Genomic DNA, 53,420 nt, shown 5'->3' with positions numbered 1-53,420 from the left:
TTAATGATATTGGCGAATTCTGGTTAAAAATGACCTGACGCAATATTTGATCCTGATCGGTTCCGCATAATGAAACGCGATATTCTGAGGGGCCGCTACCATGGACAAATTACTTGACCGCTTTTTCAACTACGTCTCTTTCGACACCCAGTCCAAAGCGAACGTAAAGCATGTGCCGAGCACCGACGGGCAGTTGAAGCTGGCGCGCGCGTTGCAGCAGGAAATGATCGCGCTCGGCTTCGAGCGGGTGTCGCTCAGCGAACACGGCTGCGTGATGGGCACCTGGCCGGGCAACGTCGCCTGGCCGGTGCCGGCGGTCGGTTTTATCGCCCATTTGGATACCTCGCCGGATTTCAGCGGCAAACACGTCAATCCGCAGATCGTCGAGAACTATCGCGGCGGCGACATCGCGCTCGGCATCGGCGATGAAGTGCTGTCGCCGGTGATGTTCCCGATCCTGCACCAGATGCTGGGGCAGACCCTGATCACCACCGACGGCAAAACGCTGCTGGGCGCCGACGACAAGGCCGGCATCGCCGAGATCCTCACCGCCATGGTGCGCCTGCGCGCGCGCAAAATCCCGCATGGCGACATCCGCGTAGCCTTCACCCCGGACGAGGAGGTAGGCAAGGGGGCGCAGCTGTTCGACGTGGCGGCCTTCAATGCCGAATGGGCTTATACCGTGGACGGCGGCGGCGTCGGCGAGCTGGAGTGCGAGAACTTCAACGCCGCCTCGGTGACGATCAAAATCCTCGGCAACAGCGTGCACCCCGGCAGCGCCAAGGGCGTGATGGTCAACGCGCTGTCGCTGGCCACCCGCATTCATCAGGCGCTGCCGGCGGACGAAGCGCCGGAGACCACCGAAGGCTACCAGGGCTTTTATCACCTCAGCAGCATCAAGGGCAGCGTAGAGCGCGCCGAAATGCACTATATCCTGCGCGACTTCGAGCGCGAAGGGTTCGAGGCGCGCAAGCGCAAGATGGTGGACATCGCCCGCGAGGTCGGCAAAGGCCTGCCGCGCGATTGCTATATCGAAGTGAGCATCGAAGACAGCTATTACAACATGCGCGAACAGGTGGCGGAGCACCCGCACGTGATTGCGCTGGCGCAGCAGGCGATGCGCGACTGCGACATCGAACCGGTGATGAAGCCGATCCGCGGCGGCACCGACGGCGCGCAGCTGTCGTTCCGCGGCCTGCCGTGCCCGAACCTGTTCACCGGCGGCTACAACTACCACGGCAAGCACGAGTTCGTGACGCTGGAAGGCATGGAGCAAGCGGTGGCGGTGATCATGCGCATCGCGGCGCTAGCCGCCGAGCGGGCGCGGTAAACGCCTTCGTTCCCCGGCCGGCTTGCGCCGGCCCGCATTCCCTTTTCTGATACGCCCGGCGTGCTCAGCGCGCCCGCCGTTCTCTTATCGTTCCCTGCCTCATTGTTGTCCCCTTCACCATACAACCCGTGGTGAGGGAATCCCGTTATCCTCAGAGATAGAGTGCTGGTTATGCATACAGGTTTGCTGTGTGCTTAACCGGTTTTACAGCTTCGGTGCGGTGAGCCCAGTGGCCAGGGAATGCTGGGGGAATGAGCGCTGTTAACCGCCATCAAACAGGACGTAAGAGGGTAATAATCATGGCAGAAGAAAAGAAAAATGCTCAGGTGATTAACGGCGTTAACGGCGATATTGCCGAACTGAAATCGCTGTCTACGCTGCGCCAGCGTGTGGTCAGCGACGGTGAAATCGTCTCCAAATCGGCCAACGGTTTTCGGCTGGCGAATGGCAATACCGGCGTGATGCTGCGCAACGATGGACGCGATTTTTATGCGCTGACGACGCCGGTAGGGCAGGCGCTTAACGGGCAGTGGAATACCTTACGCCCGTTCTCATTCAATTTGGCTTCTGGCCGGGTTGCGATGCAAAACGGCGTGGACATTTCTGGTGGGGCGGTGGTGTCACACAACGCAGGTATCTCCACCTCGACCACCGGCCCGACCCCGCTTATCAATGGACAAATCTATAACTCCGCACCTTTAAAAAGTGATTTCACTAGCGGCAATGTCACCACAACCACCATGTTGGGATCCCGCGTCATTCCGGGGAAGGATAACTTCGGGTTAATTTCTTACCGCGACTGGCAGGGGAATTGGAACGAACTTCAGGTCAGAACTAACGCGGAACTTTCCGTCGGGCAATTGACCAAACGCAATTCTGACGGCTGGTTTTTTGCCAGCCCTCCTCAGAATGCAGATAGCAATAAAGAATCCCTTACCAAGGGATTGTACTTGCAAGCTCCGAATAACAAGCATGCCAATATTTATCACCATGACCATGTGAAATACAACGAACTCGTTATCAACGTGGGCAATGGCGGTCGGAATAGTTGGTTCGTTTTCAAAGAAGATGGCTATGCCGTTACCGGAGGTGGTTGGAACAGCAGCTCCGACGCCCGCATGAAAACGGACATCACCCAAATCGAAGGCGCATTGGACAAACTAGCCCGCATCGGCGGCTACACCTACCTCAAACAGGGCGTGCCTGAAGCCGGGGTGATCGCTCAGGAAGTGGAGAGCGTATTGCCGCAGGCGGTCACCCAAACCGAATTGAAGCTCAACGACGGCAGCGTGCTGAAGGATGCGCGGGGCATCAATATCAACGGCGTGGTGGCGTTGCTGGTTGAGGCGCTTAAGGAGGAGCGCTCACTTCGAGATGCCGAGCGCGAAGCATTTGAAGCTCGATTGGTTGCTTTGGAAAAAGCGATTGCGATCGCCTGATGAATAAACTTTTTTGTAGGTTGCGCAGAGTATTAATCGATGGTGTTGCAGGTAATAAGCACTTAAGAATTTACTCTGCTGCCGAATAACGAAATAAAAGGACTGACACATGAGTGGCGGAGATGGAAAAGACAGCCGTGGCCCAACTGGCGGTATTAAAGGTGGGGCTTCAGACCAGGGGCCCAATGTAGGACACGGTGGATCTATGGATACAAATATTCCTGGCATGGGGGATGTGCATATCGATGGAGTACACGGTTTAAATCCCGGTCAAGATAACAGTACCAACTGGGAGGGGGGGAACGGTAAGGGTGGCAGGGACAGTAGCAGCAGTAGAGACTCCCAAGGAGCGGCAATACGGCGACAGGTGAACGCAATCAAAAATGACCCTAAAGTTAGTAATATCCTGAAGGAGTTACAAAAAAAAGTACGTGCGGTTACAGCTTATGCAAAGGTAGCTTTGAAAAGTGTGGAGGCTGACGGAAAAATACAGGTGCAGGTTGGTGAAATTCGTACAAGCGATGAAGCCGCCGTTAGCAGGGCTATTACCTCTGTCTCACAAGTTAAAAATGTACTTGGCGTGGGGTTGCCTGCTCAAGGCGGGATCGTGTTCGCTGGCAATATCGATACCAATCATAGAATCGGTAATTATCAGAACGTACCCAACGGGAACAATAACGGCAACAATTCTGCCGCAGAGGATAAGGCGTCATTAGCCACCTATTCCGAGGTGCTTAATGGGAAAATTCCACCGGGTTTCTGGCTTGATAATAATAGGGTAATGACCGAAATTACTGAGCAGTATGAGATCAACGGCGGCGGCAAAGGGAGCGATCGCACAGGGTATCGGCAACGTAATGTCGAAGTGCCTTCTTTAACCTCGGCCTACCAGCAATTTAAACAGGTAGAACGAGAAGTGGCCGAAGAGGCCCGTAAGGCTGAAGAAGCTCGGAAAGCAGAAGAAGCCCGCAAGGCCGAGGCAGCCCGTAAGGCTGAAGAGGTTCGGAAAGCAGAAGAGGCCCGCAAGGCCGAAGAAGCTCGTAAGGCTGAAGAGGCTCGAAAAGCAGAAGAAACCCGCAAGGCCGAGGCAGCCCGTAAGGCTGAAGAGGCTCGAAAAATAGAAGAAGCCCGCAAGGCGGAAGCAGCAAGAAAAGCGTTGTTCGCCAAAGCAGGAGTTTTGGACTCTCCGGCCTACACCCCGGAAAAGCTTAAGGCAGCGAACGCTGCGCTGACAGCTGCAGGCGCCGTGGTGCTCAACCGTGCGCCCGCGATGCTGCAGACGTCGATAGTCGGGCAAGGTGTGATGACGACCACGAGCGAACTGGCTGGCTGGGCAGCCAGTGCGTCGTGGCGGGCGGCCTACGAAGTTGGCAGTATACGCGCCGGCACCGTAGTCGCCGCCGGATCGGTGCTGGGGGCTTTTGCCCTCGGCTTCTACCCGACGGAGGTCGGTGCAGGGAGCGATCGGGTGCCAGGGCGTGATGTCAATCTGTTTGCCCTCCAGGCGAGCCTGGCGGCGGCGGGCAGGGCGACCATCCAGCCCGGCATGACCTCGGTCGATTTGCCGGTGCGCGGATTTATCACCACTGACGAGGATGGGAGACAGAGCGTCAACTTCGTCAGAACGGGCGTCGGCGGCGTATCGCCGAGCGTGCCGGTATTCAGACCTGTTCGCGATGAGCTGACGGGGCTGGACAAAATCACGCTGCCCGCAATGGCGGGGGTGCCGGCGAGGACGATACTGATTAACCCGGTGCCGACCGGGCCGGCAGCGCCGGCGCATACCGGTAACGGCTCACCGGGGCCCAAATCGCCAGTGCATACCGGCACCGGCATCAGGCAGGCGGACAGCATCGTGGTCACCACCTTCCCGGCGGATGTGGTGCAGGATCTGCAAGACTTTATCCTGTGGCAGCCGGATGCGAGGGAGATTGGTGTAGAGGCCATCTATGTGATGGTGAGCAAGCCCTATGGTGAAACCAACGCCAGGGGCAAATACAGCGGTCGTGAATACAACACCAATAAAGCTGGAGGCCCAATCCAGAATCTGGATTGGAAAGGGGCCAGCATCGACCGTGCCGGCGTGGATAAGGTGAAGTTGCATACTGGGCGTTTTACAGAGTCGGACGCTAACAAAGTGATGATCGGCCGCCTGGAAAAGATCTTGAAGGGAGAACTGCCCCCCACCGATACTGACAGGCGATTTTATACACATGAGATCAGGGAATTGGAGCGTTATCGCAATTTGGGTATTAGAGATGGCTCTGTGCCAGATAATCAAGGGGAAGTGTGGAATAATACGCATACTGCGACGTTGGAAGATTATCAATTAGGCAACAGCGAGGCTTTGCTCTATACGCAGGAGGCTTTAGACGCTGCTGAACAACAAGAGTTGAGGATGCTAAAATGATTGATTTAGAACGCTTGGCAAAAGAAGAAAAAATTTCTGACGTCATTGCCTTTTTGGTGAGAAATGAGGATGGGTTTGGTTATCCCCAAATGGATCGATTCTTTAGTCGCCATAATTTCGCAGTAATTGGGAATGGTGAATTCAGGCGGGTGTTCGAACAGTTACGTCAGAATGGTGTTATTGAATGGGGCGACAAAATGCTTGTTAAAAAAGGCCCCAACTGGAAAGAGCCGAAATTCGTAACCGAGAAAAAATACGGTATCGAATAGCCGTGGTTATGGTCTGATTCGTACATTTTTAACCCCCAGCAAACGAAATTTTGTTGGGGGTTTCCTTTTTTGGAAGGTGGGGGGGTACCATAACGCGAGCCTTGTGCCGGGTGGCTAAAGTAGCTGTCCTCGCTCTTTTTGTCGCCTGGGCTAACGTGCGGATACTGTAGTTAAAACGGGACGCTTGCGATTATCATAATCGCTTGCCGCAACAAGGCGTTGCTCATAGTGTGGAAGCACATTCCCCACGCATAAGGACCGCATGATGAGCACCGAATACCGTATCGCCAGCCCGCATTTGGCGCAGTTCGTTCAGGCGATTTGGCGCCAGGCCGGCAGTACGGCGCGCGAAGCCGAGCTGGTGGCCGATCATCTGGTGCAGGCCAATCTGGCCGGGCACGACTCGCACGGCGTCGGCATGATCCCCAGCTACATGGCGTCGTTGGCGCAGGGGCAATTGCAGCTCAATCAGCACGCCGAAGTGGTGCGCGACGCCGGCGCGGTGCTGACGCTCGACGGTGCGCGCGGTTTCGGTCAGGTGGTGGCCAGCGAAGCAATGGCGCTGGGCATCGAACGCGCCGCCAAGCTGGGGCTGGCGGCGGTGGCGCTGCACAACGCACACCATATCGGCCGCATCGGCCATTGGGCGGAGCAGTGTGCCCGCGCCGGTTTCATCTCGATTCACTTCGTCAACGTGGTGGGCGATCCGATGGTGGCACCGTTCGGCGGCAGCGATCGCCGCTTCGGCACTAACCCGTTCTGCGCCATTTTCCCGCGGCCGGGCCGCACGCCGCTACTGTTGGATTTTGCCACCAGCGGTATCGCCTTCGGCAAAACCCGGGTGGCCTATAACAAAGGGCTGTCGGTGGCGCCGGGCTATCTGATCGACGAACGCGGGCAGCCGACTACCGAACCGAAGGTGATGCACGAAGCGCCGTTCGGTTCGCTGCTGCCGTTCGGCTTGCACAAAGGCTACGCGCTGGCGGCGATGTGCGAAATCCTCGGCGGCGCGCTCTCCGGCGGCCGCACCACCCACGACGCTACGCTGAAAGCCGACAGCGACGCCATCTTCAACTGCATGACTACCCTGATCCTCGATCCTCTGGCCTTTGACGCGCCGCAAATGCAGGCCGAGGCCGAAGCGTTTATCGGCTGGGTGAAGGCTTCGCCGCCGAGCGGCGAACAGCCGATCGCCGTCCCGGGAGAGTGGGAAGAGGCCAACCGCGCGGCGCGGCTGGAGCAGGGCATACCGATAGACGCCAATACCTGGCGGCAGATTTGCGCGGCGGCGGAACAGGCGGGCATGACGGCGGGGGAACTGGCGGATTACCGCGCGCAGGCGCGCCAGGGATAAAAAAAAAGCCACCCGGCAGGGTGGCTTGTTCGCGTGACGGCAATCAGTCGTTAAAGTACCAATAGCCGCTGTTGACCAGTGCGGTCAGCAGCGCCAGGAACGACGGGTCGTCCACCGCGTCGCCGAGCAGGGCGGCGTCGACGCTGAAGTGCTGGCAAAGGGCGTCTGCGGCCTGCAACTGGTCGGTGTCGATCAGCTCGCCGTTGACGAAGCAGCGATCGCCGACGCGCAGCACGCGCAACCCGCCCAGGCGCTGCAGCGCTTCACCCTGCTGCAGCAGCTCGTAGATTTCCCCGGCCTGATACGGCGGCTCCGGCGGCGCCAGATCCAGCTCGTGGCGCGACTGGGAGATGAACTCGCCGAACCAGTGCTGGAAGTGTTCCGGCTGTTGCACCAGATCCAGCATCATCTGCCGTAAGGCGTCCACTTCCTGCGGCAGGATCTCCGCCGGGTGTTCGCGCAGTTTAACGTCCGGATCGCCGTAGCGTTTGCTGCCCAGCTCGCGCGCCAGCACGTAGTCGGCGAAGCCGCTCACCAGCTCGCGGCCGTTCGGCGCGCGGAAGCCCACCGAATAGTTGAGCGCGTTTTCCAGCGCGTAGCCTTCATGCGGGAAGCCCGGCGGAATGTAGAGAATGTCGCCCGGCTCCATCTCTTCGTCGATGATGGCGTCGAACGGCTCCACCTGCAGCAGATCCGGGTGCGGGCAGTGCTGCTTCAGCGGCGTTTTTTCCCCGACGCGCCAGCGGCGGCGGCCGGTGCCCTGAATGATGAACACGTCGTACTGATCGAGATGCGGGCCGACGCCGCCGCCCGGTACCGAGAAGGAGATCATCAGGTCATCCATCCGCCAGTCCGGCAGCTGGCGGAACGGGCGCATCAGCGCCGCGGAAGGCTCATGCCAGTGGTCCACCGCCTGCGCCAGCAGCGACCAGTTGTTTTCGCTCAGGTGATCGAAGCTCTCGAAGGGGCCGTGCGCGACCTGCCAACGGCCGTCCTGGTGGCTGACCAGGCGGCTGTCCACTTCGTTTTCCATCGCCAGCCCGGCCAGCTCATCCGGGGAGATCGGATCGATAAAGTTTTTGAAGCCGCGCTTCAGAATCACCGGACGCTTTTGCCAATAACGTTGCAAAAAATCGTTCCAGTCCAGGTCTAATTGATAATCCATGTTCTATTCCAGGAGAGAGGAGTGAGCCTGTGTGCGATTATAACGGAAGTTTGGCCCCGTGGATCGGGGCCGCAGCGGCATAATTTACTCGTTGTGGTGGGTGTCGTGCTGGCGGGCGAAGGTGACCTGCATGCGCGCGCCGCCGAGCGGGCTGTCGCTGATGACGATTTCGCCGTCGTACTGCTCGATGATCTCCGCCGCCACCGACAAACCCAGGCCCTGGCCGGGGCGCAGGGTATCCACCCGCTGGCCGCGCTGGAAGATCAGCTGGCGCTTGCTTTCCGGGATCCCCGGGCCGTCGTCGTCGATAACGATGGTGAGGTTTTTCTCGGAGTGCAGCGAGGTGATCTCCACGAACTCCAGGCAGTATTTGCAGGCGTTTTCCAACACGTTGCCCATCACTTCCATAAAGTCGTTTTTCTCGCCCATAAAGGTCACTTCCGGCGAGATGTCCAGCGTGATCACCACCCCTTTGCGCTGATAAACCTTATTTAGCGCCACCACCAGGCTGTCGAGCAGCGCCGGCACCGAATGGATCTCGCGCGTCAACACCGTCTGGCCGGAGTTGATGCTGGCTCGGTGCAGGTAGTAACCGATTTGCTGCGAGATGCGTCCGATCTGATCCAGCATGATCGGCTCGGCTTCTTCGATGGTGGTCTGCTTGCCGCTGCGCAGCGAGCGCAGGGTGCTTTGCAGCACCGCCAGCGGCGTTTTCAGGCTGTGGGTCAGATCCGACAGGGTAGTGCGGTACTTGGTGTAGCGCTGGCGTTCGTTGCGCACCAGAATGTTCAGATTGCGCACCAGCCCGCGCAGCTCGCTGGGCGGGTTCTCATCCAGCTGATCGCGCTCGCCGTTCTCCAGCTCGCCCACCTGATTGACCAGCGCCTTGATCGGCCGCAGGCTCCAGTAGGCCGCCAGCCACAGCAGCGGCACCACCAGCAGCAGGTTGGCCAACAGCACGTAGCTGAACCACTCCCACACCACGTCAGATCGCTGCAGCTCCTGCGGAATGCTGTCGACCACCACGATGGTCAGCGCCGGCAGGCGAGGCGTGGCGGCATAGGTATTGACCGCCACCGAGTGGGTCAGCGCGTTCTGATCGGTATCGTCGTAATTCTTCAGCTGATCCTGCGCTTTGGGGTTGTCCCCCAGCACTTCGCTACTGACGCGGGTGTCGGTGTCGATTTCGTAAAAGCCGGACTCCTCCAGCCATTCCTTGTTGATCAGCTTCTCCAGCTCCGGCACCTTGCGCTGGCTCCACAGCAGGTTGCCTTTATCGTCGTAGATAAATACCAGCGTCGGGAAGTTGAGATCGATATCGGGGGGAATGGCGATGGTGAGCTTGTTGTCTTTCCACTGCGCCAGGCTGAAGAACAGGTTGCTCTCGCCGCGCAGCAGGCGGAAGGCGGTTTTGTCGAAGCTGACGATATAGCCGACGACCGCCACCAAACCGTAAGAGAGCGACAGCGCCAGGATCACCCCGGCGGTCGCCATCAGGAAGCGGGCACGCAGCGAAAACGGTTTTTTATTCTTGTTGAACATTATGTTCACTTCGCGTCAAAACGATAGCCCTGGCCACGTACCGTGGTGATCACTTCATGCGGGTATTCCGCCTGCACTTTTTTACGCAAGCGGCCCATCAGCACGTCGATGGTGTGGCTTTCGCGCAGCTCGGCGTCCGGGTAGAGCTGCAGCATCAACGAATCCTTGCTCACCACCTTGCCGGCGTTGCGGATCAGGGTTTCGATGATGGTGTATTCAAAGGCGGTCAGCTTGATTTGCCGATCGTTGACGCTCAGTTCGCGGCGCGACAGATCGATCTGGAACGGCGGCAGCACGATCACCTGCGAAGCCAGGCCGCTGTTGCGGCGCATCAGCGCCTGCATGCGGGCGATCACTTCTTCCAGGTGGAACGGCTTGGTGACATAGTCGTCGGCGCCGGCTTCCAGCACCGCCACTTTGTCCTGCCAGCTTTCGCGGGCGGTCAGCACCAGGATCGGCAGCTTGGCCTGGTGCGCGCGCCAGCGGCGGATCAGGCTCAGACCGTCTTCACCCGGCAGGCCGAGATCGACGATGGCGATATCCGGCGCGTGCTCCTGCAGGAAGTAATCGGCTTCCTTGGCGTCTTCGGCCGCGTCGACCTGATGGCCCATCTCGCGCATCTGAACGGAAAGGTGGTGGCGCAGCAGACCATTATCTTCAACAACCAGTACTCGCATGGCGAACTCCTGTGACTATGCGGGTGAACGTCCTGTCACCCACGCGATAAAAAGGGAACACGCTCTGCGGCGTGTCAGGGGATAACGCGGCCACCTGAACCATGTTGACAAAAAGTGCTGAGGCTATGGTAGGTATAACCCGCCCGGCTCGCAAGAGAGCCGAAGCAATGTATTAAAATAAGCGTTATCAATTTGTTCGCCGACATTATCGACAAGTTCTGATAAACGTCGGATAAACAGCGGCGGGGCGACGTTAAACGCAACTTAAACGCGCCGGGCATTGCCCGCGGAAAGAACGTGTGAGCCGGGGCGCTTGATAAGCTTTAAAGGTACTAATAAGGTATTATTGAGGCATCGACACATTTTCTCAGGAGCGACGGATGAAGCAGTTAACCCAGGCGGAACGCATAGCGGGCGCACTTTACGGACAGATGCTGGGCGACGCGCTCGGCATGCCTTCCGAGCTGTGGCCGCGCGAGCGGGTTAAGCGCCACTTCGGCTGGATAGACGGCTTTCTCGACGGGCCGGCGGAGAACACCGCCGCCTGTTATTTCAAGGCCGGGCAATATACCGACGATACCGCGATGGCATTGGCGTTGGCCGATGCGCTGGTGGAGGCGCAAGGCGAGGTGGTGCCGGAGCTGATCGCCCGCAACGTGATCCGCTGGGTGGACGGTTTTGACGCTTTCAACAAGAACATTCTCGGCCCCAGTTCCAAACTGGCGCTGAGCGAGCAAAAAGCGGGCACGCCGATCGCCGAGTTGGAAAACAACGGCATCACCAACGGTGCGGCGATGCGCATTTCGCCTTTGGGCTGCGTGCTGCCTTCCGCGCCGCTGGAGGATTTCTGCCGGCAGGTGTGGCTGGCCTGCAGCCCGACGCACAAATCCGACATCGCCGTCGCCGGTGCGGTGGCGATCGCCTGGGCCGTGGCGCGGGCGGTGGAAGGGACTGACTGGGCCTCCATTCGCCTGGCGTTGCCGGGGGTGGCGGAGTATGCACAACGCCGGCAGGAGACGACGTTCAGCCCTTCGCTGGCGGCGCGCATCGAACTGGCGTTTCAGGTGGTGGATGAAGCCACCGGCACCGAGCAGGCCTCCGAGCGGGTATATCAGCTGATCGGGGCCGGGGTGAGCACCATCGAGTCGGTGCCCGCAGCGCTGGCGATGGTGCAGCTGGCGCAAACCGACCCTACCCGGTGCGCCGTGCTGTGCGCCAACCTGGGCGGCGATACCGACACCATCGGCGCGATGGCCACCGCGGTTTGCGGCGCGCTGCACGGCGCCGAGGCGATTGAGCCGGGGCTGCTGGCGGAGTTAAAACGGGTGAATCCGCTGGATATCGGGGCTTACGTTCAGGCGTTCGCGCGTTTTCGCCGCCGCCGGCAGGGCGAGGCGTAAGCCGCCGCGTGACGCAACGGGTCAGCTTTCGCTGGTAAATTCGTACATGTCGCTGCGGCAGAAGCTTTCACTGTATTCGATCGGCTTTTTTTGGTGGTCGAACAGCGTCTGGCGCACGATCAGCAGCGGCATCGGCTCCGAGAGCCGCAGCGCCTGACGGATATCGTCGTCGGCCATCGCGGCGCTGACCTGGCTGCGCAGCGATCCCATCTCCACCTTATTGCGCCGGAAGTAGTCGTACAGCGAGATGCCGATCTCGTCGACGTTGGCAATTGCCGTCACCACTACGTAGGACACCGCCACCGACATTGGCCGCCGATCGATCAGGTGAATGCGTTTGAGCTGGTAGATCGGCGTTCCGGCCGCCAGCTGGAGCTTTTCAGCCAGCTCAGCGCCGGCGGGTATCCGTTCGCGGCTGATCCACTGCGTATCCGGCCGGCGCCCCTGCTGTATCACCTCGCGCGAGAATCCTTTGACGTCCGCCAATGAATAGAACAGCTTCGGCTCGGGCCGCTGCGATTGGATAAAGGTGCCGTAGCCGCGCGAACGGCCGATGATGCCGTCCTGCTCGAGGCAGGCCAGCGCCTTGCGCACCGTGATGCGCGAGATGCCGAGCCGTTCGGTGAACAGGCGCTCGCTGGGCAAAAAATCCCCCGCATTCAGCAACCCCTGCTCGATGGCCTGGCGCACCGAGGCGTTGAAACGCAAATACAGCGGCATCGCGCCCGCGCTGGCCAGATCCTGCTGCAGTTTGTCCAGCAGACGCTGGTTGGTCTCCTTGCTCATAGCCGACGGAAGTCCTGTAGCCGCAATGCGATGGCTTATTTAAGGGGATTTCGCCGGGCAGCGCAACTGCCGCCGCCGTCGGGGTGAAATGAGGTAGAGTAGTGCGTCGGCCCCCTGAGCCAGGAGAAACAAATACCCCATGAGCGATACCCCACGACACGCGGACGACGCGGCGATCCTGGTCGCCTTCGCGCAGCAGCGGCGGCAAGGCCTGACCCGGCGTTCGGCGCTGCATCAGGCCCTGCTACAACTAATCGCCGCCGGAGAACTGCCCTGGCGGACGCAGCTGCCGCCGAGCCGTGCGTTGGCGGCCCGGCTGACGGTGGCGCGCGACACGGTGGAACAGACCTACGCGCGGCTGGAAGCGGAGGGGTTCATCAGCCGAACGGTGGGGCGCGGCAGCTTTGTGCGTTATCGCTGCGACACGCTGCTCGGCCGTGAACTGCTGGCGACGGCGGCAGGGCAAGAGGCGCGGCTGGCGGAGCGCGAGCTGAGCGATCGCGGCCGGGCGCTGCTGGCGGTCAGCCATACGCCGCACACCAGCCGCCAGGCTTCGCTGACGCCTTCGCTGGCGGACCTGCGGGCGTTTCCCATCGAGCAATGGCTGCAGCAGGAAAAGCAGGCGCTACGGCGGCACGGCGAGCGGCTGTTGGGGTATGCCGATCCGCAAGGGTTGCCGGAGCTGCGCGCGGAGATCGCGCGCTATCTGCAGCGGGAGCGGGGCGTGAAGGCGACGGCGGAACAGGTGATCGTGGTGACCAGCTCTCAGCAGGCGTTGGCGCTGTGTACCCAGGTGCTGTTCGATCCCGGCGATGCGGTGTTCGTCGAAGAGCCGGGTTACCAGGGGGCGAAAAAGCTGGTGCAGTCGGCGGGGCTGCAGGCGCGGCCGATCGGTATCGACGAGCAGGGGCTGGACGTCGGGCAGTTGATGCAGGCCTCGGGCGGCGGACGGGGCGTTTACATCACGCCGTCCCATCACTACCCGCTGGGGTATTCGCTGAGCCTCGAGCGGCGGCTGGCGCTGCTGCAGTGGGCGCAGCGGCAGCGGGCCTGGATCATCGAAGACGACTACGACGCCGAGTTCAACTATGACCGGCAAACCAAGGCGGCATTGCAGGGGCTGGACAGCGGCGGGCGCACGCTGTACATCGGCACCTTCAGCAAGACGCTGTTTCCGGGGCTGCGCATCGGTTTCATGATTGCGCCGCCGCAGCTGGTGCGGCCATTGGTCGCCGCCAGGCAGTTTCAGGACGGCTACACGTCGGCGCTGGCGCAGATGACGCTGTTCCACTTCCTGCACGAGGGCGGCTACGCCGAGCATCTGCGCAATATGCGCACGTTGTACAAGGCGCGGTTGAACGTGCTGTACGACGCGGTGCATCGTCACCTGGCGGCCTGGACGCGCCCGGCGTTGCCGCAGGGCGGGCTGCAGTTGGTGTGCCCGTTGGCGGATGCGGCGATGGAACGGCGGCTGGTGGCGGCGGCCGCCGAACGGGGGATTCGGCTGTACGGCCTGGCGGACTTCTACACCGGCACGCCGCAGCGCGGGGCGCTGGTGCTCGGCTTCTCGGCCTATACGCCGGATGAGATCGTGCGCTTTATCGCGACGCTGGCGCAGGTGTTCAACGCGCTGCCGGTGGCAAGCGACGGCTAAAATTGGTCTGCTCTGCGTTTCGTATTGGTCCGTATTGCGCCGTCGCCGCGCGGTGTATTCTGCCGCTATCCGGTTATTTCCCTAATGGAAATAACATCTTACTCCGTGAGGCGCTATGAACCCATACAACCCTGAAGTGACTATCCGCAGAATCAATGGCGACGACAAAGCGCAATGGCTGGCGCTGTGGCAGGGCTATCTCGATTTTTACCGCGCCGACGTGGCGCCGCAGGTGACCGATCGCACCTTCGAACGCCTGGGGCAGGATGAACAGGTGTACGGGCTGGTGGCGCAGGATGCCGACGGCCAACTGCTGGGGCTGATGAACCTGGTGTTCCATCCGTCCACCTGGAGCGCGGTCGGCTATTGTTATATCGAGGATCTCTATGTGTCGCCGCAGGCGCGCGGCCACAAGGTGTCGGAAAAGCTGTTCGAACAGGCGTATCGCTTGGCAGAGACGCGCGGCAGCGATCGGGTCTACTGGATGACCCAGGAGTACAACGCGCCGGCGCGCTCGCTGTACGACAAAATCGGCAGAAGAAGCTCGTTTATCGTTTATACCCGTTAATCGCAGGAGGGCGTTTATGGCAATGAATCGTTATGGTCAGCCGATCGGGGAACCGATGCCGGATTGGCAGCCGGCTCGCCGCCCCGGCGGCGCGACGCTCGGCGGGCGTTTCTGTTCGCTGGCGCCGCTCGAGCCGCAGCGGGATTACGCCGCGCTGTTCGAGGCGTTTCAGCTGGCGCCGGACGGCCGCGACTGGACCTATCTGTCTATCGAACGGCCCGATACGCCGGCGGCGATGTTGCAGCATCTGGAGACGCTGCAGGCCAACCCGGCGCTGGTTAATCTGACGGTGTTCGACGCCGCCAGCGATGCGCCGGTGGGCACGGTGGCGCTGATGCGCATCGACGAAGCCAACGGGGTGCTGGAGATCGGCCACGTCAGCTGGTCGCCGTTGATGAAACAGCGCTCCAGCGCCACCGAAGCCATCGCGCTGCTGCTGCGCTATGCCTTCGACACGCTGGGCTACCGCCGCTGCGAGTGGAAGTGCGACAGTCATAACGCGCCGTCCCGCCAGGCCGCGCTGCGCTTTGGCTTTCGCTACGAGGGCAACTTCCGCTTCGCGGTGATCGTCAAGGGGCGCAGCCGGGATACCGACTGGTTCGCCATCACCGCCGACCGCTGGCCGACGGTGCGGCAGGCGCTGGCGCGCTGGCTGAGTGCGGACAACTTCGATGCGCAGGGGCGGCAGATAGCCCGGCTGCAGGTGCTGCGCGGCGAATAGCAAAGAAAAAGGCGGCCCGCAGGCCGCCTTGTCGTTGTCAGGCTAAAGCGCTTATTTCAGCTCGTCGACCATGGTGGTGGCGCGGCCGATGTAGTTGGCCGGGGTCATCGCCTTCAGACGGGTTTTCTCTTCTTCCGGCAGCGCCAGGCCATCGATGAACGCCTGCATGCCGGCGGCATCCACGCGCTTGCCGCGGGTCAGCTCTTTCAGCTTCTCGTAAGGTTTCTCGATGCCGTAGCGGCGCATCACGGTCTGGATCGGCTCGGCCAGCACTTCCCAGTTGTGATCCAGTTCGTCCAGCAGGTGCGCCTGGTTCACTTCCAGCTTGCTGATGCCTTTCAGGGTGGCCTGATAGGCGATCAGCGCGTAGCCCAGGCCTACGCCCAGATTACGCAGCACGGTGGAGTCGGTCAGGTCGCGCTGCCAGCGGGACACCGGCAGCTTGCCCGCCAGGTGGCCCAGCACGGCGTTGGCCAGGCCCAGATTGCCTTCGGAGTTTTCGAAGTCGATCGGGTTGACCTTGTGCGGCATGGTGGAAGAACCGATTTCGCCGGCGATGGTCTTCTGCTTGAAGTGGTTCAGGGCGATGTAGCCCCAGATGTCGCGGTCGAAGTCGATCAGAATGGTGTTGAAACGCGCTACGCAGTCGAACAGCTCGGCGATGTAGTCATGCGGCTCGATCTGGGTGGTGTACGGGTTCCAGGTGATGCCGAGCGAGGTCACGAACGCTTCGCTGAACTGATGCCAGTCCACTTCCGGGTAAGCGACGATGTGGGCGTTGTAGTTGCCGACCGCGCCGTTGATTTTACCCATGATCTCCACGCGCTCCAGCTGGCGGTACTGGCGCTCCATGCGGTAAGCCACGTTGGCGAACTCTTTGCCGACGGTCGACGGGGTCGCCGGCTGGCCGTGGGTGCGCGACAGCAGCGGAATATCGCGGTATTCCAGCGCCAGCCCTTTCAGCGCGTCGATGATCTTGCGCCAGTAAGGCAGCACCACGTCCTGACGCGCGCTTTGCAGCATCAGCGCGTGCGACAGGTTGTTGATGTCTTCGGAGGTGCAGGCGAAGTGGATGAACTCGGACACCGCGTGCAGCGCAGGCACCGCCGCCACTTTTTCCTTCAGGAAATACTCGACCGCTTTCACGTCGTGGTTGGTGGTGCGCTCGATGGTTTTGATGCGCTGAGCGTCTTCTTCATTGAATTCCGCGACGATTTTGTCGAGGAAAGCGTTTGCGTCGGCGTCAAAAGCGGGAACTTCCTTGATTTCTGCGCAGGCCGCCAGTTTTTGCAGCCAACGTACTTCAACCTGTACGCGGAATTTCAGCAGACCGTATTCGCTGAAAATGGGGCGCAGTGCGCTGACTTTATCACCGTAGCGTCCATCAACGGGGGAAACGGCGGTCAGTGAGGATAATTCCATCGGTAGCAACTCCTGGGATCGATTAACAATGAGCAACGATATTTTGCGCCTGCTTGAACAGACGATTACGGGAAAACATTAACTGCAGGCGGCTGCCGCCGACCTGTTGCCACAGCACGGCGGCGCGAATGCCGGCCAGCAGCGTGGCGCGAACCTTGGCCTGCACCTGCGGGTTCTGCAAGATAGCCGGCGAGCCGGTCACCTGGATGCGCGGCCCGAGCGGGCTGACCACGTCGACGTAAATGCCGGCCAGCGCGCTGATGATGGTGTCCGACTCAAGATCGAAGTGCGCCAGCTGGCGTTCGAGCTGGCTGAGGCGTTCACCGAGCGTGTTCATCGCCTGTTTGTTGGCGTTGAGTTTGCGCTCCAGCACCATCAGGCTGATGGTGTAGCGGGTCAGTTCCGCGCCCGGCCCTTTGTTGTTGGCGTTAAGCACGCCCATCAGGGTTTCGAGGCCGACCATCAAATTGCGTTCTTCACCGCCGAACACCGCCAGCGTGGAGGGCGGGTCCATCTGCAGCAGGCTTTTCAGCGAGGTCTGAAAGGCTTCGCGGTTGCATTGCCCTTCATGGGCCAACTGCTGAACCAAACGCGCCGACTGGCTGATACCCGCCATGGCCAGCGTGATGTCATAATAATTCTTCGCCACGATTACTCCTGTAAACGCTGTGAACGGTACATGGCTTACTGCATAAGGTTGTGTGTATCGCAAGGGTAACGGCGGCGGCCGCGAACGGTAACGAACGGGCGTGGCTGTAACAACGATGACAACGAATGCCGCGGATCATGCCACAAAATCGAGGCTAAACCCAGCGTCTAATACGCCCGAGACGAGGCGGAGGCGCCGTACGGCGCAGAACTGCGCAGACAGGCGGCGAAAATCGCCGGCGCGGCGGCGCGAACTTATTGTTGCGGCGGCAAATAAAGTGCGGCGGCTGCATCTATACTGCCAACGTGAGCCCTCAAATAAAGACCTTCATATGCACGTAAAAAACAAGCAGCCGCTGCCGGCGGTAACGCTGGCGGCCATCGGCGTGGTGTACGGCGATATCGGCACCAGCCCGCTGTATACCCTGCGCGAATGCCTGACGGCGGAGGAGGGCATCACCATGACGCCGGCCTCAATCTACGGCTTTTTGTCGCTGATTTTCTGGCTGCTGACGCTGGTGGTGTCCATTAAATACATTTGTTTCGTGATGCGCGCCGACAACGACGGCGAGGGCGGGATCCTGACGCTGATGTCGCTGGCGATCCGCAGGCTGGATGCGCGCTGGGTGCCGGCGGCGGTGCTGATCGGGCTGGTGGGCGGCAGCTTCTTTTACGGCGACGGGGTGATCACCCCGGCCATTTCGGTGCTTTCGGCCATCGAGGGGCTGCAGATTATCGCCCCCGAACTGGACAGCTTTATCGTGCCGCTGTCGCTGCTGGTGCTGACCGCGTTGTTCGCGATACAAAAGCGCGGCACCGGCAGCGTCGGCAAACTGTTCGCCCCGGCGATGGTTATCTGGTTCCTGACGCTCGCGCTGCTGGGCATCGGCGGCATTCTGCAGCACCCTGGCGTGCTGCGGGCGCTGAACCCTTACTGGGCGGTGAATTTCTTCCTCGAATACAAGACGGTGTCGTTCTTTGCGCTGGGCATGGTGGTGCTGTCGGTCACCGGCGCCGAAGCGCTGTACGCCGATATGGGCCACTTCGGTAAAAAGCCGATCCGCCTGGCGTGGTTTACGCTGGTGGCGCCGGCGCTGGTGCTGAACTACTTCGGCCAGGGGGCGCTGCTGCTGACCAATCCGGCGGCGATCAACAACCCGTTCTTCCTGCTGGCGCCGACCTGGGCGCTGATCCCGCTGCTGGTGATCGCCACGCTGGCGACGGTGATCGCCTCGCAGGCGGTAATTTCCGGCGTATTCTCGCTGACGCGGCAGGCGGTGCGGCTGGGCTACCTGCCGCCGATGCGCATCATCTATACCTCCGATCAGGAGTCCGGGCAGATCTACATTCCGGTGGTGAACTGGCTGCTGTTCGCAGCGGTGCTGATCGTGATTATCAGTTTCAAACACTCCAGCAACCTGGCCTCGGCTTACGGCATCGTGGTGACCGGCACCATGCTGCTGTCGTCGATTTTGCTGAGCATCGTGGCGGTGAAAAACTGGGGCTGGCCGCGCGCGCTGGGCGGGCTGATGCTGGTTGTCATGCTGTGCATCGACGTACCGCTGTTCGGCGCCAACCTGATCAAGCTGGCGACCGGCGGCTGGTTGCCGGTGGTGCTGGGGCTGATGATTCTGCTGATCATGCTGACCTGGAAGACCGAGCGTTCGCGTCTGATCCGCCGGCTGCGCGACAACCAGGAGGGGCTGAGCGCGCTGATCGAGTCGCTGGAGGAGGCGCCGCCGAAGCGTGTGCCGGGCACCGCGGTGTTTATGGAGCGCACGCCGCACGCGGTGCCGCTGGTGCTGTTGCATAACCTGAAGCACAACAAGGTGCTGCATGAGCGCGTGGTGCTGCTGACCATCGTCACCACCGACATGCCGTACGTGCATAACGTGCAGCGGGTGACGATCGAACAGCTGTCGGCGAGTTTCTGGCGGGTGGTGGCGAGCTACGGCTGGCGCGAGACGCCCAACGTCACGGACATCCTTTACCGCTGTGGGCTGGAGGGGATGAGCTTCACCATGAACGAGACCTCGTTCTTTATGTCGCGCGATACGCTGGTGCTGGGCAAGCGGCCCTGGTATTTGCGCGTGCGCGGCAAGGTGTTCCAGCTGTTGCAGCGCAATGCGCTGCGCGCGCCGGATCTGTTCGAAATCCCGCCGAATCGGGTGATCGAACTGGGGGCGCAGGTGGAGTTTTGATTAAAAAAAACGCTGCGATAAATGCAGCGTTTTTCTTGGACGGCAGGCGAATTACGCCAGGCGCTGTTCGATGATGCCGCCGCCGAGGCAGATTTCGCCCTGGTAGAACACCGCCGACTGGCCGGGGGTGACGGCGGAGACCGGCTCGTCGAAACGCACTTCGATGCGTTCGCTGTCGAGCGGGGTCACGGTGCAAGGGATATCCTGCTGGCGATAGCGGGTCTTCACCGTGCAGCGGAACGGGCCGCTCAGCGGCAGGCGATCCACCCAGTGCAGCTGCTGCGCGATAAGGCCGGTAGACATCAGGCGCGGGTGATCGTGCCCCTGGGCGACCACCAGCACGTTGTTGGCCACGTCTTTATCCACCACGTACCACGGATCTTCGCTGCTGTCTTTCAGGCCGCCGATGCCCAGCCCTTTGCGCTGGCCCAGGGTGTGATACATCAGGCCCTGGTGTTCGCCGACGGTCTGGCCGTCAACGCTGACGATCGGGCCCGGCTGCGCCGGCAGGTAACGGCCGAGGAAGTCGCGGAACTTGCGCTCGCCGATAAAGCAGATGCCGGTAGAATCTTTCTTCTTGGCGGTGACCAGCTCCAGCTGCTCGGCGATGCGGCGCACCTCCGGCTTCTCCAGCTCGCCGACCGGGAACAGGCTTTGCGCCACCTGCTCGTGGCTCAGGGTGTAGAGGAAGTAGCTCTGATCTTTGTTGCCGTCGACGCCGCGCAGCAGGCGGCTCTTGCCGTCCACGTCCTGGCGGCGCACGTAGTGGCCGGTGGCGATAAAATCGGCCCCCAGATCTTCGGCGGCGAACTCCAGGAAGGCTTTGAATTTGATCTCTTTATTGCACAGGATGTCCGGGTTCGGCGTGCGGCCGGCCTTGTACTCTTCCAGGAACAGCTCAAACACGTTGTCCCAGTATTCCGCCGCAAAGTTCACCGTGTGCAGTTCGATGCCCAGCTTGTCGCAGACCGCTTGCGCGTCGGCCAGATCGGTCGCGGCGGAGCAGTACTCTTCGTCGTCGTCTTCTTCCCAGTTCTTCATGAACAGCCCAGCGACCTGATAGCCCTGTTGCTGTAACAGATAGGCGGTAACGGAAGAGTCGACGCCGCCGGACATACCGACGATTACTTTTTTCTGGCTGTTGTCTGACATGGGGATCTCACGAACTTGAACACGAACCGTGCTGATAAAAACAAGCGCAGGATTTTACCACGTTGGCCGCGCCGGCGCACTGTTCATCTTGTGCTGCCCCGCGCCCTTAAAACGGCCAGGCGAAGCTGCCGACCAGCGACAGCGGGTAGCGCTCCGGCTGCTGGTAGCTGCGAATGCTCTCCGCCACCAGCGCGGAACGCAGGTTGGGCGCCTGCAGAATCTCGTCGGCGCTCAGCCACAGGCAGCGATCGATATCGCTGTCGTGCGGCTCGGTCGGCAGCGGCTGTTCCAGCTCGATAACGAAGCAAAAACGCAGGAACGGCGTGCGATCCGGCGCGATCCACTGGTGCAGGCGCAGGAACGCCTGCGGCGCGGCGCGGATGCCGGTCTCTTCCCACAGTTCGCGCTCGGCGGCCTGCACCAGCGTCTCGTCGGCCTCCAGGTGGCCGGCCGGCTGGTTCCAAAGCGCTTTGCCGTTGATGGTCTCTTCGACCACTAAAAATTTGCCGGCGGCGTGCACCACGCAGGCCACGGTGACGTGCGGTTTGAACATGCGCTCTCCTTACAGCGGTTTGTCGATGCGGCGGTAGATATCGTCCAGCTCGGCGATGCGGGTGCGATAGCTTTTGAGCAGGCAGGCGGTGTCGCCGCCGCACCGCTGGCGTTTTGCCAGCCAGTCCTGCTGGCTGTCCTGCATCGCGCCGCGCGCGCCCATGGCGAACAGGCCGCGCAGGAATTGATATTTTGTGGCCATTTGCACGTCCAGATCGTTCAGCGTGCGGTCGGCGCAGATGGCGCGTTCATCGCTGCCTGCCGCCTTGGCGCAGTCGAAGCTGGCGGCCTGGGCGGCGAGCGGGGCCGCCAGTGCGGTGAACAGCAGCGCTGTCAGTGTGTTCCTCATGGCGCCTCCATCAGTTATCGGTCTACAGGGAATCGATGCTTTTCCATTCACCAGGTTGCAGTGAACCCAGCGAAAGATTACCCATACTGTAGCGAATCAGGCGCAGGGTAGGGAACCCGATATGCGCCGTCATGCGACGCACCTGGCGGTTTCGCCCTTCATACAGGGTGATTTTCAGCCAGCAAGTGGGGATGGATTTACGTTCGCGGATCGGCGGGTTGCGTGGCCACAGCCACTGCGGCTCGGCCACCAACTCCACCCCGGCGGGCAGCGTGGGGCCGTCTTTCAGCGTGACGCCGCTGCGCAGCGGCGCCAGATCGCTCTCCTGCGGCGCGCCCTCGACCTGCACATAATAGATTTTGCCGGTGCGTTTGCCCGGCTGGGTGAGCTGCGCCTGCAGCTGGCCGTCGTTGGTCAGCACCAGCAGCCCTTCGCTGTCGCGATCCAGGCGCCCGGCGGCGTAAACGTCGGGGAAGGGGATGTACTCTTTCAGCGTGGCGCGGCCGGCTTCGTCGGTGAACTGCGGCAGCACGTCGAAGGGCTTGTTGAATAACACAATTCGGCGCGGCCCCTTCGGCGCGGCGGGTTTGGCGGCATTCGGCTTGCTGAATCGTTTAACTTTGTGATTTCTAACAGAGAATTTTTTCATAACGGTTGAGATTACGGATGATAAGCGCATTATAACCGAATCCGTTTCGGATTGGCGCGGACCGAATATTCAAGTAGTATCTACACGCATCTTACAAAGCATTAACAAAATTGCGCTTGAAGGAGAGGTTGATGGAAAGCAAAGTAGTTGTTCCGGCAGAAGGTAAAAAAATCACGGTTGACGCCCAGGGTAAACTGGTTGTTCCTCATAACCCGATCATCCCGTTCATCGAAGGCGACGGCATCGGCGTTGACGTGACTCCTGCCATGATCCACGTGGTTGATGCGGCCGTTAAAAAGGCTTACCACGGCGAACGTAAAATCTCCTGGATGGAAATCTACACCGGCGAAAAATCTACCCACGTTTACGGTAAAGACGTGTGGCTGCCGGACGAAACTCTGGACCTGATCCGCGACTACCGCGTCGCCATCAAAGGCCCCCTGACCACCCCGGTCGGCGGCGGCATCCGTTCTCTGAACGTGGCCCTGCGCCAGCAGCTGGACCTGTACGTGTGCCTGCGCCCGGTGCGTTACTACCAGGGCACCCCAAGCCCGGTGAAACAGCCTGAGCTGACCGACATGGTGATCTTCCGTGAAAACGCCGAAGACATCTACGCCGGCATCGAGTGGAAAGCCGGCTCCGCCGAAGCGGACAAAGTGATCAAATTCCTGCGCGACGAAATGGGCGTGAAGAAAATCCGCTTCCCGGAGCAGTGCGGTATCGGCGTGAAGCCATGCTCCGAAGAAGGGACCAAGCGTCTGGTGCGTGCGGCGATCGAATACGCCATCACCAACGACCGTGACTCTGTGACCCTGGTTCACAAAGGCAACATCATGAAGTTCACCGAAGGTGCCTTCAAGGATTGGGGCTATGAGCTGGCGCGCGAAGAGTTCGGCGGCGAGCTGATCGACGGCGGCCCATGGCTGAAGATCAAGAACCCGAACACCGGCAAAGAGATCGTGGTTAAAGACGTGATCGCCGACGCCTTCCTGCAGCAGATCCTGCTGCGCCCGGCGGAATACGACGTGATCGCCTGTATGAACCTGAACGGCGACTACATCTCCGACGCCCTGGCTGCCCAGGTCGGCGGCATCGGCATCGCACCGGGCGCCAACATCGGCTCCGACTGCGCGCTGTTCGAAGCGACTCACGGCACCGCGCCGAAGTACGCCGGCCAGGACAAAGTGAACCCAGGCTCCATCATCCTGTCCGCAGAGATGATGCTGCGTCACATGGGCTGGTTCGAAGCGGCTGACCTGATTGTTAAAGGCATGGAAGGCGCCATCGCCGCCAAGACCGTGACCTATGACTTCGAACGCCTGATGGAAGGTGCTAAACTGCTGAAATGCTCAGAGTTTGGCGACGCTATCGTAGAGCACATGTAAGTGTGTTTGGCGTTTGAATGAGAGCGGGAGCCTTAGGGCTCCCGTTTTTTTATTGTTCAAATGGGCATGGGATATCAAGGATTGGCCGATTCACGCACCACCAGCACCGGGCAATTGGCGTGGCGCACGACGGCGGTGGCATTGGAGCCGAGGAGGTAAGTGATCGCAGAAGGGCGGTTGGAACCCATCACAATAATTTCCGCATTAAGCGCATCAGCGAGTTCCAGGATCTGATCTTTAGGATCGCCGACGGCCACGTGCGTGGTCACTCTATCTTCAGGCACGCTGAATTCTTTGGCCGCTTTCGCCAACCCTTCGGTCGCTACCGCAATGATTTCGTCTTTGGTTTCTATCGCCGCGGTGGCGGCAAAGCCGAAAGCGGCGTAGGTGGCGCGTGACGGGATCACCGCCAGGAAATGGACGTGGGAGTCTTCGAGCTTGGCGAGCGCGTTGACATGTGGGATGACCTGCTGCGTTAATTCCGGCTCGGTAATATCGACTGGAACCAAGATAGTTTTATACATACTCCCTCCTTATCGTTATCAAATAACTCCACTTCTTGGATTATAGCTGTTCGACGCAGGGAAAGGAGAGATCCGTATGGCAAACCCGGGAACGTTGGCGCTGAAATGTCAGGTGTTCGACGTTATCGTTAAATGCAGGCAAGTACGCCGGGTTTTAGAGTAGAAAGGGAGCCATTGGCTCCCTTGGTGTTAGCTGGCTGAGATTATCGGAACCTTAATGAGGGATCTCTGAAACCTCTTTGACTTCCGTCTTGTTGATTTGCTGTTTAACGCCATTGGCGTCGGTATAACCGAGCAACCCGGCAGAAGTTTCTTTCGGCTTGCCGTCACTGATGAGCGTTCGACCGTCGTGGGTATGGATGGCGTAGCTGGTGCGTGTGCAGCCTGACAGTGCGGCGATGGCAACCAGGGCGATCGCGGGAAGAACAAGCGTTTTTTTCATTTGAAGCTCCTTTTAGTTATCCAACTCACTCATGTTTGCAATCTGGTCTCGATTGATCTGTTCCGTTTTGCCTGTTTCAGCGTTTCGATAGGAGACTAACCCGGTATCTGTATCGACCTGAGGTTTGCCGTCGGTGACAATGGTCTTGCCATCCGTTGTTTTGATCGCCTGATTGGAAGCGCAGCCCGCAATGAACATCACCGTAGTTGCAGCAAGAAGCGCGGCAAAGAGTCGTTTGCTTTTCATACCTACCATCCTGGTTACTTAAACGAATTTAATATCAGGAAAATAAGTATAGGCAGATTTTCCAGATTGCCAGGGTTGAAAGTGCTTATGGTGGGATAAAAAAGTAAGAATAACTTAATTTATTGATGGGGTGATTACCCATTCGGGAGATGTCGACAGGTCAGGGGGCTCAGGCGTGCGGCCCGGTGAGGGGGTTAGGGTTTCATATCATCATCTACTCACGATTTTCCGCGCGCCAGTGCGTGATGTCATTGGTGGTTTGGCGTTAATTCTGTATAAGTATTCACCGGGGATCTTTTCGAATACAACGTTGATTCGGCTGATAATCATCCATAAGGACAGGGATATGAAAATAACGCATTCAGGCTATAAAAACGGCGCCGCCACCTTATTGGCGGCGATGCTCGCACTGGCATTAACGGGGTGTGCCAAGAGCACTGTCCCCAGCCAAAACGATCCGGCGAATAAAGAGGCCGATGACCTTTTTGCCAACCTTGGTGACCCAAAGACGCCTGTGCCGGGAAAAGAGAAAGAACAGTATTTTGCCCAGTTGCTGGCCGTGATTCAAAGCCATTTGAAAGATGCAGAAGCCTACTCAGGCAGAAGTTGTACATTGCGCATCAAGCTGGCGCCGGATGGTCTGCTGATCAGCGTTCGGGCTGAACAAGGGGAGCCGCAACTTTGCCAGGCCGCGATAAAGGCAATCGTCAATGCGCGTTTGCCTAAGCCGCCAACGGCCGCGGTTTACGAAGCGGTCAACAACGGCACGTTGGAGTTTCGGCCGATATGAAAGTAAAGGGCGGCAACTGCGATGCCAGATAATTAGACCAAAAGTCGCAGGCCGTACTTTCATGCGGCCTGTGAGTATTGGGTTGTGCAATATTTCGTATAGCGTTTCCTAATGTTGAATCCAGTCTTCACGGCATATGTTGCCAAGACTTACCGATACATCATTGCGCTCACGCGCTCGCTTCGATCTTTAAAACCGTTGCTGCGCATCGTGACCACGTAATAGCGGTAGTGATGCTTCTGCGCGTACTCGCGCACCAGCTCTTCGGCAAACAGGCCGCTGAAGGTGACGGTGGTGACGAAGGTCAGCCCTTTCACTTCGTAGGTGCTGATCTCTTGCGGAGTGCCGATATACGGCGGCGGGAACACGGTTTTGTGGAACTGGCAGCCCGCCAGCAGCAGGGTAAACAGCAGGGCGGCGGAGATTTGCGGTATTTTCATCGGGAAATGTTTTCCTTCCTTGGCGTGTTTTTAGTAACTCTATAATAGGATTACAAAATCTGGCGGGGATGTAAAAATTATCCCGCTTCGGTTGCCGTTTCGTTGAAGCGGCACCGCCGTCATCCATACGAATGAGGGGTTAAATATGCTTGTGCGCCTTGCTGCTGAAACCGATGTCGCAGCCCTGATCGCCCTGGACAGCGTTGCTCAGAATGCGCCGCAGCGCGCGGCGCAAATCCGCGCCTGGTGCGCGCAGGGCATCTGTTTTCTTGCCGAGGAACAGGGCATGGTGATGGGCTATGGGGTGCTGCACTATCACTTCTTCGGCTGCGGCTTTATCGAGATGTTGATGGTCGGCGAGCGCTATCGCCGCCGGGGCGTCGGGCAGGCGCTGATTGCGGTGTTGAAGTCCCATTGCCGTCACCCGAAGCTGTTCACCTCCACCAATCGCTCCAACCTGCCGATGCAGCGGCTGCTGCTGAACGCCGGGTTTGTCGCCAGCGGCCAGATTGACAATCTCGATGACGGCGATCCGGAGCAGGTCTTTTTTATCCCGGCGCGCTGATACAGAACCACTGACAAAAAAGGGGCCCATTGGGCCCCTGCGTGATTCGCTGCGGGAGGTTTACTCCACCGCGTCGGGATGATTTTTGCCTTCCTCGATAAACGCTTCGTCGATCTCTTCGATGTTCTCCTCGCTGTCGCGGCCGGACAGAATGTTCCAGCAGGCGATGAACAGCGCGGCGATCAAGGGGCCGATGACGAAGCCGTTGATGCCGTAGATCTCCATGCCGCCCAGGGTGGAGATCAGGATCAGGTAGTCCGGCATTTTGGTGTCTTTGCCCACCAGCAGCGGGCGCAGAATGTTGTCCACCAGGCCGATCACCACCACGAAGAACACTACCAGGAAAATGGCTTTCCATAGCATGCCGGTAGCGAAGAAGTAGATCACCGCCGGCACCCAGATGATAGCGGAGCCTACGGCCGGGATAATCGACAGGAACGCCATCAGCGCGCCCCACAGCAGGCTGCCGTCGATGCCGGTAAAGTAAAACGCCAGCCCGCCGAGCGCGCCTTGCACCACGGCGACCACCACCGTGCCCTTGACGGTGGCGCGGGAGACGGCGGCGAACTTCACGAACAGGTGGTGTTTTACGTGCTGGGAGAGCGGCAGCGCTTCGAGCGCCAGGTTCACCAGATAGGGGCCGTCTTTCAGCAGGAAGAACAGCAGGTAGAGCATCACGCCGAAGCCGACGACGAAGTTGAAGGTGCCCTTGCCGATCAGGAAGACGCTGCCCGCCAGATATTGCCCGCCCTTGAGCGCCACCTCGGAAAGTTGCTTTTGTATCTCGGCGGCGCTGTTGAGGTTATGTTCCGCCAGGAAGCGCTGCGCCCAACCGGGCAGGTGGCGCATAAAGTCCGCCAGCATGGTCGGCAACTGGCTGTTGTTGGTCTGCAGCTTGGTGTAGATCACGTTGAATTCCATCGCCAGCGACGAGGCGATGATCGCCAACGGCGTGAACACGATCAGGCAGATCAGCGCCACCGTCAGCAGCGACACCACGCCGTTGCGTTCGCCGACGTACTGCTTCAGTTTCTTTTTTACCGGATGGAAAATCACCGCCAGAATGACCGCCCACAGCACCGAGGAGTAGTAAGGCCCCAGCACGTCGAGAAAGGCGGCGGTAACGATGAACAGGATCAGAATAAAGAATCCCTTGGAAATGCCTTTAGACATCATAGTCGTCCCTCAAAAGATGAATTTTCAGCATAGATGAACTGAATGAAAACAACACTATCATCACCTTTACTTAACCGGTAGGGGATTTTTAGTGGCGTATTCCATAGGGTTATTAAGGGCAAGGCGGGCGCCGCAGGGTGAACAGACGGCGGCGTGAGAAAAGAAAGAGGGCTAAATAATTAACAAAATTTATCGATTGTGTTTCATTTTGTGAGCCGCGCTTGCCGCCTGCGCCAGGCTTTCCTAGTGTTGATGAGGGCGGCCGTTCGCCCGATACCACGAAGGAGTATGCAAATGACTGAACACAAACGACTCGGCGTCATCGAGAAGACGCTACTGATCGCCTTTGCCGGCCTGCTGGTGTATTTCGCGGCCACCGGCGCCTTGTCATTGTCGGGTCTCGATCATCATTGGCCTTATCCTTCGCGATAGGCAGGCACCTGCACCAGGGAAAATTCAGCACCGCTTATAACAACCAGAACCACCTTTCTGCTTATCACCCCGCCTTATGCCGCCGGCTGAGAAAAGCCAGCGCCAACAGCGCCCCTGATACGGCCGCCGCCAGCACCAGCCAGGCCGGGGCCGCCCAACCGGCTGCGGCCACGATGGCGCTCAGCGCAACCGGGCCGATCACCTGGCCGAGATAGTTCCCCTGCATCACCAGCCCCAGGCTCAGCGGCAGCAGCGTCGGTTCCGGCGTCGCCGCCGGCGTGGCGGCCAGAATGGTGGCGGGCAGCATGCCGGCGATGGCGCAGAACAGGAAACACAGCGGGATCAGCAGGGCGTTGGGCGTTATCGGCAAGAAAATGCCGATGCCGAAGACGCCGATGATCAGGCTGGTGGCCGCGAGCAGGCTACCGGCACGCAGACCGCGCGACAGCAAGAGCCCGGCGGTGAGGTTGCCGATGATGTTCGCCGCCACCGCCGCCGCGCTGATACCGCCGGCGGCCGCCAGCGTCAGACCGATGCGCTGCATCAGGAAGATCGGCAGGAAGGTCATCACCGAGAAAAATTGCAGGTTGTAGGCGGCGAACATCAGCGCCAGCAACAGCGGTCGGCGCGCCCGCAGCAGGGCGCCCAGCGCTTGCCGCAGCGGCAAGGACGGCGCGTGCGCCTCGGCGGTGCGGCGGGACGTGGTCAGCGGCAGCAGCAGGGCGGCCAGCAGCGTCAGCGCCGCACCGGCCTGCCAACTCTGCTGCCAGCCGGCGAGATGGGGGCCGAAAAACAGCGAAATGGCGATGCCCGCCGGCATGAAGGTGCTCCAGATGCCGAACACCAGGCTGCGCTGCGCCGGGGCGACGATGCGGTTCAGCACCGCCGGCGAGGCGACCACCACGATCACGAAGCCGAGGCCTTCGACAAAGCGGCTGACGATCAACCCGCTGAAGTCGTGCAGCGCGGCGCCGGTAAAGCTGGCGGCGCTGATGATCAGCAGCCCGAGCGCCAGCAGCCGCCGGTCGCCCCAGCAGCGCACCAGCAGCCCGGCGGCGATGCCGCCGAACACCCCGACGAAGGGAAAGGCCGAAATAACCCAGCTCAGCGCTTCGAGCGAACGGCCGAATTCGGCCTCCAGTGCCGGCAGCGCGATGGTGGCCTTGCCCACGTGCAGCGCGGCGGCGATGCCGGCGAACAGCACGTTGATGACGGCTAGCCAGGGCGTGGCGGCGGGGAGAACGCGGTCGATGGCGTCCGGTTTAATCGCGGTCATAACACTCTCCAGTGGCGGTAACGCCATCACTATGTGCTCTTGCAACGGCTCAGGTCGTTCAAATGCTGCGCTATCACGTGGGGAAATTATTCATTTCGAGCTTTATTGAGCGCCTTCGTTGTTTGGTTCGCCAGCGTGCCGCCCGGCGTGGACGCTGATCCCCCTGCAGCGGTTTACTGTTCCGGCACGCAGCAGGCGTGTTGAATTCATTTTATAAGGAGCAGTGTATGTCAGAGATGATGAACGAGAGTGGGGCGCCGGCCATTGAATGGAGCTATGGCGGCCGGGGTGATGATATCAGCAGCAGCCTGAGCCTCGACACGGTTGAGGAGCAGCCGCAGGGTTTCTTGATGACGGTCGATCGGCCGGTGCAGATCTTTAAAGATGCGCTGTCGCCGATGATGGCCTTTATCACGCTGCTGCGCCCGCTGTACGCCAAAACGAGCGAGGGTTTCCAGTACGTGCCGGTTTCCAACCCCTGGACCGACGTGCAGCGCCTGCCGGCCAGCGCAGGCTATCTGGGCGTGCAGGTCAACGCCGGGCTGTTCTTCCACGGCGCCAAGCCGACGCACTATAAAGATCGCGACGGCCAGATGAAACCGATCGACGGCGGCACGCTTTTGCAGCACATCACCGTGCTGCATCAGGTAGCGCAGCCACTCGGCCCGGGTGAAGGCGCCGCCTGAGCCGGCAGCGTTATTACGGGGGCCGGACGCGGCCCCTTATCGCGCCTTGAAACCGTGCGCAGGTTGGATAAAACTGACTGCCTATTCAAGGAGAAGAGTATGTACAGCGACAACGAGAAAAAGTTTTATATCATCCTCAACCGCAATCACGAACCGGCCACGCTGTTTAACGCCTCCTGCCATCTGACGGCGGGCATCACCGATCTGATCGAACAGCGCGAGTTTCACCACTACCCGAGCAGCCTCGACGGCGTCAGCGCCAATATGAGCCACTATCCGATAGTGATCCTGCAGGCTAAAAACAGCAGCCAGCTCAGCAACCTGATCCTCAAATGCAAGGAAGAGGGCGTGCTGTCCAACTTCTTCACCACCACCATGCTGTCGCACTCCGCCGAACAGCAGATCGCCGACACCGCCACCCCCCCTTACGAACAGCTGGATTTCGTGGCGGTGGCGCTCTACGGCGACGCCGAACAGCTTAAGCCGTTGACCAAGAAGTTCTCCGTCTACCGCTGAAAACGCGGCATCTCAGACGCTGGCGCCGTCGTAGCTGTGGATCTGCAACGCATCCAGCGCGACGTCAGGCACGCAGCGCAGGTTGACGGCGCACATCGCGGCGCCGTCCGGCGCGGTGCCGTAGGCGAAGGGCTGAGCGCCGCAGACTCGGCAGAACTGATGGCGGATCTTGTGCTGATTGAAGGTGTAGGCGCTGAGTTGGTCCTGGCCGCTGTTGAGTGTGAAAGCGCTGATGGGGAAGAACGACAGCAGCAGCCCTTTGCGGCGGCAGATCGAACAGTTGCAGCTGAGGGCCTCGGTGGGCAGTTCGGCGTCCACGGAGAAGGTGACGGCGCCGCAGTGGCAGCTTCCCTGGAATGGCATGGCGATGGTCCTGTAGCAGGGGGCGTGTTTGCCCAGTATAGTGCAATTTATCGTCACTCGGCCGCGCAGGGCCTGGTTTCCTTAGTAAATGCGCGGTTTTCTGGTAGGTTAGAGGTTAACGTCATCAAAAGGAGATCGCGATGTTAGAACATTACTATCCGGCCAATATGGGCGCCAAACCGGTCACGGACGAACAGCATAAACGGCTGGTGGCGGTGCAGGCGGCGCTGGAGCTGATCAAGGCCACGCTGTCGGATACCAACGACGGCAACGGCGTGGACTTCCAGCTGAAGGCGGCGGAGAAGCACATCGGCCCGATGGCCGACGCCATTCAGGAAGCCCTGAAGTAACGGTTCGCCGTCGCCTCAACCGCCCGCCCGGGCGGTTTTTTTTGCGCCGATTACTGCGATTTTTTTAGTAGCGCATTGCCTTTTTCCCGGCTGGTGCCGTGAGCGGCGCGATCCTACTCTAGCGATCCGAGTCCTCATCAGGATCATGCTTATGTTCCGCTTCAGCCTCTTTTCTTTCTTGTTGCCGCGGTGCCGGCGCCTCACCCAGCTTGCCGGCGCCGCGCTGTTTCTCAGCGGCGTCATGCAGGCGCAGGCCACGCAGCGCATCGAATTCTCGCCGGATGCCGCCGGCGCCTACCCTGAAGGCATCGCCTGGAATGCGCGCGCCGGTGCGTTCCTGGTGTCGTCCCTGCGTGGCGGGCAGCTCGGCCTGGTCTACCCGGATGGCCGCTATCGGCGCTTTTCCACCGGCAGTGGGCTTATCACCACCTCCGGCATGCTGGTGGACGCCGAGCGCAACCGGGTGCTGGTGTGCAACGAAGACGTGGGCGTATCCCTCAACTCAACCTCCGGCACGCGCAATCGCGTGGCGCAGGTGCTGGAGTTCAATCTCGATACCGGCGCGCTGCAGCAGACGTACGATCTTTCATCGTTAAGCCGTGGGCCGACGCTGGCCAACGATCTGGCGCTCGACGCGCAGGGCAATATCTACGTGACCGACAGCTTCCAGCCGCAGATTTACAAGATTGACCGGGCAACGCGCCAGGTATCTATTCTGGTGCGCTCGGCGCGTTTGATGCCCGCCGACGCACCCGCCGCAGCGCAGGGCACGCAGCCTTATCTCAACGGCATCGTGTATCACCCGGATGGCTATCTGATTGCGGCAGACTACACCCGCGGGCTGTTGTGGAAGGTGACGCTGGATAACGCATCTGCAATAAGTGAAATCAGGCTGCCGCAGCGGCTGAAAGGGCCGGACGGGCTGCGGCTCAAAAACGCCCATGAATTGGTGATCGTACAGTCTTATCCGGGGAGAAAAGGGGGCATGTCCGGCAACGTAACGCTGCTCGCCTCGAGCGACGGCTGGGCCAGTGCGCATCTCGCTGCGGTCGCCACGCCGCCGGGATTGGATGGGCCGACCGGCGCCGCGCTGCGCGATGGCGAGGTGTGGGTGGTCAACTCCCGTTACCCCCGTTTGTTTGCCGACGTCGCTCAGGCGGAGAGAACCAGGACGTTCAGCATCGTCAAGGTGGCGTTAGAGCGGAGGCCCGCCGATCGGTGATGGTTGCCAACTCAGCTGGAATAGGATTAAATGCCGCACCGACTGTATAAATAAACAGGTGCGCTGCGATGAGTCTGATGTTGAAGGGTGAAAAGATTGACCGTAACCGCTTTACCGGCGAGAAGATTGAAAACGGCAGCTTTATGCTGTGTGATTTTTCGGGCGCCGATCTGACCGGCACCGAGTTTATCGGCTGCCAGTTTTACGATCGTGACAGCCGACAGGGCGGCAATTTCAGCCGTGCGGTACTCAAAGACGCCAGCTTCAGAAGCTGCGATTTGTCGATGGCCGACTTCCGCTACGCTAGCGCCCTGGGGCTGGAGATCCGCGAATGCCGCGCGCAGGGCGCCGATTTTCGCGGCGCCAGTTTTATGAACATGATCACCAGCCGCACCTGGTTTTGCAGCGCCTATATCACCAAAAGCAACCTGAGCTACGCCAACTTCGCCAAGGTGGTGCTGGAGAAATGCGAGCTGTGGGAAAACCGCTGGCACGGCGCACAGGTGCTCGGCGCCAGCTTCAGCGGCTCCGATCTGTCCGGCGGCGAGTTCTCCGGATTCGACTGGCGCGCCGCCGACGTCACCCAGTGCGATTTGAGCAATGCGGAACTGGGCGAATTGGATTTACGCACCACCGATCTGCAGGGGGTCAAAATGGACAGCCACCAGGCCGCGCAGCTGCTGGAGCGGCTGGGGATCGCGATCGTCGGCTGAGGGGGATTAAGGCGATGATTGGGCAAATAAGCGATTGAAGGCTTTATCCGCGTCTACGGGAATGCGGCGTTGCATTACCGGGATAGTGAAGCGCGGATCCTGTGAGAGGTGGCGAGCTTGCTCGTTGAGCGGCACGACGGCGATGGCCAGATTGTCGTTGGCCTGCATAACGCCTTCCTGTTCGAACAGGGCGAACACCGGTGCGGTGTGCGCAGTACCCAACGAGCAAGCCGAAATCCAATAGTGCCCGTCTTGGGCAAATTTGCACTGTGCCGTTTGCAGGCTAATTGCGCTGATCTGTTTGGCGATCAAGGCATTCGCGTTTTCCACATAGCTTGGCGGTGCCGGCTGGCAGCCTGCCAAACTGAGTGTCAGCGCAGCTAGCGTCAGTGTTCTTTTGCCAATCATAGCCATCCTTGAGGTCATTTCCTGCGAATATAAATAATTATCGTAGCAACGATAATGTACCAGTGTCGAGAACAGATTGATTTATTAAGTTTTTATGGCTTTTTCATGACGATTAAGCGCTTCTCCCCGCTTTTATAGCAGAGAGCGGTTTCGCGTGAAGGGAAGAACATAACGCGGAAGCGGCGGCTATTTGCGCTTTTATAGTCAGCCCCGGTGCTGTGAGCTTTGGCGATCAGCGCTGCGAGTCTAGCTGTTCGTTGTGTTTCACTCCGCCCGTAGCGACAGGCGTCAGCGGCCTTTTGCGATAATAAATTTATGAGCCATATGAATATAATTTAAAATATATCTTGCTTAAATAACTCAGCCGTGTGTAAATAGCGTCATCGGTTTGTAGTACAGACTTTATGAAAGCAGTTTTAGTAAAGCAGTTCTCAGTATTAGCGATATCCCTCAGATACCTCTTCTTCCGCGAATTTTCTTCTCTAGTGCCCCATAAGTTTCCAATAAAAACAGACCTCTATCGCCCTATGGCGTCGCAAAAATATAAAGGAAATATCTCTATGTCTACTAAAATGACTGGTTTGGTAAAATGGTTTGATGCAGGTAAAGGCTTCGGTTTTATCACCCCGGCAGACGGCAGCAAAGACGTGTTCGTACATTTCTCTGCTATCCAGAGCAACGATTTCAAAACGCTGGACGAAGGCCAACAGGTTGAGTTCACTATCGAAAATGGCATGAAGGGCCCTTCTGCCGGCAACGTGGTCGCGTTATAATTTTCGGCCGAGGTCCGATTTCTTACGACAGTGATGAGGGTTTAAGTCGGAGCAGTTAAGAAATAACGTCCTCAGCCTGAATAAACTCCGGGTTCGCCCGGAGTCTTTACCAATACGTCATTAGCTCAGCAGGAAGAGCGGCAACGAAATTATCCGTTGGCGGACTGGGGTTCGATTCCTCGATGACGTTCCAATAATTAATTATTATTGGCAACAGAAAAACAGATTGCCGCAGAATTAATAACGCCGCGTTTCAGTCTATTTTTCTGTTGTGAAAAAGTCGCGCTTAGGCTGCGTAATGTTGGAGTGTTGGATGGACGCTTACGCCATAACATGACAGCCGGGAAAGTCACCGGCACGCGATTCATAGCCCCGGCCTTGGCCGGGGTTTTTTATGCCCGCGATCTTAACGCTGGGAGTCCAGCAGTTCGTTGTTTTTCACCACGTCCTGCGCTTTGAGGTAGCTCTCGATCAGCAGTTGATAGGCCGGGAAGATTTTGGTGTAAACCTCGGCCCACTGCTGAGCGTCGGCGCGGTTCCAGCTGCCCTGCAGCTCCGAGGCCACGCCGGCGGTGTCGATCGGCACCACGCCGGCCTGCACCACGCGCGCCAGGGTGATTTCCTGCGCCATTTTCGAGTAGGTGCCGGAGGCGTCGATCACCGCGAACACTTTATAGCCTTCGGCCACCGCGCTGATGGACGGGAAGGCCATGCAGACGCTGGTGATGGTGCCGGCGATGATCAGCGTCTTGCGGCCGGTGGCTTTGACCGCCGCCACGAAGTCCGGGTTGTCCCAGGCATTGATTTCCCCTTTGCGGGCGACGTATTGCGCGTGCGGCGCATTCTGATGGATTTCCGGGATCAGCGGGCCGTTCGGGCCCTGCGGCACTGAAGCGGTGGTGATCACCGGCAGTTTGCTGAGGGTGGCGATGCTGGCCAGTGCGGCGGCGCGGGCGCGCAGTTCGGTCATCGGCATGTCGGCGACGGTCTGGAACAGGCCGCTCTGGTGGTCGATCAGGAGCATGACGGCGTCATTGGCATCAATAACAGGACGCTGGCCGTTGAAGTTGGCTGGAGTGCTCATGGTTTTTTCCTTCTCTTGTCGTGAGGTCAATGGATATCTGCTTTGATTGATAAGGCTGAAACTCAGCGCTTGCCTACAGTGTAGGGAGGGGAGAAAAATCCGGTAGACCGCAAAGGCGGGATGCATCGTTCCACAGATGGAACGATTGCGAGACAGGCGAGCGAACCGGCGCTAGGCTAAACTTAAGGTGCATGAGAAACATGCGGCAAGGAGCGCCATCCTGTTTACGGAGTTGACGAGGAGGGCCGCCATCATGGCTTATCGGCATATCGTTGTCGCCACGGATCTCAGCGAAGACGCCGAGTTCCTGCTGGGCAAGGGCGCCAGGCTGGCCGCCGCGCTCAATGCCCAACTTTCCCTGATCTATATCGACATTCATCGCGCCGGTTATTACGTCGATCTGGGCGTGGGCGATTATAACTACACCGATCGCACCTTTTCAGAGCGGGTGAAGAATATGCTCAATGCGATCAAAGGGCAGTCGTCGTATCCGGTTGAAGAGGTGATCGTCAGCCGCGGTGCGTTGACGGAGGAACTGAACCGGGTGGCGAAGGAGAAAGGGTTCGATCTGGTGATCTTCGGCCACCATCACGATGTCTGGAGCCGACTGGTCTCTTCGGCGCGTCAGGCGATCAACGAGCTGAACGTCGATCTGCTGGTGATCCCCATCGAGAAAAAATAGTCGCGGCCGCCTGCGGGCGGCTGCCGTTTTTCATTCACATCGCTTATCTCTGAGCGGCCATAACCGCCTATCCGCAATAGTCCCGCTGGCTGACAATCCGCCAGGAAAATAGTGACGGGCCGGGATTTTATTCTATCCATCAATATGTTGGCCAAAATCCGATAAAGGTTAACCCAGCGCATTGAAATCACTGACATACCTCCTTTTGGTTAATAAACCGCACGTTTTGACTGGCGCTCAGGGGAGGGGCGTCTTATCCTCGGGGCAATGAGATTTGTATGACTTATATAAATACGTTCACATGGAGGAGGTCTCATGCGTTTTGACAATAAAGTCGTGGTTATCACCGGTGCGGGCAATGGCATGGGGGAAGCGGCGGCGCGGCGGTTCTCCGCCGAGGGCGCCATCGTGGTGCTGGCCGACTGGGCTAAAGAGGCGGTAGACAAGGTTGCCGCTTCGCTGCCGAAGGGCCGGGCGATGGCGGTGCATATCGACGTGTCCGATCACGTCGCGGTTGAAAAAATGATGAACGAGGTGGCGGAAAAACTGGGCCGCATCGACGTTCTGCTGAACAACGCCGGCGTACACGTGGCGGGCAGCGTGCTGGAAACCAGCGTCGATGACTGGCGGCGCATCGCCGGGGTCGATATCGACGGCGTGGTGTTCTGCTCCAAATTCGCCTTGCCGCATCTGCTGAAGACCAAGGGCTGCATCGTCAATACCGCGTCGGTGTCCGGCCTGGGCGGCGACTGGGGCGCGGCCTATTACTGCGCGGCGAAAGGCGCGGTGGTCAACCTGACGCGCGCCATGGCGCTGGATCACGGCGGTGACGGCGTGCGTATCAACTCGGTCTGCCCGAGCCTGGTGAAAACCAACATGACCAACGGTTGGCCGCAGGAAATCCGCGACAAGTTCAATGAGCGCATCGCGCTGGGGCGCGCTGCGGAGCCAGAAGAAGTGGCGGCGGTGATGGCGTTTCTGGCCAGCGACGACGCCAGCTTTATCAATGGCGCCAACATTCCGGTCGATGGCGGGGCGACCGCCTCGGACGGCCAACCGAAGATCGTCTAAGCGTTAACGCACAGGCCCGGCCAGGATGACCGGGCCTGCTGTTTTAGACGCCGATGCGGTCGCGCAGCGTGTAGTAGGCCGCGCCGATGGCGGTGAACGGGATCTGCAGATTGCGCCCGCCGAAGAACGGCAGGTGCGGCAGCTTGGCGAAGGCGTCGAAGCGTTCGGCGTCGCCGCGCATCAACTCGGCGATCAGCTTGCCCGCCAGATGGGTACAGGTCACGCCGTGGCCGCTGTAGCCCTGCATGTAGTAGACGTTATTCTCCAGCCGGCCGAACTGCGGCATGCGCGACAGCGTCAGCAGGAAGTTGCCGGTCCAGCGATAGTCGATACGCACCCCTTTCAGCTGCGGGAAGGTCTTCAGCAATTTTGGCCGGATCAGGTTGTCGATGTCGTCCGGATCACGCGCGCCGTACACCACGCCGCCGCCGTACAGCAGGCGATGATCGGCGGTGATGCGGTAGTAATCCAGCAGGTAGTTACAGTCTTCCACGCAGTAGTTCTGCGGGATCAGCGCCTGCGCGATCTCCGGCGCCAGCGGCTCGGTGGCCACCACCTGAGTGCCGCACGGCATGCTGCGCTTGGCCAGCCGCGGCTCCAGCTTGTCGCCCAGATAGGCGTTGCCGGCGACGATGACGAAACGCGCCTTCACCTGGCCGTTGGCGGTGCTGATCAGCGCCGGTTCGCCGTGGCGGATGTTCGTCACCGCCGATTGCTCGAAGATGCGCCCGCCCTGCAGGCGGATCGCCTCGGCCTCGCCCAGCGCCAGATTGAGCGGATGGATGTGGCCGCCGCTGTGATCGAGCAGCGCGCCGACGTAGCGATCGCTGGCAACCTCCTGGCGCACCCGGTCCGCATCGAGCAGCTCGAGCTGGGTATTGCCGTAACGTTCCCAGTTGCGTTTCTGCTCGATCAGCGCATGGAACTGCTTGTTGTTCAGCGCGGCGAAGATGCCGCCGGGGCGATAGTCGCAGTCGATGGCGTAGCGGCTGATGCGGCTGCGGATGATCTCCGCGCCTTCAAACATCATGCTGCCGAGCAGGCGGGCGCTTTCCGCGCCGTAGCGCTCTTCAATCACATCGATGTCGCGGCTGTAGGAGTTGACCAACTGGCCGCCGTTGCGGCCGCTGGCGCCGAAACCGATGCGCGCCGCTTCCAGTACGACCACGTTATAGCCGGCTTCCACCAGAAACAGCGCGGAGGAGAGGCCGGTATAGCCGCCGCCGATCACGCAGACGTCGCACTCGATCGATTCGTTCAGTTGCGGATAGGGCTGATGTGCGTTGGCCGTGGCCGCATAGTAGCTTTTTACGTGTTCAGTCATGAGATAAGCCCTTATTCCAGCGAGATCCAGGTAGTTTTCAATTCGGTGAACTTGTCCAGCGCGTGCAGCGATTTGTCGCGGCCGTTGCCGCTCTGCTTGTAGCCGCCGAACGGCACGGTCATGTCGCCGTCGTTGTAGTTGTTGACGAATACCGTGCCGGCTTTCAGCTGGCGCGCCATGCGGTGCGCACGAGCCAGATCGCGGGTCCAGACCGCGGCGCCGAGGCCGTAGTCGCTGTCGTTGGCCAGCTGCAGCGCCTGTTGCTCGTCGTCGAAGGTAGTCACCGCCAGCACCGGGCCGAAGATTTCATCGCGCGCCACGCTCATGGCGTTGTTCACCTGGGTGAGGATGGTCGGCCCCAGATAACCGGCGTGGTCGCCCTGCGGATGGTCGCGCCCGTCGAGGAACAGCGCGGCGCCCTGGCTCAGCCCTTGATCGATATAGCCGGCCACTTTCTCGCAGTGGCCGCTGTCGATCAGCGTGCCCATCACCGTGTCGGGATCGAGCGGATCGCCGGGAGCGAAGGCCGCCGCGTGTTTGCGCAGCGCCTGCAGGAATTCCTGCTGAATGCTCGCCTCTACCAGCAGGCGAGTGCCGGCGATGCACACCTGCCCCTGATTATAGAAGATGCCGGCGGCGGCGCTGCGGGCGGCCTGATCCAGATCCGGACAGTCGGCGAAGACGATATTGGCGCTCTTGCCGCCGGCCTCAAGCCAGACGCGTTTCATGTTCGATTCGCCGGCGTAGATCATCAGCTGCTTTGCCACCGGCGTGGAGCCGGTAAAGGTGAGGGCGTCGACGTCGCGGTGCAGCGCCAGCGCCTTGCCGGCGTCGTGGCCATAGCCGGGCACCACGTTCAGCACGCCGTCCGGCAGCCCGGCCTGCTGCGCCAGCTTGCCGAGCAGGATGGCGCTGAGCGGCGATTTTTCGGAGGGTTTGAGCACCACGCTGTTGCCGGCGGCCAGCGCCGGGCCGAGTTTCCAGCAGGCCAGCAGCAGCGGGAAGTTCCAGGGCACGATGGCGCCGACCACGCCGATCGGCTCGCGCTCGATCAGCGCCAGCGCCTCGCGGCCGGTGGGGGCGATTTCGCCGTAGACCTTATCGATCGCTTCGGCGTACCAGCGAATGCAGCGAATGGCGCCCGGCACGTCGTCGCGCAGGCTGTGGCGAATCGGTTTGCCGGTGTCCAGCGTTTCCAGCAGCGCCAGCTCTTCGTGATGCTGCTCCATCAGATCGGCGAAGCGCAGCAGCGTGGCTTTGCGCTGCGCCGGGGCGGCCTGCGCCCAGTCGCCGCGTTCAAAGACGGCGCGCGCCGCGCTGACCGCCCGATCGATGTCGGCGGCTTCGCCGCGCGCAACCTGCGCCAGCTCACGGCGCCCGGCGGGATCTTCCACGGCGAAAAATTTCCCCGCGGCGGCCGGCTGGTAGTGGCCGTCGATAAACAACCGGTGCTCAATCTTCAGGGTCTGCGCCCGTTGTTGCCAATACTGCAAATGGTGAAAGTTCATGCCTGGCTCCGTTGATCAGAATGTCGTCGGCGTATGGGCGCTGATAATCCGGCAAATGCGCGCCGACGTGTTGCTGAAACTGTGGGGGATGCCGGTATTGATGGCGTAGCTCTGCCCGGCCAGCAGGTGATAGCTCTGGCCGTTGACCTGCAGCACCACTTCGCCCTCCAGCAGCGTGCCGATCTCTTCCCCCTGATGTTTGATGCGCTCGCCGGTGGTGGTGCCCGGTTCGTAGGTCTCGATCATCATCGCCAGCGTGCGGTTCGGGTCGCCGTTGTGGATCAGCTTCATCGAAACGCCCTGGCTGCCGATTTCGATCAGATCGTCACTGCCGATCACGATCTGCGGCTCCGCCGGTTTTTCCGGCTCGGCGAAAAACGCCGACAGTGACAGACCGTATACCGTCAGCAGCTTTTGCAGCGTGCTGATGGCCGGGCTGACCTTATCTTGTTCGATAGTGCTGATGGCGCTGTGGGTTAACCCAGACAGTTCGGCGACCCGGCGCTGCGACAACCCTAATTGTTGACGGATCTGCGACAGACGTTTTCCCGGTGCCAAGCTGACGTCGCTCATGGGCGTTTTTCCTTTTGATAGTTCCGACAGGCGGTGATGAAACCATCAAACAACAGGCGCGACAGGGCGTACTCGTCGCTGTTCCACTCCGGGTGCCACTGCACGCCGAGCGCGAAGGGCTGATCGCGCACGCTGATCGCCTCCACCAGCCCGTCGGCGGCGTGCGCCTCGATGCGCACGCTCGCGCCCAGGGTTTTGGCGCCCTGGCCGTGCAGCGAGTTCACCCAGAATCTGTTGCAATCCGGTATCAGTTGCGAAAGCAGCCCCCCTTCCTGAACGATGACTTCGTGGGCGGGGGCGTATTGCTGTTCCAGCGGCAGGTCGTGGTCTTCACGATGCTCCAGCAGCTCGGGTAGTTCGTACAGGCGGCGGTGCAGGGTGCCTTGGGTGGCGACCACCATCTCCTGCATGCCGCGGCAAATGGCGAAAAGGGGAATGCGCCTGTCGAACGCCTGGCGGATCAGCGCCAGGCTCAACGCGTCTCGGCCAGGATCGGCGTCAGGCTCATCGCCGTTTTCACCATAAAGGTGCGGCTGCACATTACTGGGGCTGCCCGGCAGCAAAATGCCGTCGAGTCGCGGCAGCAGTTCCGCCAGCATTTCCGGCTCCGCCAGCGCGTGCGGCAGGGCGATCGGCAGGCCGCCGGCGGCGATAACGGCATTCAGGTACTTTTCTTGCAAGGTCTGTGTGAGGTGCCCGTTTAACCTATACCTGCACATGACGACGCCGATGACTGGTCTGTTAAATATATTGTCCATGCTATCCCCTTGGTACGTTCGAAATTATGAACGATAAGCATCTCCACCGCCGATTTCGTTCAATATTCTATAAATCTAGCAGTCGATTGGGCAATATTCAAACCAAAAGTAACACTTGCAAAACAAATTTGTTTCATCTACGTTTCATTTGTGGGCATTATATTGAACAAGACGGTCAATAAACATCGACGACAGCAAAACACAAACGGCGGGTGAACCATGCAGACCAACATCGTAGAAGTGGAAAACTTTGTTCAGCACAGTGAAGAGAGACGAAGTAGCGCGTTCCAGCGCGAAGTGAAAAAGTATCTGGAACGTTATCCGTTAACCCAACATGTCGACGTACTGTTGACCGATCTGAACGGCAGCTTCCGCGGCAAACGCATCCCGGTCGGCGGCCTGAACAAACTTGAGAAGGGCTGTTACTTCCCGGCGTCGGTATTTGCGATGGATATTCTCGGCAACGTCGTAGAAGAGGCCGGGTTGGGGCAGGAGCTGGGCGAGCCGGATCACGTGTGCGTGCCGGTGCCGGGCACGCTGACGCCGTCGGCGGCGGACCCGCAATATATCGCGCAGGTGCTGCTCACCATGCTGGATGAAGATGGCACTCCCTTTGACGTTGAACCGCGCAATGTGCTGAACCGAGTGTGGCAGCGTTTGCGTCAGCGCGGGCTTTCCCCCGTGGTAGCGGTAGAGTTGGAGTTCTATCTCATCGATCGTCAACGCGACGCGGAGGGCTATCTGCAGCCGCCGTGCGCGCCGGGCACGCAAGAGCGCAACACCCAAAGCCAGGTGTATTCCGTCGATAACCTCAACCATTTCGCCGACGTGCTGAGCGAGATCGATGAACTGGCGCGTTTGCAGGGCATTCCGGCGGACGGCGCGGTGGCGGAGGCGTCGCCGGGGCAGTTCGAGGTCAACCTGCACCATACCGACGACGTGCTGCAGGCCTGCGATCACGCGCTGGCGCTGAAGCGGCTGGTGCGCATGGTGGCCGAGAACCACAACATGCAGGCGACCTTTATGGCCAAGCCGTATGAGGAACACGCCGGCAGCGGCATGCACGTGCACATCAGCATGCTGAACGCGCAGGGCAACAACGTGTTTGCCGACGACGACGGCGAAGATTCGGCGCTGCTGAAACAGGCGCTGGCGGGCATGATCGCCCTGATGCCGTCTTCGATGGCGCTGCTGGCGCCGAACGTCAACGCCTACCGCCGCTTCCAGCCCGGCATGTATGTGCCGACCCAGGCCTCTTGGGGGCATAACAACCGCACCGTGGCGCTGCGCATTCCCTGCGGCGATCGCGACAACCACCGCGTGGAGTATCGCGTGGCGGGCGCCGACGCCAACCCTTATCTGGTGATGGCGGCCATTCTGGCCGGCATCGTCTACGGGCTGGAAACCGCGCTGCCGCTGCCTGAGCCGGTGACCGGCAACGGGCTGGAGCAGGACGGGCTGCCGTTCCCGATCCGCCAGAGCGACGCGCTGTACGAGTTCGAACATCAGCCGGTGCTCAATGCATTGCTGGGCGAACGTTTCAGCCACGTCTATCTGGCCTGCAAAACCGATGAGCTGGTGCAGTTCGAGCGCCTGATCACCGAAACCGAAATCGAGTGGATGCTGAAAAACGCCTGATCCCGCTCACCCTGCGACTACCGCGCGCGTCCGGCGCATTTCATCGGCTCTCCTGTGGCCGGTGAGGCTGCGCGCTGCGGTACTGAATTTCTTCTATCACGGCGTACAGGACGCCGACGAGGAAATAACCATGACTCAGTCATTCCCATGCGCAGACGTTTGCCTGTGCCGCAGTGCCTACGGGCCGGTCGCCGGCCGCCCGACAGTGACCTCAACCCGTTTTACCCGCCGCCTGAGCAGCAGTTTCCCCGCGGCCTCTCTGAATGACGTTGCACGGTTGACAGCAGAGGACCAAGAGGGGAAATGCCATGACGATTAAAGCCACCGACGGCGGCCCGGCGGGCAAACCGCAGCTGCGCAAATCCCTCAAGCTGTGGCAGGTGGTGATGATGGGCCTGGCCTATCTGACGCCGATGACGGTGTTCGATACCTTCGGCATCGTCTCCGGCCTCACCGACGGCCATGTGCCGACCTCCTATCTGCTGGCGCTGGCCGGCGTGCTGTTCACCGCCATCAGCTACGGCAAACTGGTGCGCCAGTTTCCTACCGCCGGCTCCGCCTACACCTATGCGCAGAAGGCGATCAACCCGCACGTCGGTTTTCTGGTGGGGTGGTCATCGCTGCTCGATTATCTGTTCCTGCCGATGATCAACACGCTGCTGGCGAAGATTTACCTGACCGCGCTGTTCCCGGAAGTGCCGCCCTGGGTGTGGGTGGTGGGCTTCGTTATCCTGATTACCGCCATCAATCTGAAAAGCGTCAATCTGGTGGCCAACTTCAATACCCTGTTCGTGCTGGCGCAGGTGGCGATCATTCTGGTGTTCATCTACCTGGTGGTGCGCGGCCTGCACAACGGCGAGGGGATGGGCACGGTGTGGAGCCTGCGGCCGTTCCTCAGTGAGAATGCGCACCTGCTGCCGATCATTACCGGCGCGACCATCCTGTGCTTCTCGTTCCTCGGCTTTGACGCGGTCACCACGCTGTGCGAAGAGACGCCCGACGCCGCCAAGGTGATCCCGCGCGCCATCTTCCTGACCGCGCTGTATGGCGGGGTGATCTTTATCAGCGTGTCGTTCTTCATCCAGCTGTTTTTCCCGACCATTCAGCGTTTCCACCAGCCCGATGCCGCGCTGCCGGAGATCGCGCTGTACGTCGGCGGCAAGCTGTTCCAGTCGATCTTCCTGTGCGTGACCTTTATCAACACGCTGGCCTCCGGTCTGGCGTCGCACGCCAGCGTGTCGCGCCTGCTGTACGTGATGGGGCGTGACAACGTGTTTCCGGAGAAATTCTTCGGCTACATTCACCCTAAATGGCGCACGCCAGCGCTGAACGTGCTGATGGTCGGGCTGGTGGCGCTGTCGGCGCTGTCGTTCGATCTGGTGACCGCCACGGCGCTGATCAACTTTGGCGCGCTGGTGGCCTTTACCTTCGTCAACCTGTCGGTGATCAGCCACTTCTTCATTCGCGAAGGGCGCAACAAAAGCTGGAAGGATCGCTTCAACTTCCTGTTCCTGCCGCTGGTGGGGGCGCTGACGGTGGGGGTGCTGTGGCTGAACCTGGAGAAGAGCTCGCTGACCATGGGGCTGATCTGGGCGACGCTGGGCTTCGGCTATTTGGCCTGGCTGACCCGGCGTTTTCGCCAGCCGCCGCCGCAGCTCGAGCGGCAGCCGCAGCAATAAAATCACAGGCGGGAATTTCCCGCCTTTCTTTTTGGCGCGTGCGGCAGTAGAGTGAAAAACCTGATAAAAAATAACCCATTGGACCCGCCTTATGCCCGCTTTACCCTCGCGTACCCGCGCCACGCTGTTCGGTTTGTTGGCCATTGTGCTGTGGAGCAGCGTCGTCGGCCTGATTCGCAGCGTCAGCGAAGGGCTGGGGCCGATCGGTGGCGCGGCGATGATCTACAGCGTCAGCGCGGCGTTTTTGCTGGTGGCGCTCGGCGTGCCGAAATGGCGCAGCTTTCCGCGGCCTTATCTCATCGTCGGCAGCCTGCTGTTCGTCAGCTACGAGATCTGCCTGTCGCTGTCGCTCGGCTACGCCAATACCCGCCTGCAGGCGATAGAAGTGGGCATGATCAACTACCTGTGGCCCTGTTTCACCGTGCTGATGGCGCTGGCGCTCAACGGCCAAAAGGCGAAATGGTGGCTGCTGCCGGGGCTGCTGCTGTCGCTGTTCGGCATCGGCTGGATCATGAGCGGCGAGGGCGGCTGGTCACCGGCGCAGATGCTGGCCAACGTGCGCAGCAATCCGCTCAGCTACGGGCTGGCGTTCAGCGGCGCGGTGATCTGGGCGCTGTACTGCAACCTGACCAAGAAGATCGCCCAGGGCAGCAACGGCGTGGTGCTGTTCATTGTGCTGACCGCGCTGGCGCTGTGGCTTAAATATGCCTTCAGCTCGGAAAGCGGCATGCAGTTCAGCGCCGGCGTGATCGTGGCGCTGCTGTGCGCCGGGGTGGCGATGGGGGCGGGGTATGCCGCCTGGAACGTCGGCATTTTGCACGGCAACATGACGCTGCTGGCGACCGTCTCTTATTTTACCCCGGTGCTGTCGGCGGTGTTCGCCGCGCTGGTGTTGCACACCTCGCTGACCGTCAATTTTTGGCAGGGCGTGGCGATGGTCACTCTCGGCTCGCTGATCTGTTGGCGGGCAACCCGTGGAAATTAACGGAAATTATCCGCCGTCGGCGCAATGTTGAACTAGAATTTAACTAGCCATGTTGCCTGAAGGAACGACGACGATGAGAAGCGACATTCAATTTATTCAACAACCCGAAATCGACGTGCATCACTACGAGCGCGGCGATACCGTGCGCCTGACCACGGCGAATCTGCGGCATGAATATCAGCTTGACGTTTATATTTTGCGCCGCGACGACAAGCTGATTTACGGTTCGGTCGTCGCGGCGGCGCCCAAGACCGATATCCCGGTCGCCAGCTGGGAGGTGAAAAACGGCGAAGAGGTGGCGTTCCGCCAGGAAAACATCGCCAAGGCGGTGCCGGCGGTGAACTGAAGCGCAGCGATTATGGCGCAATTACGCTGAATGACGGTTAATAAATTAAAGGAATCAATTTATTGTTTCCACTGGCTGCGTTTTTCGAGGATGAGAAAGCGTTTTATTTGTCATTAGGAGACTTCTGAAATTGTTGGTAACATATGCAGGTTATATAGCGTGCTATAGGGATATATTTTATGACTCCACCTGCGGATATTGCACGAGTTTTTATCGGGTGTGATCCAAATGATTGCGATTTGGAACAGATGATGGTTTTGGAGTACAGCTTGCGTAAGCATGCTTCAATACCTGTTCAAATTGAGTGGATGCGTTTGTCGCGAGACCCTGCCAGTTCTTGGTATTCTCAAAACGGCGGCGAAGGTTGGACCACCGAGCGTTGGGCGACGCCGTTCTCTGCGTTTCGCTGGGGAATTCCCGCTTTCTGTAACTTCCAGGGCCGGGCATTTTACTCTGATGCGGACGTGCTGTATCTCTGCGATATCGCAGAGATTTGGCATCATCCGATGAAGGAGGGCACGGCCATTTTGGCCGCGGGTTCCGGCAAAGATCTCCGCTTGGGGGAAATGCTGTGGGATTGCGAGGCAGCGGCGCGATTCTTGCCGCCGCTGGACGAGTTGCGCCGCGATCCATTGGGGCATAAAAAAATGCAGCGGTTCTTTGAAGAACATCCCGAGTTCGTTGAGCCGTTGAAACCGGAATACAGCAATCTAGATGGTGACGATTTGCCATTGGAAGCGTTGAAGGCGTTGCATTACTCAGATATGAGCAGCCAATTTTCCCACCGTTACTCGCTTCCGAGACTGCGGGCTGAAAGCCGCGAGCATTGGTTTGATGGCAAGATCCACAGCCATTATCGCGATGATCTGCGCGAACTGTTCGAACAATACTATCGCGAAGCGCTGCAGGCCGGTTATACCCTGGAACAGTACCAGAATGTGCAGTTATTCGGCGGTTTCAATAAGCAATCCCAGAAAAAATATGATGGCAATCCGATTACGCGCAAGAAACAACCTTTTTTGCGCCGCGTCTTGAGCGGTTTGCTGGATTAGTTGATCTTTCCCTCCCTGGTAGTGTGTCGCGTGCTGGCGCCTGAGGGTATTTGTTGCGTTCACTATTCTGCGGGCTGTGGCGTTAATCGCCGCGGCCCGTCTTTTATGACTTTCAGCGGGTTTCCCCGCCGGCTACCAGCGGGTTACATTTGCTGCAATTTTCGGCTGAAAAAATGCTGTACATGACAAAAATCACAGCGAATGTGAATTTGCATGAAACATAATTTGACAAATGTGAACGCAATCGATTACCTATTCGCGAAATGCGTAACTGGATCACAGATTCTTACAGTCAGTGGTTTCTATAATGCGCGCGTCATCCGAGTTTCTGTGTGAAGACAACGCCAGGTGTCGGCAGACTCATTGTCATCTTTTCTAAACGGGCAGGAAATGGCCCTTTAAGCATGTGGTAATAAAATGAAAAAAATAGCTCTCGCAGCAGGTGTACTGCTCGCAGCGTCTTACAGTGCATCATCAATGGCTGATAGCAAAGACAGTCAATATGTCTCCGATTGGTGGCACCAGAGCGTCAACGTGGTGGGCAGCTACCACACCCGCTTCGGGCCGCAGCTGAATAACGACGTGTATCTCGAATACGAAGCCTTCGCTAAGAAAGACTGGTTCGATTTCTACGGTTACGTTGACGTGCCGAAGTTCTTCGGCGTGGGCAATACCCCGGATCGCGGCATCTGGGACAAAGGTTCCCCGCTGTTTATGGAGATTGAACCGCGCTTCTCCATCGACAAGCTGACCGGCACCGATCTGAGCTTCGGTCCGTTCAAAGAGTGGTACTTCGCCAACAACTACATCTATGATCTGGGCCACAACGCCGACGGCCGTCAGAACACCTGGTACATGGGTCTGGGCACCGATATCGACACCGGCCTGCCGATGAGCCTGTCGATGAACATCTATGCCAAATACCAGTGGGAAAACTACCAGGCCGCCAACGAGAACAGCTGGGACGGTTACCGCTTCAAGGTGAAATACTTCGTGCCGCTGACCCAGGTGTGGGGCGGCAACCTGAGCTACATCGGCTTCACCAACTTCGACTTCGGTTCCGATCTGGGCAAGGACAGCCATTGGGTTGACGGCACCGGCAAACAGGTGCGCACCAGCAACTCGATCGCCTCCAGCCATATTTTGGCGCTGAACTACGATCACTGGCACTATTCTTTCGTGGCGCGTTACTTCCATAACGGCGGCCAGTGGCAGGATGGCGCGGATATCGGCACCCCGCAGGGCCCAATCAAGTCTACCGGCTGGGGTTATTACCTCGTGGTCGGCTATAACTTCTGATTTTCCGTGTTATCAGAAACAGAAAACCCCGCCTGGCGGGGTTTTTTTTTGTCATCACTGGGCTTGTTCAACCGGGAGATGCTTCACCGGCATAAACAGCCTGCCTTTGATCACGTGACATTCATTATTTATCCAACTAATGATTTGTTCACGGCTGACGCCTTCCGACTGCGCGTAACGATGAAGATCGCCGTTAAAGTGCCGAGTGATGTATTCCATGAGGGTCATTTGCACGTCTTTTGCTCCTGAACGCCCACCCGTTGCCAGCCTGGCCACCGCGGGAGGTTGAGGTTTCTCAGACAGCGAATGTAAATTATTGGCAACCAAATCTCAACATAAAGCACCAGATTGGGGCGACAGCGGCGGGAAAAAGAATCCCGCACGGAGAGGCGGGAAGTGTTCGCTATTATCATTATGGATGATAAGAATAAGATTTGAGGTGCGACGAAAAAGAGCACGCTAACTCTTTTTTGTTACCCTCCCACGCTAGCGTAAGGCTTATTTTTCTTCAAGAAAAATCTGAGGTAAGTTTCGGAATTCTCGAGGCGTGTTGTGTTGAAACAAGCTATTGGCGCGACTGCCGTCAAACTGCACTTGTTATCTCGGAGTTTTCCTTATACTTCGTCCGGAAAAGACCCGCTATAGTCAACAGAGTCCCCCACGCAGGAATACACAACATGAACAAACGTCGTACGACCCTCACGGTGTTGGCGCTGATCGCGTCGCTGGGGTTGTCATCCGCCCCGGCCCTGGCTGACAAAGGCGGCAATGGTAACGGCAACGGTAATGGCCATGGCAACAGCGGCAATCACGGTAATAGCGGTAACCATGGCAACAACGGCAACAAAGGCAATAAAGATAAAGGCGGTTATAGAAACGACGATAATCTGGTTTCCGTCAGCCTCTCGCGCGACCGCGCCCGTTCGCTGGCGCGCAACTACGGCCTGACCGGCTACAGCTCGCTGCCACCGGGCATCGCCAAGAATCTGGCGCGCGGTAAACCGCTGCCGCCGGGCATCGCCAAAAAAGTGGTGCCTTACTCGATGCTGCGTGATCTGCCGCAGTACCCGGGTTATGAGTGGCGTATCGCCGGCGACGATCTGGTGCTGGTCGCACTCAGCACCGCGATTGTGGCTTCCGTCATCAACGGCGTGTTCGACTAAGGTTTGTCGAGCGTTATCGGGCCTCGCTGCGGCGGGGCCTTTTTATTTGCCAGCGCGGGGCGGACGTGGTGAACTTTGGGCCTTACGTTTCACTGCATCATAAGGGAGGCGCCATGTTCAGGGCGTTATTGATAGCCTGCTGTTTGACCAGTTTTCCCGCGTTGGCAGAGGGCGCAGCCGCTATCGGCGAGCTGGTGAACCAACGGCTGTCGTTGATGAAGGACGTCGCCGGTTACAAGGCGCAGCGGCATTTGCCGATCGAAGACCTGGCGCAGGAGGCGAAGGTGTTGGCCAGCGCGCAGGCGGAGGCGGGGCGTTTGGGGTTGGAGCCGGCGTCGGTGCGGCCTTTTATCGCCGTGCAGATGGACGCCGCCAAGGCGATTCAGTACCGCTATCGCGCCGACTGGCTGGCGAGCCCGGAACCCGGCTGGCAGCCGCGGCCGTTGGCGCAGGTGCGCCCGCAGATCGCACAGCTGAGCAGCCAGATATTGCAACGGCTGGCGGAGCGGCTGCGCGCCGGCCCGCTCGGCGAGGCGGATCGGGCGGCGTTTATGGCGTCAGTGGATCAGGTGAATCTCAGCGCCGCCGACAAACGGCGGCTGGCGGATGCGCTGCTGGCGGTCAAAACCGGCAGCGCACGCTGAGCGTCAGTCGCGGCCGACGGTGCTGCGGCGGAAGGTCAGCATCCGGCTGCGGTTGGCGATGAGATCCACGTTGTAACCGCGGAAATAGAGGCAAAAGCGTTTTAACCACGGGCCGTCCTGGCACTCCACCAGCATGCGGCCCTGGCCGAGCGGGCTGAGCGTCCCGGTCTGCGCCGCCGGGCCGACGCCGATATGCACCCGATCGCCGCGAATTTCAAAGGCGGTGCGATAGTGCGGGTGATACCACAGCCCCTGCACATGCTTCAGGCAGTCGCCGTTGGCCGTGACCGGCAGGAAACGGCGCGCCACATGCCCGACTTCGCCCTCGACCGCTTCGCCGGTCCACTTCAATTTGATCGGCATATGGGCGGACAGCGACACCGCGTAGCCGTCTTCGCCCTGATACAGCGGTTCATCGCTGCCCAGATAGGCCAGATTGCCATTTTTGACCTCCAGCCAGTGCGGCTCCGCCGGCGTGGCGTAAAGGCCGTCGGGGATCGCCATGCTGCGCTGCGGCAGCGGTTCGCCAAGCAGCGCCGCCATCACCTGCAAAGCCATACCGAAACTGTCGCAGTCTTCGCGGTTGGCCACCAGCGCGACGCCGGCCTGGCGATCGGGCGCCAGCAGGAAATAGGTTTTGTAACCGGCGTGGGAGCCGCCGTGGCCGAGCAAGCGCCGGCGGCCCAGCGGGGTTTGCGCCAGCCCCAGGCCATAGGCGCTGAGTTGGCCCTGATTGAGGCGGCGCGGTGCGCCGAGTTGCGCCAGCACGCCCTGGCCGGTGCCTTCGTTGGCCAGCAGCGTCTGCAGCCAGCGGGTGAGGGCGTTGAGGCTGCCGGTCAGGCTGCCGGAGGCGGAAAGGTGCAGGCCGGCGCTGGCGTGTTGCCAGCCCTGCGGCGCTCGCCAGTAACCCGGCACCAACCCCGGCACCACGTCGAACCAGCTTTCCGGCGCCCGCATCTGCAACTGCAGCGGCCGGGCGATGTGCTGTTGCACCAGTTGGTCGAAATCATACCCTTTGCTGCGCAGCGCGGCCTCCAGCAGCCGATAGCCGGTATTGCTGTAGGCGATCTCGCTGCCGGCTTCGTAGTTCAATCTTTCCAACCCCTCGACAAACTGCATCACCGGCTGCGCCTCGCTGACGGCGTGCAGCGAGATGCCGAGCAGGCCGAGCGTTTCGCGCACGTCGGGCAGGCCGCCGGTCATGTCCAGCGCCTGGCCGACGGTGACGTCCGCCAGCGCGGGCTGCAGGGCGGGCAACAGGTCACCCAGGCGTTGCTCCAGCCGAATGGCGCGATCGGTGGCGTTCAGCGCCAGCGCGGCGAAGATGTGCTTGGTCACTGAGGCGTAGCGCACCACGCTGTCGGCGGTGAAGGGGGTATTCTGCGCCAGATCGGCCAGGCCGGCGCAGGCGGTGGCGCGGAGTTGTTCGGCGTCAAACAGGGTGATGGCGCCGCCGGGTTCGCCACGCCGTTGCCAGCCGGCCAGCAATTGTTCGGCGAGGGCGCCGGCAGCGCGCCAGTTTAACGGTGTTACAGACATAGGGCCTCCAGAGTGATGGTTCGAAACGGGCCAGCTCGGCCACACGCCGCCCGGCGCTGACGAGGAGCGCGGGCTTTTCGGCTGATTGTGGCGCAGTGCGTTTTTCGTCGGCCGCTGTTTTGTGCGCTGTTTAGACCAGTCGGTGGGGAATCACGCGAAACTTTGATATGGCGCGCAGAACGCGGCTGACGATGCGGTTAAAGGCAGGGGGAGAGACAGGCGCCCGGCGGCGCCTGCAAAGGGGATCAGTTGAGTCTGGCGGCGCCGTCCAACAGGCCTTCAATCATCTGCTTGAGCAGGCGCTGCAGCGAGGCGGCGCGCTGCGGTTCGAACGCGTAAGGATACTGTTCGGACATGTAGTTCACCTGCGCCAGCTCAAGCTGGATCGCATGCTGTTGCTGCTGCGGCTGGCCGTAGGCGCGGGTGATGTAACCGCCTTTGAAGCGGCCGTTCAGCACGTGGGTGTACTGCTGTTGCTGCTCGCAGCAGGCGACCAGCCGATCGCTCAGCGCCTGGGCGCAGCTTTCGCCGCCGTTGGTGCCGAGATTGAGATCCGGCAACTTGCCCTCGAACAGCCGCGGGATCACCGAGGCGATGGAGTGCGCGTCGAACAGCAGCGCATAGCCGTGCCGCGCTTTGAGGCGCGCCAGTTCGTCTTGCAGTTGCTGATGATAAGGTTGCCAAATTTGCTGCAGATAGCCGGCGCGCTCTGCGTCCGTCGGCGCTTTGCCCGGCAGGAAGCTTGGGCGGCCGTCGAACAGCACGTCGGGATACAGACCGGTGGTGGCGGTGGTGTACAGCGGCTTGTCGTCCGCCGGGCGGTTCAGATCGATGACGAAGCGCGAATAGTTGCCGACCAGCACGCTGGCGCCCATCGCCCGGGCGAACTCGTACAGCTGTGGTATGTGCCAATCGGTATCGGGCAGCGGGCGGGCGTCGTCGGTCAGCCCGGTCTCGACCGCCGGCGTCAGTTGCGTGCCGGCGTGCGGGATGCTGATCAGCAGCGGCAGGCTGCCGGTCTGGAAGCTAAAAGGATCGCGAATGGTCATTGACGTACTTCTCCTCGGAAAATCACCGTACAGGGCAGCTGACCGCCCAACCAATAAGCCAGTTCCGCCGGCCGCGACAGCGGCCAGTGAACGAAGTCCGCCACCTTGCCGGTTTCCAGCGTGCCGTGGCTGTGTTGCAGCCCCAGCGCTTTGGCGGCGTGGGTGGTGACGCCCGCCAACGCTTCTTCCGGCGTCAGGCGGAACAGCGTGCAGGCCATGTTGATCATCAGGCGCAGCGACAGCGCCGGCGAGGTGCCGGGGTTGGCGTCGCTGGCGATCGCCATCGCCACCTGGTGCTTGCGGAACAGCTCCACCGGCGGGCACTGGGTTTCGCGCAGCAGGTAATAGGCGCCGGGCAGCAGCACCGCCACGGTGCCGGCGTCGCCCATGGCGCGGGCATCTTGTTCGGTGGCGTATTCGAGATGGTCGGC

General features: G+C 60.0%; 58 protein-coding genes and 1 pseudogene (2 of these 59 only partly in view). 31 read left to right on the top strand and 28 right to left on the bottom strand.

Annotated features, from left to right (window positions below; all coding sequences use genetic code 11):
* Positions 1-43, bottom strand: partial view of a hypothetical protein gene (locus tag ACJ8MK_RS00915; RefSeq protein WP_101456414.1) — the beginning only. It extends 230 nt beyond the left edge of the window; the window shows 43 of its 273 coding nt (coding positions 1-43); its start codon is at positions 41-43; its stop codon lies beyond the left edge, outside the window.
* A 57-nt stretch (positions 44-100) separates the two neighbouring features.
* Between ACJ8MK_RS00915 and pepT the strand changes: the two genes are divergently transcribed.
* The 5 genes from pepT to ACJ8MK_RS00890 all read left to right on the top strand — a co-directional run bounded on the left by pepT (position 101) and on the right by ACJ8MK_RS00890 (position 6,802).
* Positions 101-1,330 (top strand): peptidase T, encoded by a 1,230-nt coding sequence (gene pepT / locus ACJ8MK_RS00910; protein ID WP_004941154.1) that lies wholly within the window; start codon positions 101-103, stop codon positions 1,328-1,330.
* A 299-nt stretch (positions 1,331-1,629) separates the two neighbouring features.
* Complete coding sequence (locus tag ACJ8MK_RS00905) at positions 1,630-2,769, top strand: tail fiber domain-containing protein (RefSeq protein ID WP_442517439.1); 1,140 nt, start codon at positions 1,630-1,632, stop codon at positions 2,767-2,769.
* A 205-nt stretch (positions 2,770-2,974) separates the two neighbouring features.
* Complete coding sequence (locus ACJ8MK_RS00900; RefSeq protein ID WP_442517438.1) at positions 2,975-5,179, top strand: S-type pyocin domain-containing protein; 2,205 nt, start codon at positions 2,975-2,977, stop codon at positions 5,177-5,179.
* Positions 5,176-5,448 carry a hypothetical protein gene (locus ACJ8MK_RS00895; RefSeq protein ID WP_033638197.1) on the top strand — a complete coding sequence of 91 codons (273 nt, stop codon included), beginning with the start codon at positions 5,176-5,178 and terminating at the stop codon, positions 5,446-5,448. The genes ACJ8MK_RS00900 and ACJ8MK_RS00895 overlap by 4 nt, the downstream gene beginning before the upstream one ends.
* Positions 5,449-5,713: 265 nt before the next feature.
* Positions 5,714-6,802 carry a malate/lactate/ureidoglycolate dehydrogenase gene (locus tag ACJ8MK_RS00890; protein ID WP_103774028.1) on the top strand — a complete coding sequence of 363 codons (1,089 nt, stop codon included), beginning with the start codon at positions 5,714-5,716 and terminating at the stop codon, positions 6,800-6,802.
* Between the two features lie 43 nt (positions 6,803-6,845).
* On the opposite strand, the gene ACJ8MK_RS00885 is transcribed toward ACJ8MK_RS00890, so the two are convergent.
* From ACJ8MK_RS00885 to phoP, 3 genes are all read right to left on the bottom strand, one after another.
* Entirely contained in the window at positions 6,846-7,967 is a 1,122-nt protein-coding gene (locus ACJ8MK_RS00885) for a ribosomal protein uL16 3-hydroxylase (protein ID WP_442517437.1), read from the bottom strand.
* Positions 7,968-8,051: 84 nt separating this feature from the next.
* Positions 8,052-9,509 carry a two-component system sensor histidine kinase PhoQ gene (gene phoQ / locus ACJ8MK_RS00880; RefSeq protein ID WP_033638202.1) on the bottom strand — a complete coding sequence of 486 codons (1,458 nt, stop codon included), beginning with the start codon at positions 9,507-9,509 and terminating at the stop codon, positions 8,052-8,054.
* Positions 9,510-9,514: 5 nt separating this feature from the next.
* Positions 9,515-10,186, bottom strand: a complete 672-nt coding sequence (phoP, locus tag ACJ8MK_RS00875) for a two-component system response regulator PhoP (RefSeq protein ID WP_033638204.1) — start codon at positions 10,184-10,186, stop codon at positions 9,515-9,517.
* Positions 10,187-10,566: 380 nt separating this feature from the next.
* On the opposite strand from phoP, the gene ACJ8MK_RS00870 reads away from it, so the two are divergent.
* On the top strand, positions 10,567-11,586 hold the full coding sequence (locus tag ACJ8MK_RS00870) for an ADP-ribosylglycohydrolase family protein (protein ID WP_442517436.1): 1,020 nt from the start codon (positions 10,567-10,569) through the stop codon (positions 11,584-11,586).
* A gap of 21 nt (positions 11,587-11,607) precedes the next feature.
* On the opposite strand, the gene ACJ8MK_RS00865 is transcribed toward ACJ8MK_RS00870, so the two are convergent.
* Complete coding sequence (locus ACJ8MK_RS00865) at positions 11,608-12,372, bottom strand: GntR family transcriptional regulator (protein ID WP_048321479.1); 765 nt, start codon at positions 12,370-12,372, stop codon at positions 11,608-11,610.
* A 139-nt stretch (positions 12,373-12,511) separates the two neighbouring features.
* Here ACJ8MK_RS00865 and pdxR point away from each other — a divergent pair, with 139 nt between their 5' ends.
* The 3 genes from pdxR (at position 12,512) to ACJ8MK_RS00850 (ending at position 15,315) form a co-directional block, all read left to right on the top strand.
* Positions 12,512-14,026, top strand: a complete 1,515-nt coding sequence (gene pdxR, locus ACJ8MK_RS00860; RefSeq protein WP_101455826.1) for a MocR-like pyridoxine biosynthesis transcription factor PdxR — start codon at positions 12,512-12,514, stop codon at positions 14,024-14,026.
* A 115-nt stretch (positions 14,027-14,141) separates the two neighbouring features.
* Positions 14,142-14,594 carry a GNAT family N-acetyltransferase gene (locus ACJ8MK_RS00855; protein ID WP_060424974.1) on the top strand — a complete coding sequence of 151 codons (453 nt, stop codon included), beginning with the start codon at positions 14,142-14,144 and terminating at the stop codon, positions 14,592-14,594.
* A gap of 16 nt (positions 14,595-14,610) precedes the next feature.
* A complete protein-coding gene (locus ACJ8MK_RS00850; RefSeq protein WP_041034758.1) occupies positions 14,611-15,315 on the top strand; it encodes a GNAT family N-acetyltransferase in 705 nt (234 codons plus the stop codon).
* A 51-nt stretch (positions 15,316-15,366) separates the two neighbouring features.
* Here ACJ8MK_RS00850 and purB read toward each other — a convergent pair whose 3' ends face one another.
* Together purB and hflD are read right to left on the bottom strand one after the other, a co-directional pair.
* The gene (gene purB, locus ACJ8MK_RS00845; RefSeq protein WP_033638215.1) at positions 15,367-16,737 is read right to left on the bottom strand and encodes an adenylosuccinate lyase; all 1,371 of its coding nucleotides are present in this window, start codon (positions 16,735-16,737) and stop codon (positions 15,367-15,369) included.
* A 22-nt stretch (positions 16,738-16,759) separates the two neighbouring features.
* The gene (hflD, locus tag ACJ8MK_RS00840; protein ID WP_033638217.1) at positions 16,760-17,386 is read right to left on the bottom strand and encodes a high frequency lysogenization protein HflD; all 627 of its coding nucleotides are present in this window, start codon (positions 17,384-17,386) and stop codon (positions 16,760-16,762) included.
* Between the two features lie 331 nt (positions 17,387-17,717).
* On the opposite strand from hflD, the gene kup reads away from it, so the two are divergent.
* Positions 17,718-19,586, top strand: a complete 1,869-nt coding sequence (gene kup / locus ACJ8MK_RS00835; protein WP_048321481.1) for a low affinity potassium transporter Kup — start codon at positions 17,718-17,720, stop codon at positions 19,584-19,586.
* Positions 19,587-19,637: 51 nt separating this feature from the next.
* On the opposite strand, the gene mnmA is transcribed toward kup, so the two are convergent.
* From mnmA to rluE, 4 genes are all read right to left on the bottom strand, one after another.
* Positions 19,638-20,738 carry a tRNA 2-thiouridine(34) synthase MnmA gene (mnmA, locus tag ACJ8MK_RS00830; protein WP_033638220.1) on the bottom strand — a complete coding sequence of 367 codons (1,101 nt, stop codon included), beginning with the start codon at positions 20,736-20,738 and terminating at the stop codon, positions 19,638-19,640.
* 106 nt (positions 20,739-20,844) lie between these two features.
* Positions 20,845-21,291, bottom strand: coding sequence for an NUDIX hydrolase (locus tag ACJ8MK_RS00825; RefSeq protein WP_041034763.1), 447 nt, complete (start codon positions 21,289-21,291; stop codon positions 20,845-20,847).
* Between the two features lie 9 nt (positions 21,292-21,300).
* Complete coding sequence (locus ACJ8MK_RS00820; RefSeq protein WP_033638222.1) at positions 21,301-21,639, bottom strand: lysozyme inhibitor LprI family protein; 339 nt, start codon at positions 21,637-21,639, stop codon at positions 21,301-21,303.
* A 22-nt stretch (positions 21,640-21,661) separates the two neighbouring features.
* A complete protein-coding gene (gene rluE / locus ACJ8MK_RS00815; protein ID WP_033653870.1) occupies positions 21,662-22,288 on the bottom strand; it encodes a 23S rRNA pseudouridine(2457) synthase RluE in 627 nt (208 codons plus the stop codon).
* Positions 22,289-22,419: 131 nt separating this feature from the next.
* Here rluE and icd point away from each other — a divergent pair, with 131 nt between their 5' ends.
* Positions 22,420-23,673 carry an NADP-dependent isocitrate dehydrogenase gene (gene icd / locus ACJ8MK_RS00810; protein WP_033638224.1) on the top strand — a complete coding sequence of 418 codons (1,254 nt, stop codon included), beginning with the start codon at positions 22,420-22,422 and terminating at the stop codon, positions 23,671-23,673.
* Between the two features lie 74 nt (positions 23,674-23,747).
* Here the strand turns inward: icd and uspF are convergent, their stop codons facing one another.
* From uspF to ACJ8MK_RS00795, 3 genes are all read right to left on the bottom strand, one after another.
* Positions 23,748-24,197: a universal stress protein UspF gene (gene uspF, locus ACJ8MK_RS00805; protein ID WP_049234402.1), complete on the bottom strand. Its 450-nt coding sequence runs from the start codon at positions 24,195-24,197 to the stop codon at positions 23,748-23,750.
* Positions 24,198-24,411: 214 nt separating this feature from the next.
* A complete protein-coding gene (locus ACJ8MK_RS00800) occupies positions 24,412-24,639 on the bottom strand; it encodes a YgdI/YgdR family lipoprotein (RefSeq protein ID WP_033638226.1) in 228 nt (75 codons plus the stop codon).
* A gap of 12 nt (positions 24,640-24,651) precedes the next feature.
* On the bottom strand, positions 24,652-24,885 hold the full coding sequence (locus ACJ8MK_RS00795; protein ID WP_033638227.1) for a YgdI/YgdR family lipoprotein: 234 nt from the start codon (positions 24,883-24,885) through the stop codon (positions 24,652-24,654).
* 346 nt (positions 24,886-25,231) lie between these two features.
* On the opposite strand from ACJ8MK_RS00795, the gene tolA reads away from it, so the two are divergent.
* The gene (gene tolA / locus ACJ8MK_RS00790; protein WP_442517435.1) at positions 25,232-25,675 is read left to right on the top strand and encodes a cell envelope integrity protein TolA; all 444 of its coding nucleotides are present in this window, start codon (positions 25,232-25,234) and stop codon (positions 25,673-25,675) included.
* Between the two features lie 149 nt (positions 25,676-25,824).
* Here tolA and ACJ8MK_RS00785 read toward each other — a convergent pair whose 3' ends face one another.
* Complete coding sequence (locus tag ACJ8MK_RS00785; RefSeq protein ID WP_033646366.1) at positions 25,825-26,115, bottom strand: hypothetical protein; 291 nt, start codon at positions 26,113-26,115, stop codon at positions 25,825-25,827.
* A 145-nt stretch (positions 26,116-26,260) separates the two neighbouring features.
* Here ACJ8MK_RS00785 and ACJ8MK_RS00780 point away from each other — a divergent pair, with 145 nt between their 5' ends.
* A complete protein-coding gene (locus ACJ8MK_RS00780; protein WP_442517434.1) occupies positions 26,261-26,680 on the top strand; it encodes a GNAT family N-acetyltransferase in 420 nt (139 codons plus the stop codon).
* A gap of 60 nt (positions 26,681-26,740) precedes the next feature.
* Here ACJ8MK_RS00780 and ACJ8MK_RS00775 read toward each other — a convergent pair whose 3' ends face one another.
* Complete coding sequence (locus tag ACJ8MK_RS00775) at positions 26,741-27,856, bottom strand: AI-2E family transporter (RefSeq protein ID WP_033646364.1); 1,116 nt, start codon at positions 27,854-27,856, stop codon at positions 26,741-26,743.
* Between the two features lie 294 nt (positions 27,857-28,150).
* Between ACJ8MK_RS00775 and ACJ8MK_RS00770 the strand changes: the two genes are divergently transcribed.
* Positions 28,151-28,288, top strand: a complete 138-nt coding sequence (locus ACJ8MK_RS00770) for a hypothetical protein (RefSeq protein WP_162837928.1) — start codon at positions 28,151-28,153, stop codon at positions 28,286-28,288.
* Positions 28,289-28,352: 64 nt separating this feature from the next.
* Here the strand turns inward: ACJ8MK_RS00770 and ACJ8MK_RS00765 are convergent, their stop codons facing one another.
* Positions 28,353-29,564 carry an MFS transporter gene (locus tag ACJ8MK_RS00765; protein ID WP_442517433.1) on the bottom strand — a complete coding sequence of 404 codons (1,212 nt, stop codon included), beginning with the start codon at positions 29,562-29,564 and terminating at the stop codon, positions 28,353-28,355.
* A gap of 227 nt (positions 29,565-29,791) precedes the next feature.
* Here ACJ8MK_RS00765 and ACJ8MK_RS00760 point away from each other — a divergent pair, with 227 nt between their 5' ends.
* Both ACJ8MK_RS00760 and ACJ8MK_RS00755 read left to right on the top strand, forming a co-directional pair.
* A complete protein-coding gene (locus ACJ8MK_RS00760; protein WP_049234405.1) occupies positions 29,792-30,250 on the top strand; it encodes a hypothetical protein in 459 nt (152 codons plus the stop codon).
* A 99-nt stretch (positions 30,251-30,349) separates the two neighbouring features.
* Positions 30,350-30,766 carry a DUF2000 family protein gene (locus tag ACJ8MK_RS00755; protein ID WP_442517432.1) on the top strand — a complete coding sequence of 139 codons (417 nt, stop codon included), beginning with the start codon at positions 30,350-30,352 and terminating at the stop codon, positions 30,764-30,766.
* A gap of 12 nt (positions 30,767-30,778) precedes the next feature.
* On the opposite strand, the gene ACJ8MK_RS00750 is transcribed toward ACJ8MK_RS00755, so the two are convergent.
* A complete protein-coding gene (locus ACJ8MK_RS00750; protein WP_033653875.1) occupies positions 30,779-31,129 on the bottom strand; it encodes a GFA family protein in 351 nt (116 codons plus the stop codon).
* Positions 31,130-31,269: 140 nt separating this feature from the next.
* Here ACJ8MK_RS00750 and ACJ8MK_RS00745 point away from each other — a divergent pair, with 140 nt between their 5' ends.
* The 3 genes from ACJ8MK_RS00745 to ACJ8MK_RS00735 all read left to right on the top strand — a co-directional run bounded on the left by ACJ8MK_RS00745 (position 31,270) and on the right by ACJ8MK_RS00735 (position 33,414).
* Complete coding sequence (locus ACJ8MK_RS00745) at positions 31,270-31,479, top strand: hypothetical protein (protein WP_025160266.1); 210 nt, start codon at positions 31,270-31,272, stop codon at positions 31,477-31,479.
* A 151-nt stretch (positions 31,480-31,630) separates the two neighbouring features.
* The gene (locus ACJ8MK_RS00740) at positions 31,631-32,701 is read left to right on the top strand and encodes an SMP-30/gluconolactonase/LRE family protein (protein ID WP_442517431.1); all 1,071 of its coding nucleotides are present in this window, start codon (positions 31,631-31,633) and stop codon (positions 32,699-32,701) included.
* 68 nt (positions 32,702-32,769) lie between these two features.
* Positions 32,770-33,414 (top strand): Qnr family pentapeptide repeat protein, encoded by a 645-nt coding sequence (locus ACJ8MK_RS00735; RefSeq protein WP_049234408.1) that lies wholly within the window; start codon positions 32,770-32,772, stop codon positions 33,412-33,414.
* 6 nt (positions 33,415-33,420) lie between these two features.
* On the opposite strand, the gene ACJ8MK_RS00730 is transcribed toward ACJ8MK_RS00735, so the two are convergent.
* A complete protein-coding gene (locus ACJ8MK_RS00730; RefSeq protein ID WP_047571642.1) occupies positions 33,421-33,822 on the bottom strand; it encodes a hypothetical protein in 402 nt (133 codons plus the stop codon).
* A gap of 560 nt (positions 33,823-34,382) precedes the next feature.
* Between ACJ8MK_RS00730 and cspE the strand changes: the two genes are divergently transcribed.
* Together cspE and ACJ8MK_RS00720 are read left to right on the top strand one after the other, a co-directional pair.
* On the top strand, positions 34,383-34,595 hold the full coding sequence (gene cspE, locus ACJ8MK_RS00725; protein ID WP_033638238.1) for a transcription antiterminator/RNA stability regulator CspE: 213 nt from the start codon (positions 34,383-34,385) through the stop codon (positions 34,593-34,595).
* Positions 34,596-34,709: 114 nt separating this feature from the next.
* Positions 34,710-34,788, top strand: a pseudogene (locus ACJ8MK_RS00720).
* A gap of 213 nt (positions 34,789-35,001) precedes the next feature.
* On the opposite strand, the gene ACJ8MK_RS00715 reads toward ACJ8MK_RS00720, so the two are convergent.
* A complete protein-coding gene (locus tag ACJ8MK_RS00715) occupies positions 35,002-35,679 on the bottom strand; it encodes an isochorismatase family protein (RefSeq protein ID WP_016928046.1) in 678 nt (225 codons plus the stop codon).
* Between the two features lie 253 nt (positions 35,680-35,932).
* On the opposite strand from ACJ8MK_RS00715, the gene ACJ8MK_RS00710 reads away from it, so the two are divergent.
* Together ACJ8MK_RS00710 and ACJ8MK_RS00705 are read left to right on the top strand one after the other, a co-directional pair.
* Positions 35,933-36,361 carry a universal stress protein gene (locus ACJ8MK_RS00710; RefSeq protein ID WP_033638240.1) on the top strand — a complete coding sequence of 143 codons (429 nt, stop codon included), beginning with the start codon at positions 35,933-35,935 and terminating at the stop codon, positions 36,359-36,361.
* Positions 36,362-36,676: 315 nt separating this feature from the next.
* Positions 36,677-37,432: an SDR family NAD(P)-dependent oxidoreductase gene (locus tag ACJ8MK_RS00705; RefSeq protein WP_025302549.1), complete on the top strand. Its 756-nt coding sequence runs from the start codon at positions 36,677-36,679 to the stop codon at positions 37,430-37,432.
* 43 nt (positions 37,433-37,475) lie between these two features.
* On the opposite strand, the gene ACJ8MK_RS00700 is transcribed toward ACJ8MK_RS00705, so the two are convergent.
* Genes ACJ8MK_RS00700 through puuD form a run of 4 tightly spaced genes read right to left on the bottom strand, consistent with a single transcriptional unit; the run spans position 37,476 to position 41,595 of the window.
* Positions 37,476-38,756 carry an NAD(P)/FAD-dependent oxidoreductase gene (locus tag ACJ8MK_RS00700; RefSeq protein ID WP_033653879.1) on the bottom strand — a complete coding sequence of 427 codons (1,281 nt, stop codon included), beginning with the start codon at positions 38,754-38,756 and terminating at the stop codon, positions 37,476-37,478.
* An 11-nt stretch (positions 38,757-38,767) separates the two neighbouring features.
* Positions 38,768-40,264: an aldehyde dehydrogenase PuuC gene (gene puuC / locus ACJ8MK_RS00695; RefSeq protein WP_101455827.1), complete on the bottom strand. Its 1,497-nt coding sequence runs from the start codon at positions 40,262-40,264 to the stop codon at positions 38,768-38,770.
* 15 nt (positions 40,265-40,279) lie between these two features.
* Positions 40,280-40,837, bottom strand: coding sequence for an HTH-type transcriptional regulator PuuR (gene puuR, locus ACJ8MK_RS00690; protein WP_033638246.1), 558 nt, complete (start codon positions 40,835-40,837; stop codon positions 40,280-40,282).
* Positions 40,834-41,595 (bottom strand): gamma-glutamyl-gamma-aminobutyrate hydrolase, encoded by a 762-nt coding sequence (puuD, locus tag ACJ8MK_RS00685; RefSeq protein ID WP_043147308.1) that lies wholly within the window; start codon positions 41,593-41,595, stop codon positions 40,834-40,836. Before puuD ends, puuR begins: the two co-directional genes overlap by 4 nt.
* 219 nt (positions 41,596-41,814) lie before the next feature.
* On the opposite strand from puuD, the gene ACJ8MK_RS00680 reads away from it, so the two are divergent.
* The 6 genes from ACJ8MK_RS00680 (at position 41,815) to ACJ8MK_RS00655 (ending at position 48,594) form a co-directional block, all read left to right on the top strand.
* Positions 41,815-43,233 carry a glutamine synthetase family protein gene (locus tag ACJ8MK_RS00680; protein WP_033646355.1) on the top strand — a complete coding sequence of 473 codons (1,419 nt, stop codon included), beginning with the start codon at positions 41,815-41,817 and terminating at the stop codon, positions 43,231-43,233.
* Positions 43,234-43,541: 308 nt separating this feature from the next.
* Positions 43,542-44,912: an APC family permease gene (locus ACJ8MK_RS00675; RefSeq protein WP_033646354.1), complete on the top strand. Its 1,371-nt coding sequence runs from the start codon at positions 43,542-43,544 to the stop codon at positions 44,910-44,912.
* A gap of 91 nt (positions 44,913-45,003) precedes the next feature.
* On the top strand, positions 45,004-45,897 hold the full coding sequence (yddG, locus tag ACJ8MK_RS00670; RefSeq protein ID WP_049213275.1) for an aromatic amino acid DMT transporter YddG: 894 nt from the start codon (positions 45,004-45,006) through the stop codon (positions 45,895-45,897).
* A gap of 73 nt (positions 45,898-45,970) precedes the next feature.
* Positions 45,971-46,243 carry a hypothetical protein gene (locus tag ACJ8MK_RS00665; RefSeq protein WP_004941292.1) on the top strand — a complete coding sequence of 91 codons (273 nt, stop codon included), beginning with the start codon at positions 45,971-45,973 and terminating at the stop codon, positions 46,241-46,243.
* 179 nt (positions 46,244-46,422) lie between these two features.
* Entirely contained in the window at positions 46,423-47,295 is an 873-nt protein-coding gene (locus ACJ8MK_RS00660) for a glycosyl transferase (RefSeq protein WP_103798615.1), read from the top strand.
* A gap of 417 nt (positions 47,296-47,712) precedes the next feature.
* Entirely contained in the window at positions 47,713-48,594 is an 882-nt protein-coding gene (locus ACJ8MK_RS00655) for a nucleoside-specific channel-forming protein Tsx (protein WP_004941293.1), read from the top strand.
* Positions 48,595-48,648: 54 nt separating this feature from the next.
* Here the strand turns inward: ACJ8MK_RS00655 and ACJ8MK_RS00650 are convergent, their stop codons facing one another.
* Positions 48,649-48,828 (bottom strand): hypothetical protein, encoded by a 180-nt coding sequence (locus ACJ8MK_RS00650; protein WP_025160261.1) that lies wholly within the window; start codon positions 48,826-48,828, stop codon positions 48,649-48,651.
* A gap of 443 nt (positions 48,829-49,271) precedes the next feature.
* Between ACJ8MK_RS00650 and ACJ8MK_RS00645 the strand changes: the two genes are divergently transcribed.
* Both ACJ8MK_RS00645 and ACJ8MK_RS00640 read left to right on the top strand, forming a co-directional pair.
* Entirely contained in the window at positions 49,272-49,757 is a 486-nt protein-coding gene (locus ACJ8MK_RS00645; RefSeq protein ID WP_033646351.1) for an anti-virulence regulator CigR family protein, read from the top strand.
* A gap of 113 nt (positions 49,758-49,870) precedes the next feature.
* Positions 49,871-50,401: a chorismate mutase gene (locus ACJ8MK_RS00640; protein WP_103798614.1), complete on the top strand. Its 531-nt coding sequence runs from the start codon at positions 49,871-49,873 to the stop codon at positions 50,399-50,401.
* A gap of 3 nt (positions 50,402-50,404) precedes the next feature.
* On the opposite strand, the gene ACJ8MK_RS00635 is transcribed toward ACJ8MK_RS00640, so the two are convergent.
* The 3 genes from ACJ8MK_RS00635 to hutI form a co-directional block, all read right to left on the bottom strand.
* A complete protein-coding gene (locus ACJ8MK_RS00635) occupies positions 50,405-51,940 on the bottom strand; it encodes a serine hydrolase domain-containing protein (protein WP_033653885.1) in 1,536 nt (511 codons plus the stop codon).
* A gap of 245 nt (positions 51,941-52,185) precedes the next feature.
* The gene (gene hutG, locus ACJ8MK_RS00630; protein ID WP_103798613.1) at positions 52,186-52,989 is read right to left on the bottom strand and encodes an N-formylglutamate deformylase; all 804 of its coding nucleotides are present in this window, start codon (positions 52,987-52,989) and stop codon (positions 52,186-52,188) included.
* Positions 52,986-53,420 carry the 3' end of an imidazolonepropionase gene (gene hutI / locus ACJ8MK_RS00625; protein WP_033646347.1) on the bottom strand. 789 nt of this gene lie beyond the right edge of the window, so 435 of the gene's 1,224 nt are visible here — the last part of the coding sequence; its start codon lies off the right edge, out of view; its stop codon occupies positions 52,986-52,988. The genes hutG and hutI overlap by 4 nt, the downstream gene beginning before the upstream one ends.

Source organism: Serratia sp. CY38905 (assembly GCF_052168875.1).
Classification (GTDB): domain Bacteria; phylum Pseudomonadota; class Gammaproteobacteria; order Enterobacterales; family Enterobacteriaceae; genus Serratia; species Serratia sarumanii.
Note: the sequence above shows the minus strand (reverse complement) of the source record. Positions and strands in the feature narration are given on the sequence as shown.

Excerpts from the sequence above, each read along its gene's own strand:
- pepT (WP_004941154.1), top strand. The coding sequence starts at position 101 with ATGGACAAATTACTTGACCGCTTTTTCAACTACGTCTCTTTCGACACC.
- ACJ8MK_RS00905 (WP_442517439.1), top strand. The coding sequence starts at position 1,630 with ATGGCAGAAGAAAAGAAAAATGCTCAGGTGATTAACGGCGTTAACGGC.
- ACJ8MK_RS00900 (WP_442517438.1), top strand. The coding sequence starts at position 2,975 with ATGGATACAAATATTCCTGGCATGGGGGATGTGCATATCGATGGAGTA.
- ACJ8MK_RS00895 (WP_033638197.1), top strand. The coding sequence starts at position 5,176 with ATGATTGATTTAGAACGCTTGGCAAAAGAAGAAAAAATTTCTGACGTC.
- ACJ8MK_RS00890 (WP_103774028.1), top strand. The coding sequence starts at position 5,714 with ATGAGCACCGAATACCGTATCGCCAGCCCGCATTTGGCGCAGTTCGTT.
- ACJ8MK_RS00885 (WP_442517437.1), bottom strand. The coding sequence starts at position 7,967 with ATGGATTATCAATTAGACCTGGACTGGAACGATTTTTTGCAACGTTAT.
- phoQ (WP_033638202.1), bottom strand. The coding sequence starts at position 9,509 with ATGTTCAACAAGAATAAAAAACCGTTTTCGCTGCGTGCCCGCTTCCTG.
- phoP (WP_033638204.1), bottom strand. The coding sequence starts at position 10,186 with ATGCGAGTACTGGTTGTTGAAGATAATGGTCTGCTGCGCCACCACCTT.
- ACJ8MK_RS00870 (WP_442517436.1), top strand. The coding sequence starts at position 10,567 with ATGAAGCAGTTAACCCAGGCGGAACGCATAGCGGGCGCACTTTACGGA.
- ACJ8MK_RS00865 (WP_048321479.1), bottom strand. The coding sequence starts at position 12,372 with ATGAGCAAGGAGACCAACCAGCGTCTGCTGGACAAACTGCAGCAGGAT.
- pdxR (WP_101455826.1), top strand. The coding sequence starts at position 12,512 with ATGAGCGATACCCCACGACACGCGGACGACGCGGCGATCCTGGTCGCC.
- ACJ8MK_RS00855 (WP_060424974.1), top strand. The coding sequence starts at position 14,142 with ATGAACCCATACAACCCTGAAGTGACTATCCGCAGAATCAATGGCGAC.
- ACJ8MK_RS00850 (WP_041034758.1), top strand. The coding sequence starts at position 14,611 with ATGGCAATGAATCGTTATGGTCAGCCGATCGGGGAACCGATGCCGGAT.
- purB (WP_033638215.1), bottom strand. The coding sequence starts at position 16,737 with ATGGAATTATCCTCACTGACCGCCGTTTCCCCCGTTGATGGACGCTAC.
- kup (WP_048321481.1), top strand. The coding sequence starts at position 17,718 with ATGCACGTAAAAAACAAGCAGCCGCTGCCGGCGGTAACGCTGGCGGCC.
- mnmA (WP_033638220.1), bottom strand. The coding sequence starts at position 20,738 with ATGTCAGACAACAGCCAGAAAAAAGTAATCGTCGGTATGTCCGGCGGC.
- ACJ8MK_RS00825 (WP_041034763.1), bottom strand. The coding sequence starts at position 21,291 with ATGTTCAAACCGCACGTCACCGTGGCCTGCGTGGTGCACGCCGCCGGC.
- ACJ8MK_RS00820 (WP_033638222.1), bottom strand. The coding sequence starts at position 21,639 with ATGAGGAACACACTGACAGCGCTGCTGTTCACCGCACTGGCGGCCCCG.
- rluE (WP_033653870.1), bottom strand. The coding sequence starts at position 22,288 with ATGAAAAAATTCTCTGTTAGAAATCACAAAGTTAAACGATTCAGCAAG.
- icd (WP_033638224.1), top strand. The coding sequence starts at position 22,420 with ATGGAAAGCAAAGTAGTTGTTCCGGCAGAAGGTAAAAAAATCACGGTT.
- uspF (WP_049234402.1), bottom strand. The coding sequence starts at position 24,197 with ATGTATAAAACTATCTTGGTTCCAGTCGATATTACCGAGCCGGAATTA.
- ACJ8MK_RS00800 (WP_033638226.1), bottom strand. The coding sequence starts at position 24,639 with ATGAAAAAAACGCTTGTTCTTCCCGCGATCGCCCTGGTTGCCATCGCC.
- ACJ8MK_RS00795 (WP_033638227.1), bottom strand. The coding sequence starts at position 24,885 with ATGAAAAGCAAACGACTCTTTGCCGCGCTTCTTGCTGCAACTACGGTG.
- tolA (WP_442517435.1), top strand. The coding sequence starts at position 25,232 with ATGAAAATAACGCATTCAGGCTATAAAAACGGCGCCGCCACCTTATTG.
- ACJ8MK_RS00785 (WP_033646366.1), bottom strand. The coding sequence starts at position 26,115 with ATGAAAATACCGCAAATCTCCGCCGCCCTGCTGTTTACCCTGCTGCTG.
- ACJ8MK_RS00780 (WP_442517434.1), top strand. The coding sequence starts at position 26,261 with ATGCTTGTGCGCCTTGCTGCTGAAACCGATGTCGCAGCCCTGATCGCC.
- ACJ8MK_RS00775 (WP_033646364.1), bottom strand. The coding sequence starts at position 27,856 with ATGATGTCTAAAGGCATTTCCAAGGGATTCTTTATTCTGATCCTGTTC.
- ACJ8MK_RS00770 (WP_162837928.1), top strand. The coding sequence starts at position 28,151 with ATGACTGAACACAAACGACTCGGCGTCATCGAGAAGACGCTACTGATC.
- ACJ8MK_RS00765 (WP_442517433.1), bottom strand. The coding sequence starts at position 29,564 with ATGACCGCGATTAAACCGGACGCCATCGACCGCGTTCTCCCCGCCGCC.
- ACJ8MK_RS00760 (WP_049234405.1), top strand. The coding sequence starts at position 29,792 with ATGTCAGAGATGATGAACGAGAGTGGGGCGCCGGCCATTGAATGGAGC.
- ACJ8MK_RS00755 (WP_442517432.1), top strand. The coding sequence starts at position 30,350 with ATGTACAGCGACAACGAGAAAAAGTTTTATATCATCCTCAACCGCAAT.
- ACJ8MK_RS00750 (WP_033653875.1), bottom strand. The coding sequence starts at position 31,129 with ATGCCATTCCAGGGAAGCTGCCACTGCGGCGCCGTCACCTTCTCCGTG.
- ACJ8MK_RS00745 (WP_025160266.1), top strand. The coding sequence starts at position 31,270 with ATGTTAGAACATTACTATCCGGCCAATATGGGCGCCAAACCGGTCACG.
- ACJ8MK_RS00740 (WP_442517431.1), top strand. The coding sequence starts at position 31,631 with ATGTTCCGCTTCAGCCTCTTTTCTTTCTTGTTGCCGCGGTGCCGGCGC.
- ACJ8MK_RS00735 (WP_049234408.1), top strand. The coding sequence starts at position 32,770 with ATGAGTCTGATGTTGAAGGGTGAAAAGATTGACCGTAACCGCTTTACC.
- ACJ8MK_RS00730 (WP_047571642.1), bottom strand. The coding sequence starts at position 33,822 with ATGATTGGCAAAAGAACACTGACGCTAGCTGCGCTGACACTCAGTTTG.
- cspE (WP_033638238.1), top strand. The coding sequence starts at position 34,383 with ATGTCTACTAAAATGACTGGTTTGGTAAAATGGTTTGATGCAGGTAAA.
- ACJ8MK_RS00715 (WP_016928046.1), bottom strand. The coding sequence starts at position 35,679 with ATGAGCACTCCAGCCAACTTCAACGGCCAGCGTCCTGTTATTGATGCC.
- ACJ8MK_RS00710 (WP_033638240.1), top strand. The coding sequence starts at position 35,933 with ATGGCTTATCGGCATATCGTTGTCGCCACGGATCTCAGCGAAGACGCC.
- ACJ8MK_RS00705 (WP_025302549.1), top strand. The coding sequence starts at position 36,677 with ATGCGTTTTGACAATAAAGTCGTGGTTATCACCGGTGCGGGCAATGGC.
- ACJ8MK_RS00700 (WP_033653879.1), bottom strand. The coding sequence starts at position 38,756 with ATGACTGAACACGTAAAAAGCTACTATGCGGCCACGGCCAACGCACAT.
- puuC (WP_101455827.1), bottom strand. The coding sequence starts at position 40,264 with ATGAACTTTCACCATTTGCAGTATTGGCAACAACGGGCGCAGACCCTG.
- puuR (WP_033638246.1), bottom strand. The coding sequence starts at position 40,837 with ATGAGCGACGTCAGCTTGGCACCGGGAAAACGTCTGTCGCAGATCCGT.
- puuD (WP_043147308.1), bottom strand. The coding sequence starts at position 41,595 with ATGGACAATATATTTAACAGACCAGTCATCGGCGTCGTCATGTGCAGG.
- ACJ8MK_RS00680 (WP_033646355.1), top strand. The coding sequence starts at position 41,815 with ATGCAGACCAACATCGTAGAAGTGGAAAACTTTGTTCAGCACAGTGAA.
- ACJ8MK_RS00675 (WP_033646354.1), top strand. The coding sequence starts at position 43,542 with ATGACGATTAAAGCCACCGACGGCGGCCCGGCGGGCAAACCGCAGCTG.
- yddG (WP_049213275.1), top strand. The coding sequence starts at position 45,004 with ATGCCCGCTTTACCCTCGCGTACCCGCGCCACGCTGTTCGGTTTGTTG.
- ACJ8MK_RS00665 (WP_004941292.1), top strand. The coding sequence starts at position 45,971 with ATGAGAAGCGACATTCAATTTATTCAACAACCCGAAATCGACGTGCAT.
- ACJ8MK_RS00660 (WP_103798615.1), top strand. The coding sequence starts at position 46,423 with ATGACTCCACCTGCGGATATTGCACGAGTTTTTATCGGGTGTGATCCA.
- ACJ8MK_RS00655 (WP_004941293.1), top strand. The coding sequence starts at position 47,713 with ATGAAAAAAATAGCTCTCGCAGCAGGTGTACTGCTCGCAGCGTCTTAC.
- ACJ8MK_RS00645 (WP_033646351.1), top strand. The coding sequence starts at position 49,272 with ATGAACAAACGTCGTACGACCCTCACGGTGTTGGCGCTGATCGCGTCG.
- ACJ8MK_RS00640 (WP_103798614.1), top strand. The coding sequence starts at position 49,871 with ATGTTCAGGGCGTTATTGATAGCCTGCTGTTTGACCAGTTTTCCCGCG.
- ACJ8MK_RS00635 (WP_033653885.1), bottom strand. The coding sequence starts at position 51,940 with ATGTCTGTAACACCGTTAAACTGGCGCGCTGCCGGCGCCCTCGCCGAA.
- hutG (WP_103798613.1), bottom strand. The coding sequence starts at position 52,989 with ATGACCATTCGCGATCCTTTTAGCTTCCAGACCGGCAGCCTGCCGCTG.